This window comes from Micromonospora sp. NPDC085948 (assembly GCF_040686315.1).
Taxonomy (GTDB): Bacteria; Actinomycetota; Actinomycetes; order Mycobacteriales; family Micromonosporaceae; genus Micromonospora.
The window spans coordinates 1-57671 of sequence record NZ_JBFBJW010000006.1 but is presented as its reverse complement, the minus strand read 5'-3'; the positions used below and the strand labels follow the sequence as shown (position 1 = coordinate 57671).

The following is a 57671-nucleotide window of genomic DNA, read 5'->3' as shown; positions in this document are numbered from 1 at the left end:
TCGTCGGCCAACCACCCGCACCGACGCCACCCGGACCGACACCAGCCGGGTCAGCCGGCACGGTGTGCACCGCCCCGGGGGCGGGCTGCGGCTGGTCGACCGGACCGGGAGCGCTCGTCACGCGCTCACGGTACACCGGACACGCCGGCCAACGCGGCGGTGAGCGGACCGGCCAGGTCGCCGCCCAGCGGTGGTGCCACCGCGTCCAGGCCGAGCCAGCCGGCGAGCCGGTGCAACTCGGCGGCGAGCGCCACCGCGGTCTCCGCCGGGTCGGCGTCGGGCTCGATCCAGGCGGCCGGCACCAGCAGCACCCCGGCCTTGCGGTCGGCCTTCAGGTCGACCCGGGCGGTGAACCGGTCGCCCTGCAGGAACGGCAACACGTAGTAGCCGTAGATCCGCTGTGGCGCCGGGACGTAGATCTCGATCCGGTAGGTGAACCCGAACAGCCGCTCGGTGCGGGCACGTTCCCAGATCAGCGGGTCGAAGGGGCTGACCAGCGTGTTTCCCCGAATCCACCGGGGCAGCCGCGCGGACGCGTGCAGCCAGGCCGGCTGTCGCCAGCCGGCCACGGTGACCGGCAGCAGCTCACCGGCCTCGGCCAGCTCGGCGACGGCCTGCCGGGCACCGGCCAGCGGCAACCGGAAGTAGTCGCGCAGCTCCGGCTCGGCGGCCACCCCGAGCGACCGCGCGGCAAGGGCCACAAGCGTGCGGTACGCCTCGGCGTCGGTCGGGGTGGGCGCGGCCAGCACCGCCGGGGGCAGCACCCGCTCGGGTAGGTCGTAGCGGCGGGCGAAGGAGGTGCTGCGCTCCGCGGCGGCCACCTCACCGGCCCAGAAGAGGAACTCCAGGGCCCGTTTGACCGCCGACCAGTTCCACCCCCAGTTGCCGGTCTCCCGTGGTGCGTCGTGCTCGATCTCGGCAGCGGTCAGCGGGCCGCGGGCGGCCACCTCGTCGCGAACCCAGGCGACCAGCTCCGGCTGCTCCTGGGCGATCCGCCGCATGCCGCCCCAGGATTCGCTGTGTGCTCGGGCCATCCGCCAGCGCAGCATCGGGTGCAGCTCGACCGGGACCAACGACGCCTCGTGACCCCAGTATTCGAACAACTCGCGGGGACGGCGGTAGGCGGCCTGGTCGAGCATCGTGGTCGGGTAGTGCCCGAGCCGGCTGTAGAGCGGCAGGTAGTGCGCGCGTTGCAGCACGTTCACCGAGTCCATCTGGATCAGGTTGACCCGATCCAGCACCCGACGCAGGTGCCGGCGGGTGGGCACGCCGGCTGGCGCCGGGTCGGCGAAGCCCTGAGCGGCGAGCGCCACCCGTCGAGCCTGGGCGAGCGAGAGTGATTCCGGTGCGGCCATCGTCGGCGACCTTAATTCATCGGTACGACGCCGGTGCGGGAAGCTGGACGCGACGACCAACGGGGCATAGAACGGTGCAATGCTGACCATCCGTCGGGAGGAGCCGGACGACGCCGAGGCGGTCGCCCGGGTGCACGTGCACGGCTGGCAGGCGGGCTACGCCGGCTTCATGCCGGACGAGGTGCTGGCCCGGCTGAACGTGGCCGCCTGGGCGCAGCGTCGCCGCGACATCGGCACCGCCGACCCGGACCACCCGTTCACCACCCTGCTCGGCGAGGTGGACGGGCTGGTCGTGGGCTTCACGACCTTCGGGCCGTACCGCCGCGACCAGGACCGCGACGACCTGGACCCGACGGTCGGCGAGGTGCTGGCGATCTACGTGGAGCCGGCGTGCTGGGGTGACGGGACCGCCACCGCGCTGCTGGCCGCCGCCCGGACCGGGCTGCACGAGCGGGGCTGGACCGACTATCGGCTGTGGGTGCTGGCGGACAACCGGCGGGCCCGCCGATTCTGCGAGCGGGCCGGGTTGTCACCGGACGGTGAGCAGTCGACCTACCAGGTGCCGCTTGCCGGTGGGAGCCCGCCGGTGGGGCTGGTCGAGCTGCGGTACGCCGGACGCCTCGACGGCTGAGCCGCCCGAGGTCAGCCAACCGCGGATCGGGAGGAAGGCCAGCAGCGCGAGGCTGATCCACACGTAGGCGTTGCTGCCCAGGAAACCGTCGACACCGGTGAAGTCCTTCTCCCAGAACCAGACGGTCCGGCTGATCAACAGCACGTACGCGATGGTCGCGGCGACCAGCAGGACCCACCGCCGACGGCCGACCGGCGCGGCCATGGCGTTGTCGACGAGCAGGATCAGCGCGGGCAGCAGCCAGACCAGGTGGTGCACCCAGGTGACCGGGCTGACCAGGCACATCACCGCGCCGGTCAACGCCAGGCCGGTGAGCTCGTCACCAGCCCGGACGGCGGCCCGGGACCGCCAGGCCCAGAGTGCCAGGGTGCCGAGCACCAGCAGCAGCCACAGCAGGGTGCTCGGGTGCTCCGGGTCGAGTCGGGCGACCACCCCGCGCAGCGACTGGTTGGAGACGAAGGCGAGATCCCCCACCCGTCCGGTGTTCCACAGCGCCTCGGTCCAGAACTCCCGGGACGCGTCCGGGAAGAGCGCACCGGCCAGCAGCGACACCCCGGCGGCGGTCCCGCAGGCGGTGAGCGCCGCCCGCCACCGCCCGGTCACCAGCAGGTAGACGATGAACACGCCCGGGGTCAGTTTGATCGCGGTGGCGAGCCCGATGCCCACCCCGGCCCACCGGTTGCCGGCCGGCAGCAGCCGCAGCAGATCCACCGCCACCAGGAAGAGCAGCAGCGTGTTGACCTGGCCGAAGTTGATCGTCTCCCGCATCGGCTCGAACGCGGCGGCCAGGCAGAGCGCCACCGCGAGGGCGAACCACCGGGTCCAGCCGGCCCGGCGGGCGATCGGGTCGACCAGCCACCAGATGAGCACCGTGGTGGTGACCACGCTGGCGAGCACGCTCACCACGATCGCGGCCGTCCACGGCAGGTACGCCATCGGCAGCATGACCAGCGCGGCGAACGGCGGATAGGTGAAGCCGTACTGGGTGCTCGGCTTGAGGTAGTCGTAGATCTCCCCGCCGTCGTGCACCCACCAGGTCAACGCGCCGTAGTAGACCTTCAGGTCGAAGAAGCCGTGCCGCACCGCCGCGACGGCGAGGAACGCGGTGACCGCCGCGGCGAGCACCACCACCCCGACGACCTGCGCGGTCGTCCTCCTGGCACCCTGCGCCACCGTCGTCTCCCTCGTCCTGCGTAGGCTTCCGTCCCATGGCTCTCGGGTACGTCCGCCCGGCGCGTCCTGAGGACGCCGGCGAGATCGCACGCATCCAACTCGCGACCTGGCGGGTCGCGTACCGTCGGATCCTGCCTCGGCACGTGCTCGACAACCTGGACGAGGCGTTCCTCGCCCGGCGGTGGAGCGCCGCGGTGCTGGAGCCGCCCTCGGGCGCGCACCGGGTGCTGGTCGCCGTCGAACAGGCCGAGCAATCGTATCTGGTGGGGTTCGCCGCCTCCGGTCCGGCCGACGCGGAGGCGCTGGCCCCGGGCGAGCCGGCGGACGCGCTCGGCCCGGACGTGGCCGCCGTGACCGATCTGCTGGTGGAGCCGCGGTGGGGCCGGCGCGGGCACGGCAGCCGGTTGCTCGCCGCCGCCGTCGACCTGTGGCGGGAGGACGGTCTGAGCCGGGCGGTGGCCTGGGCGTTCGAGGGTGACGAGGCGACCCGGAAGTTCCTCACCAGCACCGGGTGGGAGCTCGACGGCGCGGCCCGCGCCCTGGACGTCGACGACATGCTGGTCCCCCAGGTACGCCTGCACGTGGGCGTACCGACGGAGAAGGTGTCGACGGACGACGAGCCTGCGGGCTGACCCTCGGTCCCGGACGCCGGCCCGCTCCGGCGCGTCCGGCCAGCGGTGCTGGGTCGATGTCGGACCGGTCGCCTACCGTCAGGCCCATGAGCTCAGCCACCGCGCCGCTGTCGGCGCCGACCGCCGAGGAGCACCTGGAGGACTTGCGGGTCGAGTTGACCGGTTACTGCTACCGGATGCTCGGCTCACTGTTCGACGCCGAGGACGCTGTGCAGGAGACTCTGCTGCGGGCCTGGCGCGGGTGGGACGGCTTCGACGGCCGGTCCAGCACGCGCACCTGGGCCTACCGGATCGCCACCAATGTCTGCCTCGATCTGCTGCGGGGTCGGCGGCGGCGGGCCCTGCCGACGGACTTCGGCGATCCGTCGTCGCCGTTGGCGGCAAGCCTCGGTGACGCCGAGACGGGTTGGTTGGGCCCGGCGCCGGATGCCGCGGTGCTGCCCACGGCGGATCCGGCCGAGCTGGTGGTGCTTCGGGACTCGGTCCGGTTGGCGTTCGTCGCCGCACTACAGCACCTGCCTGCCCGGCAGCGCGCGGCGCTGATCCTGCGGGACGTGCTGGGCTGGCACGCCGACGAGGTCGCCAGGCTGCTCGACACCAGCGTGCCGGCCGTCAACAGTGCGCTGCAGCGCGCCCGGGCCACGCTCGCCGACCGGGACGGCGGGGCGACAGGTCCGGCGTTGGACGAGGAGCACCGCGACCTGTTGGACCGCTACGTGCGGGTGTTCGAGCGGTACGACATCGACGCCCTGGTGGGTCTGCTGCGCGAGGACGTGGTGCACAGCATGCCTCCGTACCGGATGTGGTTGTCCGGTGCGGCCGACATCGGCCGGTGGATGACCTCCGGGCCGGGGTCCGGCTGCCGGGGCTCGCGGCTCCTTCGGGTGTCGGCCAACGGCGACCCGGCGCTGGCGCAGTACCGTCCCGACCGGGCGGGGGGCCACCGACCGTTCTCCATCCAGCTCATCGACGTCGCCGACGGTCAGATCATCCGGCTCACCCACTTCCTGGAGCCGGCGCTCTTCGCACGCTTCGGCCTGCCCGACCGAATCGCCTGACCGCGCACCGATGAGTTCGGGGGCGGACGGTCGTCCACCCTCCGACACCAGCCGTGACCAGGAGGGCAAGAGACGATGCGGACAGCACACCAAGCAGCCGGGCGTCGGGAGTGGATCGGGCTGGCGGTGCTCGCCCTGCCGACCCTGCTGCTGGCACTCGACCTGAGCGTGCTCTACCTGGCCCTGCCCAGCCTCAGCGCGGACCTCGGCGCCGACAGCACCCAGCAGTTGTGGATCACCGATGCCTACGGCTTCCTGATAGCCGGTTTCCTGGTCACGATGGGCACCCTGGGCGACCGGGTGGGCCGTCGACGCCTGTTGCTGATCGGGGCCGGGGCGTTCGCCGTGGTCTCGGTGGTGGCCGCGTACGCGCCGAACCCGCCGCTGCTGATCGCCGCGCGGGCACTGCTCGGCGTCGCCGGGGCCACGCTGATGCCCTCCACGCTGGCCCTGATCAGCAACATGTTCCAGGTCCCGGCTCAGCGCGCGGTCGCGGTCGGGGTCTGGATGAGCTGCTTCATGGGCGGGATGGCGGTCGGCCCGGTGATCGGCGGGGTGCTCCTGGAGAATTTCTGGTGGGGCTCGGCGTTCCTGCTGGGCGTGCCCGTGATGGTGGTGTTGCTGGTGACCGCGCCGCTGCTGCTTCCGGAGTTCCGCGACCCACACCCCGGTCGACTCGACCTGGTCAGCGTCGGGTTGTCGCTCGCCACCATCCTGCCGGTGGTCTACGGCGTCAAGGAGTTGGCCCGGCACGGTTGGCGCCCGCTGGCCGTGCTGGCGATCGGGACCGGCCTGCTGATCGGGGTGGCCTTCGTCCGGCGGCAGCGCCGGCTGCCTCATCCGCTGCTGGACGTGGCCCTCTTCGCCAACCGCACGTTCACCGCCGCCCTGCTGCTGTTCCTGCTCAACGGCGTGTTGATGGGCGGGACCTTCCTGCTCGTCAGCCAATGGCTGCAACTGGTCGAGGGGCTGACGCCGCTGCGCGCCGGGCTGCTGCTGGTGCCGCAGGCGGTGGCGATGATCGGTGCGACCACCCTGGCGCCGTTGCTGGCCCGCCGGTTCCGGCCGGGGCACGTCATGGCCGTCGGGCAACTGGTCACGGCGGCGGGCTTCCTGCTCCTCACCGGGGTGGAGGGCGACCACGCCCTCCTCGTCGTCCTGGTCGCCTTCGTCGTCGCCTCGGTCGGGATCGCACTGCCGTCGGCCCTGGTCACCGACCTGATCGTGGGGTCGGCCCCGCCTCAGCGGGCCGGCTCGGCAGCGTCGATGTCCGAGACCAGCGGCGAGTTGGGCATCGCGCTGGGTGTGGCGGTACTGGGCAGCGTGGGGGCCGCCGTCTACCGTGCCGAGCTGGGTCCGGCGCTGCCCGCGGGGCTGTCCGCCGAGGCGGCGGCCCGGGCCCGCGACGGGCTGGCCGGGGCGGTGACGGTGGCCGGTGAGGTGCCGAGCGGGGTCGGTGCCGCACTTGTCGACGCCGCTCGGGCGGCCTACACGAGTGGGCTGGTCGTGACGGCCACCGCCGGTGCCGTCCTGCTGCTCGGGCTCGCCGTGGTCGCCGCGTTGGCGTTCCGGTCGGTGCCGCCCTACGCGTCGGTCGATGCCGAGCCAGCCCAGCCTGAGGAGACCGCACCGGTCACGGGTCAGCGCTGATACCGCGAGTCGCCGCCCGCTCCGGAGGTCGTGGAACGGACCGGTCAGTCGAGCAGCGCGTCCAGGGCGACGGTGAGGCCGGGGCGGTTGCGCACCGCGCGGACGGCCAGCAGCACGCCCGGCATGAACGACACCCGGTCGTACGAGTCGTGCCGGATGGTGAGCGTCTCGCCGGTGGTGCCGAAGAGCACCTCCTGGTGGGCGACGAGTCCGCTGGCGCGCACCGCGTGCACGCGTACCCCGCCGATGTCGGCGCCGCGCGCACCCGGCACCTCGTCCTTGGTGGCGTCCGGGACCGGGCCGAGGCCGGCGTCGGCGCGGGCCTGGGCGATCTTTCGGGCGGTGTGCGTGGCGGTGCCGCTGGGCGCGTCCAGCTTGCCCGGGTGGTGCTGCTCGATGATCTCGACGGACTCGAAGTGCCGGGCGGCCCGCGCGGCGAACTGCATCATCAGCACCGCGCCGATGCCGAAGTTCGGGGCGATCACCACACCCACCTCGGGCTTGTCGGCCAGCCAGCCGCGCACCTGCTCCAGCCGCTGCTCGGTGAAGCCGGTCGTGCCGACCACCGCGCTGATGCCCTGCTCGACGCACCACCGGAGGTTGTCCATGACGACGTCCGGGGTGGTGAAGTCGACGACCACGTCAGCGCCGGAGGCGGCGGAGAGGTCGTCACCCTGGTCGATGGCGGCGACCAGATCGAGGTCGTCGGCGGCGTCGACCGCCTTGCAGACCTCGATGCCCATCCGGCCGCGCGCACCCAGCACGCCGACCCGCAGCGGCTCGGCCGGGGTCTTTCCCTGCTCGTCAGTCACGGGGCACAACCTATCCCAATCGGGACGTGCCCTTCGGGCCGGACCCGACCCGGACCACTGACCGGGCAGCCCTCAGACGGTGAAGTCGCCCGCGCCGAACGGGCCGACCACGGCCAGCGACATGGGCCGGCTGAGCAGCTCGGCGGCGAGGACGTTCACGTCCTGCACGGTGACCTCGTCGACCCGGCGGAGCAGCTCGTCCACCGGCATCAGGTCGCCGTAGAGCAGCTCACCCTTGGCCAGTCGGCTCATCCGGGAACCGGTGTCCTCCAGGCCGAGCACGAACGAGCCCTTGCTCATCCCCTTGCCGCGGGCCACCTCCGCCTCGGTCAACCCGTCGGCGGCGACCCGGGCCAGCTCGGCGCGGGTCAGGGCCAGCACCTCGTCCACCTTGCCCGGTGCGCAGCCGGCGTAGACGGCGAACAGGCCGGTGTCGGCGTACTGGCTGGCGTAGGAGTAGACCGAGTACGCCAGGCCGCGCTGCTCGCGGATCTCCTGGAACAGGCGGCTGGACATGCCACCGCCGAGCACGTTGTTGAGCACCCCGAGGGCGAAGCGCCGATCGTCGAGGCGGTCGATGCCGGGGCAGCCGAGGATGACGTGCGCCTGCTCGGTCTCCTTCGGCTCCACCAGGGTGGTCGCCGGCTTGGTGCGTACCGCCGGGGTGGCCGCGCGGTGCGGCGCCGGGGTGGCCGGGTCGCTGTCCAGTGGGGTGCCCCGCACGGCCTGGCGGACCATCTTCACGACCGTGGCGTGGTCCAGGTTGCCGGCGGCGGCGATGACGATCTGCGGCGCGGTGTAGCGGCCCCGGTAGAAACTCTGGATCTGCTTGCGGGTCATCGGCGTGACCGTCTCGGCGGTGCCGGAGATCAGCCGACCCAGCGGGTGCTCCCCGTAGACGGCCTGGACGAAGAGGTCGTGCACCTCGTCACCGGGCTCGTCGTCGTGCATGGCGATCTCTTCCAGGATCACGCCACGCTCGGTCTCGACGTCGGCCGGCTCCAACAGCGAGTCGGCGACCGCGTCGCACATCACGTCGATCGCGAGCGGCAGATCCTCGTCCAGCACCCGCGCGTAGTAGCAGGTGTATTCCTTCGTGGTGAACGCGTTCGTCTCACCACCCACCGCCTCGATCTGCGAGGAGATCTCCAGCGCGGTGCGCTTGTGGGTGCCCTTGAAGAGCAGGTGCTCGAGGAAGTGCGCGGCACCGGCCTGCGGGCCGGTCTCGTCGCGGGAGCCGACCGCCACCCAGACGCCGAACGAGACGCTGCGCATCGTCGGGATCGCCTCGGTGAGGACGCGCAGGCCGCTGGGCAGCACGGTACGTCGTACCGTGCCGCCCAGCGGGTCGTCGCTGAGCGTCCGGGTCACCGCGCGGGCGGTGCCGCCGGAGCGGCCCGCCCCGGTGTCCCGGGACGCAGCCACCCCCCGTCGATCCGGTGGAAACGGCGCACTGAAGGCCCGACTCACGACTTGCTCCCGGTTCGACGAGGGGTGGGTGATGCGAGGTACGACGATCAGCTGTGCCGGGTCCGGCGGCGCGGACGCTCGCCGCCCTCGCCACCCTCGCCGCCGCCACCGTTGCCGCCTTCGCCACCACGCTCGGGGCCACGGCCGCCTCGGTCGCCGCCACGCTCACGGTCGCCACGGTCACGCGGAGCCCGGTCGCCCCGGTCCCGACCAGCCGGCCGGTCGCCAGCGGCGGCCTCACCGGCGGCCGGAGCCTCGGTGCCCTCCGGGCGGACCTTGTCGAGGTAGATCTTGCCGCGGGCGTCGATGTCCGCGATCTCGACCTCGACCCGGTCACCGACGTTGAGGAAGTCCTCGACGCGCTCGACCCGCTTGCCGTCGCCCACCTTGGAGATGTGCAGCAGGCCGTCACGGCCCGGCAGCAGCGAGATGAACGCCCCGAACGCGGCGGTCTTGACCACCGTGCCGAGGAACCGCTCGCCCTGCTTCGGCAGCGTCGGGTTGGCGATGCCGTTGATCCGGTCGACGGCCGCCTGGGCCGACGGGCCGTTGGTGGCGCCGACGTAGATCGTGCCGTCGTCCTCGATGGAGATCTCGGCGCCGGTCTCGTCCTGGATCGCGTTGATGGTCTGCCCCTTCGGGCCGATCACCATGCCGATCTTGTCGACCGGGATCTTGACGGTGGTGACCCGCGGCGCGTAGTCCGACATCTCGGCCGGAGCCTCGATCGCGGCCTTCATGACACCGAGGATGACCTGCCGGGCCTCGTTCGCCTGCTGCAACGCGGCAGCCAGCACGTCCGACGGGATGCCGTTGAGCTTGGTGTCGAGCTGGAGCGCGGTGACGAACTCCGGGGTGCCGGCGACCTTGAAGTCCATGTCACCGAACGCGTCCTCGGCACCGAGGATGTCGGTGAGCGTCACGTACTGGGTCTTGCCGTCCACCTCGTCGGAGATGAGCCCCATCGCGATGCCGGCGACCGGTGCCTTCAGCGGGACACCCGCTGAGAGCAGGCCCAGCGTCGACGCGCAGACCGAACCCATCGAGGTGGAGCCGTTGGAGCCGAGCGCCTCCGACACCTGCCGGATGGCGTACGGGAACTCCTCGCGCGACGGCAGCACCGGGATCAGCGCACGCTCGGCGAGCGCGCCGTGCCCGATCTCGCGACGCTTCGGCGAGCCGACCCGGCCGGTCTCCCCGGTCGAGTACGGCGGGAAGTTGTAGTTGTGCATGTAGCGCTTGCGGTTCTCGGGGGACAGCGTGTCCACCATCTGCTCCATGCGGAGCATGTTCAGCGTGGTGACGCCCAGGATCTGGGTCTCGCCCCGCTCGAACAGCGCCGAACCGTGCACCCGGGGCAGCACGCCGACCTCGGCGGTCAGCGCCCGGATGTCACGCGGGCCACGGCCGTCCATGCGGACCTGCTCGCGCAGCACGCGGTTGCGGACCTCGGACTTGGTGAGCGACCGGAAGGCGGCGCTGAGCTCCTTCTCCCGACCCTCGAACCGAGCGCCCAGCTCCTCGGCGACACGGGCCTTGACCCGGTCCAGGGCCTCCTCGCGGTCGGCCTTGCCGGCGATGGTGATCGCCTCGGCGACCTCGCCGCGGGCCAGCTCGGAGACGGCGTCGTACACGTCGTCCTGGTAGTCCAGGAAGACCGGGAACTCGGTGACCGGCTTGGCGGCGACCTCGGCCAGCTCGCTCTGCGCGCGGCACAGCTCACGGATCGCCGGCTTGGCGGCCTCCAGACCGCTGGCCACGACCTCCTCGGTCGGGGCGGTGGCGCCGGCCGAGATCAGGGCGACGGCGTTCGGGGTGGCCTCCGCCTCGACCATCATGATCGCGACGTCACCGTCCTCGAGCGTGCGACCGGCCACGACCATGTCGAAGGTGGCGCGAGCCAGCTCCTCCAGGGTCGGGAAGGCAACCCACTGGCCGTCGATGTGGGCGACGCGGGTCGCACCGATCGGGCCGGAGAACGGCAGGCCGGAGAGCTTGGTCGACATCGAGGCGGCGTTGATCGCCACGACGTCGTACGGGTGCTGCGGGTCGAGCGCGAGGATGGTCTCGACGACCTGGACCTCGTTGCGCAGACCCTTCACGAAGGACGGGCGCAGCGGCCGGTCGATCAGGCGGCAGGTGAGGATCGCGTCCTCGCTGGGCCGGCCCTCACGGCGGAAGAACGAGCCGGGAATGCGGCCCGCGGCGTACATCCGCTCCTCGACGTCGACGGTCAGCGGGAAGAAGTCGAACTGCTCCTTCGGGTGCTTACCGGCGGTGGTGGCGGAGAGAACGACCGTCTCGCCCAACTGGGCGATGACGGAACCGGCGGCCTGGCGAGCCAGCCGGCCGGTGGAGAAGGTGATCTCGCGGGTGCCGAAGGACCCGTTGTCGATCACAGCGGTGCGGGATTCGGTGCCGAGTTTGGTCTCGGTCATGTGCTGTCGTGCTCCTTCGCGTCGTGGGCCCACGACATCGGGGAGCTGCTCAGCCGGCCGGTCTTCGATCGAAGCGCCCGGGGGCCGGCTCGATGCCGGGGTTCCCGGGGGCCACTACCGGAGACCGGTACGCTGACCGGCTCCCTCTCGGGTGGTCGCGCGGCCCGTGTTTCTTCAGGTGGGACGCCGTACGGGGGAGCGGCCGGTCGGCCACTCCCCCGTCACGTCACCGGCGCAGGCCGAGCCGCTCGATGAGCGACCGGTAGCGGGCAATGTCCTTCTTCTGGACGTAGTTGAGCAGCCGACGGCGACGGCCGACCAGCAGCAGCAGCCCACGGCGGCTGTGGTGGTCGTGCTTGTGCACCTTCAGGTGCTCGGTGAGCTCGGCGATCCGCTTGGTGAGGACCGCGACCTGAACCTCCGGCGAACCGGTGTCGCCCTCGGCGGTCGCGTACTCCGCGCGGATGCTGGCCTTGGCTTCCTGGTCGAGCGCCATGTTCTCCCTGTTTCGATGGGTTGATCAAGTAGGTGTCCGTCGTCCCGATGGACCGGGAACGGACCGGTACCTCGCACCCGCGGCGTCGAGCAGGCACGCGAGGCCCCACGCCGGTCACCCGACGTCTCGGCAAGACTACCAGCACTCGCCGGTAACACCCGGCGAAGGGCCTTGGCGGCGTCACCCCACGACGCTCAGGCCAGCGCGCGCCGGGTGCGTTCGACGTCCTGATTCATCTGGGCGATCAACGGTTCGATCGAGTCGTACCGGATCTGACCGCGCAGGTGCGCCACGAAGTCCAGGGCGAGCCGCTCGCCGTACAGGTCGCCGGTGAAGTCCAGCGCGTACGCCTCGACCCGCCGCTCCCGCCCGGAGAACGTCGGGTTGGTGCCCACCGACACCGCCGCCAGCAACGGCTCGTGCTGCCCGCGACGGATCAGCCGGGCCGCGTACACCCCGTCGGCCGGGACCGCCGCGTACCGGTGGCAGAGCAGGTTGGCAGTGGGAAAGCCCAGTTCCCGCCCCCGCTGGTCACCGCGGACCACCACACCTTCCAACCGGTGGGGGCGGCCGAGCGCGGCGGCGGCCGCGCCGACGTCGCCCGCGTCGACGCAGGAACGGATGTACGTGGAGGAGAAGACGGTGCCGTCCTCGACGACCAGCGGGCTGCCCTCCACCCCGAAGCCGAAGGTCTGCCCGAGCCGCTCCAGCAGCGCCACGTCGCCGGCCGCCCGGTGCCCGAACCGGAAGTTGCTGCCGACCACCACCAGCGCGCCGTGCAGGTGCTCGACCAGGACGTCGTGCACGAACTGTTCGGCCGGCAGCCGGGAGAACTCCGGTGTGAACGGCACCACACAGAGCACGTCCACGCCGAGCTGCTCGATCAGTTCCGCCTTGCGGGCCGGCTCGGTGAGCACCGCCGGATGCGACCCGGGGCGGACCACCTCGGCCGGGTGCGGGTCGAAGGTGACCACCACCGACTGCACGCCCAACTCCCGGGCGCGGGCCACCGTGTGCCCGATGGTCGCCTGGTGCCCCTTGTGCACGCCGTCGAAGACGCCGATGGTGACGACCGAGCGCCCCCACCCACCGGGCGCCGCGTCGTACCCCCGCCACCGCTGCATGCCGTTCCCTCCTGCTGTCCCGCCGTCCGGCGGGTCGACACCGCCGACCCCGGGCCGGCGGACCTGCTCCCCGCCGTCAGGCCGGGGCGAGCACGATCTCCGCGCGGGCCCGCCCGTCCCGCTCGCTGACGATAGCGATCAGGCCGCCGGCCGGCCCGAAGACGGCGTACGGCCCGGTGAGGCCGGCCGGGTCCAGCGGCCCACCGTGGGCGAGCACCCGGGCCTCGTCGGGAGTGGCCTCCCGGCGTGGGAAGAAGCGGTCGGCCGCCGCGTCCAACGGCAGGTTCACCACATCCGGGGCGCGCTGCTCCAACTGGTCGAGGGTCGCCGCCTCGGCGAGGGCGAAGCCACCCACGGCGGTGCGGCGCAGGGCCGTGAGGTGGCCTCCGACGCCGAGTGCCAGGCCCGCGTCCCGGGCGATGGCCCGGATGTACGTGCCGGAGGAGCAGGTCACGTCCACGTCCACGTCCACCACGTCCGGCTCGGTGCGGCGGATCGCCAGCACCTCCAGCCGGGAGATGGTGACCCGCCGGGCCGGCAGTTCGACGCTCTCCCCGTCGCGGACCCGCTTGTACGCCCGCTGCCCGTCGATCTTGATGGCGCTGACCGCGCTCGGCACCTGGTCGACCTCGCCGCTCAGCCCGGCCAGCGCGGACCTGATCGCCTCGTCGCTGACCTGGTCGGCGGGCATGGTGGCGGTCACGTCGCCCTCGGCGTCGTCGGTGACGGTGGACTGCCCGAGCCGGATGGTGCCGGTGTAGCTCTTGCCCGCGCCGATCACGTACGTCAGCAGCCGGGTGGCCCGGCCGACGCCGATCACCAGCACACCTGTCGCCATCGGGTCGAGGGTGCCGCCGTGCCCCACCCGTCGGGTCTTCGCCAGTCGGCGGATGCGTGCCACCACGTCGTGCGACGTCATGCCGCCGGGCTTGTCGACCACGATCAGACCATCGGTGCTCACGTCGGCCAAGCCTGCCAGATGGGCACGTGGGTCAGCGGACGGCCCCGGGCACCGCCCAGTTGCCGTTGCGCAGGCGCAGCAGCAGGGCGACCAGCCGGATCGCCACGAACAGGGTGAGCCCGGCCCAGATGCCGCCCAGCCCGAGGTCGAGCACGTAGGCCAGCCAGATGGCCGGCAGGAAGCCGCCGAGCGCCGCCACGATGGTGAGGTTGCGCAGGTAACGCACGTCGCCCGCGCCGATCAGCACGCCGTCGAGGGCGAACACCACCCCGGCCAGGGGCAGCATGGCGACGAACCACGGCCAGGCCACCATGGCCTGGTCGCGTACCCCCTCGTCGGAGCTGAACCACGACGGTACGACGCCCGCGCCGGCGGCCACGACAAGCGCGAAGGCGACGCCGCAGACGCCGCCGAGCAGCCCGATCCGGCGGGCGAGCGCCCGGGCGCCCGCGTCGTCGCCGGCGCCGAGCGCGGCACCGACCAGGGACTGGGCGGCGATCGCGAGGGCGTCGAGCACCAGCGCGGTGAAGAACCAGAGTTGCAGGGCGATCTGGTGGGCGCCGACGGCGGCGGCGCCGAAGCGGGCGGCGACAGCGGTCGCGGAGAGGAAGCTGGCCTGGAACGCCAGGCCACGGATCAGCAGGTCGCGGCTGAGCACCAACTGCTGGCGGATCACCCGGGGCTGGGGCCGCAGCGACACCCGCTCGGCGACCAGCGCCGCGGCGAACAGCGCCCCGCAGAGCGTCTGCGCGACGACGTTGGCCACCGCCGAGCCGATCAGGCCCAGGCCGCCGGGGTAGACCAGCAGCGGGCAGAGCAGCGCGGACAGCAGGTTGGGACCGAGCACGAAGAACAACGGGCGGCGAGTGTCCTGCACGCCGCGCAGCCAGCCGTTGCCGGCGGCGGCGAGCAGCAGGCCGGGGGCGCCGAGGGCCGCGATCCGCAACCAGTGCGCGGCGGCGTCGGCCACGTCGCCAGTTCCACCGGCGAGGGTACGCGCGAGCGCACCTCCGCCGACCTGCATGCCGATCGCGATCAGCAGACCGACACCGAACGCCAGCCAGGACGACTGGACTCCCTCGGCCACCGCGGCGGCCCGGTCACCCGCGCCGAAGCGGCGGGCCGCGCGCCCGGTGGTGCCGTACGCGACAACGGTGCCGACCCACGCGGTGAGCGTCATCACCGTGCCACCGACGGCGAGCGCGGCGAGCGGCACCCGGCCGAGGTGCCCGACCACCGCCGTGTCGACGAGCACGTAGAGCGGCTCGGCGGCGAGCACCACGAGGGCCGGCAGGGCGAGGCTGGCGATCCGCCGCGGCGAGGCGGTTCGGTGGGTGGCGGCGATCTGGCTCATCGCCGCCGATCCTGGCACGAGCGCGGTAAGGATCGCAATCCCGCCGCGGGCTTACTCCCTCGGTGGGCCGCACCCGGATTCGTCGACGCCGAGCGTCACCGCCGGACGGGTTGGCTCACTGCCGGGTGTCCATCGAGGTCTGCAGCGCGCGGCGGGCCTGCTCGCGGGCGTCGTCGGTGGTCTCGGGCTTGGGCTTGTTCGGCATGGTGGTGGTCCTTCCAGGGAGCGAGCCACCGACACGCGGCGGCCCTCGCGGGCGATCGTGCTGCGCGCCCCACGGCGGTCCGGGATTACCGGAGCAGCCGACTGGGCAGCGTGAGCCCGGGTCGATCCGACCCTGGAGGGAGGCAGCACGAGGTGTGGCGCCACCACCCATGACCTGCACCGCTACGCGGCGCCCGGCCTTCACCCAAGTTATCGTTCAGGTCCATATGCTGCTCCCGGTTCCCGCCATGTGGACAAGCGGCGACCCGGCTCAGCGGGCCAGGAAGTGCCAGCCCAGCCACCACCAGAACCCGAACAGACCGATCCGGCCCACCGGCACCGAGCCGACCTCGTAGCGCATCACGTACGCGCAGACCTCGCCCAGGGTGGGGATCCGGGAACCCTCCCGCCGGGCCATCCACTCGACCACCGCGAAGAGCACCAACGCGGTGAGGAAACCGCCGATGGCGAACGCCCGCATCATCGACGCACCAGCCCCCAGAAGGCGGCCAGCCAGGCGAACCACACCGCCGACCGGGTCAGATGATCCTCCAGGAGAGGATCGGCCAGCCGGGAGAAGGTGGGAAAGTCGTCACCGGCGGCCAGCACGAACGTCACGCCCTCGAAGACCCCGAAGACCACCACCGGCACCGCCCACCAGACCGCTCCCGAGCCCAGCCGGCGCGGCGCCGGTCGGCGGGGCACCCGATTGCTCAGACCGAGCCAGATCAGCACCCCGCCGGTGCCAATGGTGAACAGATTCGCCTCGGTGGAGAACGACGCGAACCGACCACCGACGAGCGACAGGCAGACGAGGACGGGAACGGAGACGGCGGGCCGGTCCCAGGCACGGGGGGCCTCCACGGTGAGGTCGTGCGGCTGCTCCATCCCGCAATTCTTCCCGGTCTCACCGAGCGCGGGAAGACCGACACTCCCCGGAGTTGACCCTGATCCTTCCGGACCGGGCTATCGATGACGACGAACGTCGCCGTCAGGCGTCGGGGTGGAGCAACGCCGCGTCCAGTTGGCCGCGGATCGACTCGACCACCTGCTCGACGGTGCCCCGACCGGTGAACCCCGCCGCGAACCGGTGGCCACCACCGCCCAGCGCCACCGCGACCCGGCTGACGTCCACCGCGCCCTTGCTGCGCATCGACACCGCCCACTCGCCGGGCGTGGTCTGCTTGACCACACAGCTCACATCCGCCTCGGCCGTGCAGCGCACCGAGTCGATCAGCGCCTCCAGGACGTACGGCCGCTGGTCGTGCCGGGCCAGATCCTCGAGCGTGGCGAAGGTCCAGACGAACCCCCGGCCGCCGGCGGCGGCCAACTCCAGCCGCGCCCGGCCGAGCACCTCGCCGAAGAGACGCACCGCACCGAAGGGCCGGGTGTCGAAGACCCGGCGGGAGATGTCTCCGGGCGAGATGCCGGTGGCCAGCAACCGGGCAGCCATCTGGTGCACCGCCGGAGTGGTCGCCGCGAACCGGAACGAGCCGGTGTCCGTGGTCAGCGCCACGTAGAGGCACTCCGCGATGGCCGGATCCACCACGACCCCGAGCCGGGCCAGCAGTTGCTCCGCCACCACCGACGTCGCCGCGGCGCCCGGGTCCACGAGGTTGACGGTGCCGAAGCCGGAGTTCGAGGCGTGGTGATCGAGCACCAGCGCCGCCCCCGCCGACGACAACCGCCCGGCCAGCTCACCGAGGCGCGACTCGCTCGCCGCGTCGAAGCAGATCACCAGGTCCGGCGCCGGGTCGGCGGTGTCCGCCGGGACCAACAGGTCCAACCCGGGCAACCCCCGGAACGGGTCGGGCACCTCCGGCGGCCCGGGGAAGGTCGCCTGCACCTCGCGGAGGCCGAACTGCCGCAGGCCCAGCCCGAAGCCGAGCATGCTGCCCAGCGCGTCACCGTCCGGGTTGATGTGGCAGATCAGCAGCACCCGGCCACCCGGCGGGACAGCCCGCACCAGCGCCTCGGCCGCAGCCCAGTCCATCTCGGCCGGGCCGACCCCGGCCGCCCCGGCGAGCGGGACGCTGGCGGTGCTGGTCACCGCGTTTCCCCACCCCGCGCGGCGTCCGGCACGTCGGTGGCCGGATCGGCCTCGTCCGCGTCGTCGCCCTCATCGGTCTCGTCGTCGACCCGGTACGGCTGCGCCTCACCCGCGTACTTCGCCTGGGCGGCCAGCCGCTGCACCTCGGCGTCGGCGTTACGGGCGGCGGCGAGCAGGTCGTCGATGTGCTTGACCTGGTCCTGCACGTCGTCGAGGACGAACGTGAGGGTCGGCGAGTGACGCAGCCCGAGGGCCTTGCCGACCGTGCTGCGCAGCAACCCCTTGGCGCTCTCCAGCGCCGCGGCGGTGTCCGCCTGGGCCACCGCGTCACCGAGCACGGTGTAGAAGACCGTCGCGTCACGCAGGTCCGCGGTGATCCGGGCGTCGGTGATGGTGATCATCCCGAGCCGCGGGTCCTTGATCTGGCTCCGCACCACCGACGCGACCAGCTCACGCACCCGTTCCGCGTGCCGGCGTACCTTGGCCGGATCAGACATCTCGCCACCTCCACGGCGTCCTGCTCCCGGTCGACCCGGCGACCCGGGGGGTCGCCGGCCGACCGGCCAACATCTCGAACACTACCTTCGCGACCGCACCGGTCGCCCGGCACAGCCGGCTCCGGGGTCAGTCGTCGTCCACGCCGTACAGCCGGCGCCGAACGGACAGCAACTCGACCTCGGGGCGACCGGCCACCAGGCGCTCACAGGAGTCGAGCACCTCGCGGACGTGCGCCGTCTCGGCGGCCACCACGGCCACCGCGAGCTGCGCTCGACCATGCAGGTCGAGCGCACCCACCTCGGCGGCCGACACCTCGAAGCGGCGCAACGCCGCCACGATCGGCCGTACATATGATCTCTTGGCTTTGAGCGACCGGGAGTCGCCCGGCAGCAGCAGGTCGAAGACCGCGGTTCCGGTGAACATCGCCCCGGACGATACCGCCAACCCACCCCGCATGATCAAGGGGTTTACGCCGTTCGGCGTAAACCCCTTGATCAGCGTGTCACTGCCGGATCAGGCGCGAACCTTCTCCCGCATCTCGAAGGTCTCGATGACGTCGCCGACCTGGACGTTGTTGTAACCACCCAGGGTCAGACCGCACTCGAAGCCCTCGCGGACCTCGGTGGCGTCGTCCTTGAACCGCTTGAGCGAGGTGATCGTGAGGTTGTCCGCCACGACCGTCCCGTCCCGAAGCAGGCGAGCCTTCGCGTTGCGTCGGATGACGCCCGACCGGACGATGCAACCGGAGATGTTGCCGATCTTGGACGAGCGGAAGACGTCGCGGATCTCCGCGCTGCCCAGCTCGGCCTCCTCGTACTCCGGCTTGAGCAGGCCCTTGAGCGCTGCCTCGATCTCCTCGATGGCCTGGTAGATGACGGTGTAGTACCGGATCTCCACGCCCTCGCGGTCGGCCATCTCACGGACCTTGTTCGAGGCCCGCACGTTGAAGCCGATGATCGTGACCGGCTCGGACGAGGCGCTCGCGAGCATGACGTTGCTCTCGGTGATCGCGCCGACGCCCCGGTCGAGGACCTTGAGCTGGACCTCCTCGGGAATGTCGAGGTTGAACAGCGCGTCCTCCAGGGCCTCCACCGAACCGGAGACATCACCCTTGAGGATGAGGTTGAGCGACGTCTTCTCGCCCTCCTTGAGCTGCTCCATGAGCGTCTCAAGAGTGGCCCGACCACGGGAGTTGGCGAATGCCGCCGCCCGCCGCCGTGCCTGCCGCTGCTCGGCGATCTGCCGCACCGTGCGGTCGTCCGCCGCGGCGAGGAACGTGTCACCCGCACCGGGCGGTGCGGTCAGACCCAGAACCATGACCGGACGCGCCGGCCCAGCCTCGGAGAGCTGGTTGCCGTTCTCGTCGAGCATGGCCCGGACCCGGCCGTGGGCCCCACCAGCGACGATCGAGTCGCCGGCCCGCAGGGTGCCCTTCTGCACGAGCACCGTCGCCACCGCACCGCGGCCCTTGTCCAGGTGCGCCTCGATGGCCACACCCTGCGCCGGCCCGTCGATCGGAGCGGTCAGCTCCAGCGACGCGTCGGCGGTCAGCAGGACAGCCTCGAGCAACTCCTCGATGCCGATGCCCGGCTTGGCGGCCACGTTGACGAACATGGTCTCGCCGCCGTACTCCTCGGCGACCAGGCCGTACTCGGTCAGCTGCTGGCGGACCTTGTCCGGGTTGGCCTCCGGCTTGTCGACCTTGTTGACCGCGACCACGATCGGCACGTCGGCCGCCTTGGCGTGGTTCAACGCCTCGATGGTCTGCGGCATCACGCCGTCGTCGGCCGCGACGACCAGGATCACGATGTCCGTCACCTGGGCACCACGAGCACGCATGGCGGTGAACGCCTCGTGACCCGGGGTGTCGATGAAGGTCACCGCGCGGTCCACACCATCGTGCGGAACGTGCACCTGGTACGCACCGATGTGCTGGGTGATGCCACCCGCCTCACCGGCCACGACGTTCGCCTTACGGATGGCGTCGAGCAGCTTGGTCTTACCGTGGTCGACGTGACCCATGACGGTCACCACCGGCGCACGGCTGACCAGACGCTCCTCGGCCACCTCCGCGTCGAGGTCGATGTTGAACTGCGCGAGCAGCTCGCGGTCCTCGTCCTCCGGGCTGACGATCTGGATGTCGAAGCCCAGGTGCTCACCCAGCAGCTGCAGGGTGTCGTCAGAGCAGGACTGGGTCGCGGTGACCATCTCGCCCAGGTTGAACATCTCCTGGACCAGCGAACCCGGGTTGGCGTTGATCTTGTCGGCGAAGTCCGACAGCGAGGCGCCACGGGAGAGCCGCACGATCTGACCCTGACCCCGGGGAGCACCCGAGCTCATGGTCGGAGCCGACAGGTTGTCGAACTCCTGTCTGCGCTGCTTCTTGGACTTGCGACCGCGCGTCGGCCGGCCACCCGGACGCCCGAAGGCACCCGCGGCGCCGCCGCCACGGCCACGACCACCCGCACCCGGACGACCGCCGCCACCGGAGGGAGCACCCGGACGGAAACCGCCACCGGGAGCACCGCCACCGCCGCCGGGACCGCCACGGTAGCCACCGCCACCGCCGGCACCCGCGCCGCCACCAGGGCCACCGCGGTAACCGCCACCGCCGCCGGCGCCACCGCCGGGACCGCCACGGAAGCCACCGCCGCCACCACCACCGGGACGACCAGCGCCACCGCCACCGGGGCGACCAGCGCCACCAGGACCGGGACGACCGGCAGCCGGACGCTGGCTCGGCATGGAAGCCGGGCTGGGCCGCGGAGGCATGGAGTTCGGGCTCGGCCGCGGCGGCATGCCCGCCGGGCTGTTGGGCCGGGGACCACCCGCACCGGCGGCCGGGGGCCGCTGCTGCTGGCCACCCTGGATGCCGAACGGGTTGTTACCGGCGCCGCGCGCCGGTGGGCGACCACCGGGACGCGCACCCGGACCCGGAGCCGGCGTGCTCGGACGAGCAGCCGGCGAACCCGGACGGGGCGGCATCGCGGCGGGACCCGGCCGAGGACCGGGACGGTTGCCGCCGTCGGCCGGAGGCTCCCGGCGGACGGGGTTGTCCCGCTGCTGCTGGCGGGCGGCCTGTGCGGCCTTGACCGCGGCCTCCTGCTCAGCCTTCAGCGCGGCGGCACGCGCCTCGGCGGCCGCCACCTCGATGTCGTGGGCACTCGCCGGCTTGGCGACCGGAGCCGCGGGCTGCGGCGCACCAGGCACCGGACCCTTCGGCTTCGGGCCGGGTGCCGGCGCGGCCGGCCGCCGAGGCGGCATCGGCTTGGCCGAGACCCGCGGCGCGCCCGGGGTCGGGGACAGCGTCGGGGTCGGGTTGGAAGCCGGCGTCGACGCGGGCGCCGACGGGGCGGCGGCCGGTGCCGGAGCACCGGTGGACGCGACGAATGCGTTACGCAGCCGTCGGGCGACGGGCGCCTCGACGGTGCTGGACGCGGACTTCACGAACTCGCCCATTTCCTTCAGCTTGGCGAGAACGGTCTTACTCTCGACCCCGAGCTCTTTTGCAAGCTCGTGTACGCGGGCCTTGCCTGCCACTGCACTCCTCACTCCGAGGTCGTGCGGGCAGCACCCGCAGCGACCTCACTCGTGCACTTGAAGCCTGGTCATTTCAGGGACTTCATCGTGTGCTCATGTCGGTCGTCCTACCCTGCTAGCGACCCTCGCCCGGTCGGGCTGACCGGACGTAGTGGTTGGCGCATCGACGTGCTCCGCCAGCACACCGTGGTCAAGGACCTCGGTGATGCGCAGCGCACGCCCGAAGGCGCGGCGACGCACCGCCAGCGCGAAGCAGGCCGGATCCGGGTGCATGTTCGCTCCCCGACCCGGCAGCCTGCGGCGTGGATCAGGTCGGAGACTGAGACCAGCCTCGTCCCGAACCGCGATGATCCGCAGCAATTCGCTGGCCGGCGCACGTTGCCGGCAACCCACACAGGTGCGTTCCGGCGTTGCGCGTCGTACCACTGGAAGAAGTCTACCCCTAGCTGCCCGAGATCGCTCCGCCCGGCTCCCGCACGTGATCAGCTGCCGCACGCGCGGCGGGAGCGGTCTGCTCCGCATCCGACCGAATGTCGATCCGCCAACCGGTCAATCGGGCCGCGAGTCGGGCATTCTGCCCCTCCCGGCCGATCGCGAGGGAGAGCTGGAAGTCGGGGACCGTCACCCGGGCGGCCCGACCGGCCAGGTCGACCACCTCGACCCGAAGCGCCTTGGCGGGCGACAACGCGTTACCGACGAAGGTGGCCGGGTCATCCGACCAGTCGATGATGTCGATCTTTTCGCCGTGCAGTTCGCTCATCACGGCGCGTACCCGCTGGCCCATCGGGCCGATGCAGGCGCCCTTGGCGTTCACCCCGGGGGTGGTGGAGCGGACGGCGATCTTCGTACGGTGACCTGCCTCACGCGCGATCGCCCCGATCTCCACCGTGCCGTCGGCGATCTCCGGCACCTCCAGCGCGAACAGCTTCTTGACAAGCGCCGGGTGCGACCGGGACAGGGTGATCTGCGGCCCGCGCATGCCCTTGGCGACGTGCACCACGACGCAGCGGACCCGCTCACCGTGGGCGTACCGCTCGCCGGGGACCTGCTCGGACTGCGGCAGCACGCCCTCCAGCTTGCCGAGGTCGACGCTGACGATGCCCTTCTCGGTACGCGTCTCGTGGGCCTGCACCACGCCGGTGACCAGGTCGCCCTCGCGGCCCACGTACTCGCCGAAGTGCACCTCGTCGGTGGCCTCCCGCAGGCGCTGGAGAATCACCTGCTTGGCGGTCATGGCGGCGATCCGGCCGAAGTCGTGCGGGGTGTCGTCCCACTCCCGCACCAGGCTGCCGTCGGCGTCCATCTCCTGCGCGTACACCAGGGCGGCGCCCGACCTACGGTCGATCTCCACCCGGGCGTGCGGCTCGGCGCCATCGGTGTGCCGGTAGGCGGTCAGCAACGCGGTCTCGATCGCCGCGAGAATCGTGTCGAACGGGATCTCCCGCTCGCGCTCGAGTGCGCGCAGCGCCGCGAGGTCGATGTTCACCTCTCCTCGTCCTCCACATCATCTTCGTCGTCGATGTCGTCTGAATCGTCAATGTCGTCGGAGTCGTCCGCGTCGTCGAACTCCTCGTCCACCTCGCCGAGTTCGGCGAGCCGGGTGAACTCGACCTGCACGCGGCCGGGGCCGAGCTGGGCGTACGCCCAGGACGTTCGGCCCTCCCCGGTCTCCAGCTGCACGCCCTCGTCGTCGGCCGCGACCACCCGGCCGGTCAGCTGACGGTCTCCGGTCGGCTGCTCGCCGCGCTGGCCGGGCAACGCGGCCGCGCCCCGGGCGGTGACCTTGACCAGCCGGCCCACGTTGCGCCGCCAGTGGCGGGGCAGGGTGAGTGGCCGGTCGACGCCCGGCGAGCTGACCTCGAGCTGGTATTCCCCGGCGACGATGTCGCCACCGGTCTCCTCGGCGGCGTCCAGCGCGGCCGAGACCGCGCGGGAGACGACCGCGACCGCGTCCAGGTCGATCCCGCCGTCGGCGTCGACCATCACCCGCACCACGTGCCGGCGACCGGCCCGGGAGATCGACAGGTCCTCCAGGTCGTAGCCGGCGTCGTTGACCACGGGCTCGATCACGGCCCGCAACCGTGTGCGTCGCGCCGCGAGATCACCACCACGGGGACCCACGGCATCGCGGGGTCGCCCCGTCGACCTGGTGGCACGGCCACGCTGCGTCATCTCCGCACCCTCTCCCTGGTCGACGGTGATCGGTCGTCCCGACATGCCGGCGCACCACCGGAGCGGACGCGCCGGTGGCTGCGCAGAGCGTAACGCGCCTGCCCGGCGGCGGGCCGGGCGGCGCACCGACGTCGGTGGTCCCCGGACCGGTGGGGATGGTGTTGACTTGCCGGGTGGGGACCGGCAGAACGACACAGCGCGACCAGGCATCCAGACATTCCCGGCGAAAGCTCCTGCGTGCCGGGGCACTGCTGGCGCTCGGCGGTGCCGCGGTGCCGCTGACCGGCTGTGATCTTTTCGACCGTGACGACGAGCCGGCGCCACCACCGGACCCGCTGCGGCCGATGGTGGACGAGGCACTCGGGCTCGCCGCGGCGTACCAGAACCACGTGGCCGCGCATCCCGACCTGGCCGACCGGCTCGGCCCGATCGCCGAGGCGCACACCGCGCACGCCACCGAGCTGGCCCGGGTGATCGGCGTCGCCCTGCCCACCGCGGTCGCCGCTCCGGCGGTCGACCTGGTGAACACGCTCGCCCCCCTGCGCGCCCTGGAGAAGGCCGCCCAGCAGTCCGCCACCGCCGCCTGCGCCGCGGCCAGCGCGGAACGAGCCGCACTGCTCGGGTCGATCGCCGCCGCCCGCGCCACCCACCAGGAGGCACTGAAGTGAGGCAGCCGTCCACCGGGGAGGCGCTCGCCGCCGCCCTGTCCGCCGAGTACGCGGCCATCTACGCCTACGGGCGGATCGGGGTCCGACTCACCGGGGCGGCACGGGAGGCCGCTCACCAGGCCGAGGCCGCCCACCGCAGCCGACGCGACATGCTCGTGGTGCAACTGAGCGCGGCCGGTGGCGTCGTGCCGCCGGACCGCGCCGGCTACGCGTTGCCGTTCCCGGTCACCGACCGGGCCAGCGCCCTGCGGCTCGCCGCCGAGGTGGAGGAGCGCACGGCCGCGCACTGGCGAGCGGCTCTGGCGTCCACCACCGGCGCCGACCGGGACCAGGCGCTGGCCGCCCTCGTCGAGTACGCGGTACGGGCCACCCGGTGGCGCAAGACGGCCGGGACGACCCCGCTGACTGTCCCGTTTCCCGGTCGGCCCACCTGAACCGTTGCCCTCCGGTTGCGGAGCGCATACCAGGTATGCATACTCCGTTGCCATGTCCATCCGTCACGGGTTGCTCGCCCTGCTCGAACGCGGCCAGATGTACGGCTACCAGCTGCGCGCCGCGTTCGAGGAGTCGACCGGCTCGACCTGGCCGCTGAACATCGGGCAGGTCTACACCACCCTGTCCCGGCTGGAACGCGATGGTCTGGTCCGCCCGCTGCCGGAGAGCGAGGCCGGGCAGCGCCCGTACGAGATCACCGACGCCGGCCGAGCGGATCTGGCGCTCTGGTTCGCCACCCCGGTCAGCCGCAACGATCGGCCCCGCGACGAGTTGGCGATCAAGCTGGCGCTGGCGCTGACCACCCCCGGGGTGGATGTCCGCTCGGTGGTACAGGCCCAGCGGAGCGCGACGATGCGGGCGTTGCAGGAGCTGACCCGGTTGAAGTACGTCAGCAACCGGCCGGAGGACCTGCCCTGGCGCCTCGTGCTGGACTCGATGGTGTTCCAGGCCGAGGCCGAGGTCCGTTGGCTGGACCACTGCGAGACAAGTCTGGTGCGGCACCAGCCCAGCGGCGCGGCACCTCTCCCACCCCGGCCGGGTGACGCCGACGCGCGGGACGCGTCCCGGTGGGCCGGCGAGGAGGCGCGACGGTGAGCGGGTCGGACGACGCGGTGCTGGAGCTACGCGCCGTCCACCGCACCCACGGCGCCGGACCGGCTGCGGTGCACGCGCTGCGCGGGGTCAGCCTGGTCGTCCGGCCCGGCGAGCTGGTCGCCGTGATGGGTCCGTCCGGCTCCGGCAAGTCGACGTTGCTGGCCCTCGCCGGCGGGCTGGACCGCCCGACCGGCGGGGAGGTCCGGGTGGAGGGGCAACCGCTCGGGGCGCTGGACCGGCGCGGGCTGGCTCAGCTGCGCCGCCGCCGGATCGGCTACATCTTCCAGCAGCTCAACCTGCTGGGCAGCCTGAGCGCGCTGGAGAACGTGGCGCTGCCCCTGGAACTCGACGGCGCCGGCGGACGCCAGGCCCGGGCGCTGGCCATGGCCGCGCTCACCGAGGTGGGCCTGCCCGCACTGGGTGACCGCTTCCCCGACCAGCTCTCCGGCGGGCAGCAGCAGCGGGTGGCCATCGCCCGCGCGCTGGTGGGCGACCGCCGGCTGGTGCTCGCCGACGAGCCCACCGGTGCCCTGGACTCGCAGACCGGCGAGGCGGTGCTGCACCTCCTGCGCCGCCGGATCGACGCGGGGGCCGCCGGAGTGCTCGTCACCCACGAGTCCCGACACGCCGGCTGGGCCGACCGGGTGGTGTTCCTCCGCGACGGCGTACTCGTCGACACGACCGCGCCGCTGGGCAGCGTCGAACAGCTGCTGTCCGGTAGCGAGCGGTGACGGTCCGCCGGACCAGGTGGGCACCTGCCCGACCCGACACCGCCGCGTCGGGACCGGGCGCGCCACCGGTCCGGGTCGGTCGTCGTCGCCTCGCCGAGCTGACCGGCTCGTGGCGGGCGGCGTTGCGGATCGCCCGGCGGGAGTCCCGGCGGGCGCGGCGCCGGACCGCCCTGGTGCTCGCGATGATCGCCCTCCCGGTGGCGGTGCTGGCCTTCCTGGCCGCCAGCTACGACATGGCCGAGTTGACTCCCCGGGAACAGGTGGATCGCCGGCTCGGCGTGGCCGACGCGGAGCTGCGCTGGATCTCGGACACCCCGGTGCAACAGGACGAGTGGGGGGACAGCTGGTCCACCTGGGACAGCGAGCGGCCACCCGTGGCCCGAGCCACCTCCGCCCAGGTGAGCGCATTGCTCGGGCCGGGCAGTCGGGTCACCGAGGTGCGCACCGGCATTCCGCTGACCCTGCGGGGCCGACACCACGACGAGGACGTGCAGGGGCGGGTGCTGGACCTCGGCGACCCGTTGGCCCGGGGGCTGGTGCGCTTCCGCGCGGGCCGGGCGCCCGAGCAGCCCGGTGAGGTCGCGGTCAGCCCGGCGGCGCTGCGCCGTCTGGACCTGCGCCTTGGCCGCGCCGTGGCCCTTGCCGACGGGAGCAGGGCGTACACCGTGGTGGGGGTGGTCGAGTTCCCCGACGATCTCGGTCCGGTGGTGGCGCTGCATCCCGGTGCGGTGCCACGGACCGATCCCGGACCGGAGAGCAGTTGGCTGGCGGACGTGCCCGGCACCATCGATGCCGCGCTGGTGTCCCGACTCAACGACCGGGGTGTGCTGGTCGCCATGCGTCCTCCGACCGACTCGGCCGACGAACGGAAGCGGACCTGGTTCGGCCCCGTCGACCGGGGCGACACCACCGACCTGGGCACCAGCGTGCTGATCGCGGGCCTCGGGCTGCTGGAGGTGGTGCTGCTGGTCGGGCCGGCCTTCGCGGTCGGCGTCCGCCGCCGCCGGCGGGATCTGGCGCTCGTCGCGGTGGCCGGCGGGGATGCCGCCCAGCTCCGTCGGGTCGTGCTGGCCGACGGCGTGGTGCTGGGTGTGCTGGGCGCCGCCACCGGTCTGCTGGTCGGCGTCGGCGCGGCGTTCGCCGGTCGTCCGCTGATGGAGCAGTACATCTTCGACGCCCGCTTCGGTGGGTACCGCTGCTGGCCGATCGCGCTGCTGCTGCTCGGTGGGGTCGCGGTGCTGGCCGGGGTACTCGCCGCGCTGGCGCCGGCCTGGACCGCCGCGCGGCAGGACGTCAGCGCCGGCCTCGCCGGGCGACGCACTCCCCCGGTGTCCCGGATCCGCTGGTTGGCCTTCGGGCTGTCGCTGGTGGCCGTCGGGGCCGGGTTGGCGGCGTTCGGGGCGGCCCGTACCTCCACGGTGGTGATCCTCACCGGCCTGATCCTCGGCGAGTTGGGCCTGGTGTGCTGCACGCCCACGCTGATCGGCGCGCTCGCCCGGCTCGGCCGGGTGCTGCCGTTGGCACCGCGTATCGCGTTGCGCGACGCCAGCCGCAACCGCGCCTCCGCCGCGCCCGCCATCTGCGCCGTGATGGCAGCGGTCGCCAGCAGTGTGGCGCTCGGCGGGTTCCTGGCCAGCAGCGACGCCCGCACCTCGCACGCCTACCGGCCGATGCTGCCGACCGGCCACGTGCTCGTCTACGCGGGCGAGTCGGTCCGGCAGCCCTCGCCGACCCAGCTCGCCGACATGGCCCGGGACCAGTTGGGTGCCGACCGGATCGCCCCGGTCAACGCGGTGAGTTGCGCACCCGCGGCGGCGGGTTACTGCGATGTCGCGCCGGTGCTTCCGCCCGCGCAGATCTGCCCCTGGCAGCCCGGGGACAACCTCTCTGCCGCGGACCGTCGGCAGGCGCGGGCCGACCGGCGTTGTCGGATCGGCCCGCTGAGCTACGACGGCGGCTACGTGCAGGCGGGCGTGGACGACGGGACCGCACTGCCGTTGCTCACCGGTGCGGACCCGGCGACGACAGCCGCCGCCACCGCCGTGCTGCGCGCCGGGGGTGTGGTGGTGACCGACCCGCGTTACCTGCACGACGGCCTGGTGACCGTCCGCGTGAACCAGGTGGATTCCGGGACGGACCGGCCGGGCGCCGCCGCCGACTTCCCCGGGTACGCGCTGAGCGGGGCGGTCGGCCAGTCCCGGCTGCTGCTCTCCGCGTCCGCGGCCCGGCAGCTCGGCCTGACCTGGTCACCGGCCGGATGGGTGCTCGGCGCCTCCGTTCCGCCGGACCGGCAGCAGCGGGAACGGTTCGCGAGCGCGCTGCGGCCCTTCGGCACGTTCTCGATGTCCGTGGAGTACGGCCGCGATCCGCAGGACATCTCCCCGCTGCTGCTGCTGCTCGCGGCGGCGGCCGGCGTCATCACGATGGGTGCGGCCGGGATCGCCACCGCGCTCGCCGCCGCCGAGGGACGCGCCGAGCTGACCACCCTCGCGGCCGTCGGCGCGGCACCGGCGCTACGCCGGATGCTGGCGATCTGCCAGGCGGGGGTGATCGCCGGTCTGGGCTCGGTGCTCGGCATCGTGGCGGGGCTGGGCACCGCCGCGATCGTGCTGTTCTCGGCGAACCGGCAGTACGCCAACGACTGGCCGGTACCCGATTCGTACCCGTTCGTGGTGCCGTGGCCCGCGCTCGGTGTGCTGGTCCTGGTGCCGATCGTGGCGATGCTCGGGGCGGGCCTGTTCACACGCGCCCGGCTGCCGATCGAACGCCGGTTGGACTGATGCCCGGTGGCGTGACCGCGCGGTTGGCGGGCCGGGCGCGTACGGGGGGTGCCGGCGGGGGCCGGCAGCCGGCACACTGATCCGCGTGTCAGTGCTCGGAACCCTCACCCGTCGAGTCGGTCACCATCGCTGGTTCGGCGCCGCCGCACGTCTGCTGGTCCCCGCCGACCGGGTGGTCGGTCGACTCACCCGGGGGCGGGTGGTCGCGCTCGGCCTGATCCCGTCCCTGGTGATCACCACGACCGGCCGCCGCTCGGGCAAGCCCCGCAGCAACCCGCTGCTCTACGTGCCCGACGGCGACGCCTACGTGGTGATCGGCTCCAACTGGGGGCAGACCCACCACCCCGGCTGGGCGATGAACCTGCTCGCCGATCCCGCCGCCGAGGTGCGGTTCAAGGGCCGGCTGATCCCGGTGCGGGCCGAGCGGGCGTCCGGCGCCGAACGGGACCGGCTGTGGCAGCTGTTGGTCACCGAGTGGCCCGCGTACCACACGTACGTGCGGCGGGCCGGCGGCCGGGAGATCCACATCTTCCGGCTCGTGCCGGCCGGGCGCGGCGCGCCGGCCGGTCCTCCGTCGGCTGGCTAGGCTGACGCGCAGTCGCGAACAGAGGCGGGTCCCGTGAGCGCGAGCACTGAGCCGGGGTGGCGAGCCCTGCGGTCGCGCACCGTGGCGGCCGGATGAGCGCAGGCGATGAGCGGACCGAGGTCGGTCGGGGCCTCGACGACAGTCGGTGGGCGGTCGCGGAACGGGTCGGCGAGGCGGTCCGCCGGCGTTTCCCGGCCGACGTGCTCGCGGTCGCGGTGCACGGGCCGCTGGCGCACGGTGACGACGACGGCGGCGGGGACCGCGAGGCGGGCCTGCTGGTGGTCACGTACCGGCCCCGGGCCGGCCCCCGGCCGGCGACCCGGCGGGTGGACGGGGTCCTGGTGGATCTGACCGTGGCCGCCGCCGAGGACTACCTGGCCCAGGCCCGGGTGATCTCCCCGCTCTGGCCGCTGACCGCCGACCGGTATGTCACCACCCAGCCGCTACACGATCCGACCGGCTGGTTGCGGAAGCTGCGCGACGAGCATCTCGGCCGGCTGGCACGCGCCCGGCCGGCGGAGTTCAGCACCGCGGCCCGGCAGGCCTGGTATCGGGGCAGCGCGGCGCACGCCCGGGCCGCCCGGCTCGCCGAGTGGTACGAGACCGACCAGGCCCTGCTGATGCTCGGTGAGGCCCGGCTGGCGGCGGCCACGGTGACGGGCCTGCTGAGCCGCACCTACTACCGGGATCCCGGTGACGCCGTCCGGCGGACCGGGCTGGCCGGCGCGGACATGACCGAGGTGGGTGTGGTGCTCGGTCGACAGGCCGAGGACCTGGCCGCCCGTGGTCGGGCGGTCGACGGCACGATCGACGACCTGCTCAGCGGTTGAGCGGTGTCACAGCCCGGCCGGTACGCCGATCAGCGTGCCGACCAGGTAGGTCGCGGCGGCGGCCGCGGCGCCCAGCAGCAGTTGACGCAGCCCGCTGGTCCACCATGGGCGTTGGGTGAAGCGGGCCACCACCGCCCCGGCGGCGAAGAGCCCGAGCCCGCCCACGCCGAGTGCCAACCACAGCTCGGTGGCGCCGAACAGGTAGCTCAGCAGCGGCACCAGCGCGCCCACCGAGAAGAACAGGAACGACGAGATCGCCGCGGCCCACGGGCTGGGCTGGTCGTCGGGGTCGACGCCCAACTCCTCGCGGACGTGCACCCGCAGGGCCTCCTCCGGGTCGCGCCGCACCGCCTCGGCGACCTGGGTCGCCAGGTCCCGGGGAAGACCCCGGGCCACCCAGGCGTCGGCCAACTCCCGGGCCTCGGCCTCGGGGTGCCGTTCCAACTCGCGCCGCTCCTTGGCCACCTCGGCGGCGACCTGCTCGTTGGCGGAGCGGACGCTCGTGTATTCGCCGAGCCCCATCGAGATGGCACCGGCGACCAGGCCGGCGGAGCCGGTGAGCACGATGCTGCGGGGTGACACCCCGCCGCCGCCGACACCGGCGATCAGGGCGATGTTGGTGACCAGACCGTCCATCGCACCGAAGACGGCCGGGCGCAGCCACCCGCCGGAGACGTCCGCGTGGTGCGCCTCACGCAGCGCCGCTGGGGTGTCGGTCACGGCGCCTGCCCTTCGTTCGCGACTGCGGGACTCCGCTTCGCTGCGTTCCTCGCGCTCACGGAAGGGTCAGGATCTCGTGGCCGTCGTCGGTCACCACGATGGTGTGCTCGAACTGGGCCGTCCACTTGCGGTCCTTGGTCACCACGGTCCACCCGTCGTCCCACATGTCGTACTGGTAGGTGCCCAGGGTGATCATCGGCTCGATGGTGAACGTCATGCCCGGCTCCATGATGTCGGTGGGCCGCGGGCTGTCGTAGTGCGGCACGTAGAGCCCGCTGTGGAACGCCTCGCCGATGCCGTGGCCGGTGAAGTCGCGGACCACGCCGTAGCCGAACCGCTTGGCGTACGACTCGATGACCCGGCCCACCACGTTGATCTGGCGGCCCGGGACGACCGCGCGGATGCCGCGCATCATCGCCTCGTGGGTGCGCTCGACCAGCAGCCGGGCCTCCTCGCTGACCGCGCCGACGCAGAAGGTGGCGTCGGTGTCCCCGTGCACCCCGCCGATGTACGCGGTCACGTCGACGTTGATGATGTCGCCGTCCTGCAACACGGTGGAGTCCGGGATGCCGTGGCAGATGACCTCGTTGAGGCTGGTGCAGCACGACTTCGGGAAGCCCTTGTAGCCGAGCGTCGACGGGTACGCGCCGTGGTCGCAGAGGAACTCGTGCACCACCCGGTCGATCTCGTCGGTGGTCACGCCAGGCTTGCAGTGCTCGCCGGCGAGCTGGGTAGCCTGGGCGGCCAGCCGGCTGGCGACCCGCATCTTCTCGATGGTCTCCGGCGTCTGCACGTGCGAGCCGCGCCACTGGACGGGGCGCTCCTTGCCCACGTACTCCGGTCGGGCGATCTGGGACGGCACCGGACGCGTCGGGGAGAGCGTGCCTGGTGTCAGCGGCGGACGGACGGTCATGCCGCCAGCCTATCGCCGGGGCCGCTGGTGACCCGCGCCACGGGCGCTCCGAGGGGGTTGTTGCCCCACCTGTTCGGCTGTGCCATGGTGTCAGCGTGGATCAAGGGGGAGCACCACCCGTCTTCTCCGCCAGTGCGGAGATCGACGGTGACCACCTCCAGGTGGTGGTGGCCGGTGAGGTCGACATGGCAACGGCCGACACCATGCTCCAGGCCGCGCTGCGCGAGCCCGCCGAGCGGATCACCCTCGACCTGAGCGCCGTCACCTTCTTCGACTCGGCCGCCATCCACGCCCTGGTCCGGCTCGCCCAGCAGTTCTCGGGCGCGCTCACCGTCCTGCCGTCGCGGCAGGTCCGCCGGGTGCTGGAGATCTCCGGTCTGGGCGAGCAGAACTGGCTCCGGCCCACCTGAGACGACGACCGGCCGCCGCCGGGCGCACGCTCAGCTCCGCAGCTCCCGGCGCAGGGTCACCTCGGTGCCCTCGTCGGTACGCCGCACCGACAGCTCACCCAGCGCCCTGATCAGTGCCAGGCCACGCCCCCGGAACCCGGAGCCGGTCGACTCACGCCACTGCCCGCTGTCGCGCACGGTGGCCGTCACCGTCCGATCCTCGATGGCCACCTCCACGCTGATCACCGCCTCGGCGGGGTGCACCGGATGCTCGATGGCGTTGGCCGCGGCTTCGGAGACCGCCACGGTCAGGTCGAACACGTCCGTCTCGTCGACCGCGTGCGCGACGAGGAAGTCCTCCAGGCGCTTGCGCAGCACGCTGAGCCGGGTCGGGTCCGCCGGCAGCCGTAGCGCGAAACGGTTCAGCTCGGCCGCTTCGAGGGCGAGGACCGCCACGTCGTCGCGGCGCGGACGCCCGTCGACCCGCTCGACGACCGCGTCGATCAGGTCCGCCACGTGCTCGCTGGGGGTCGCCGCGTCGACGCAGAGCTGGGCCAGCGCGGCATCGATGCCGAGCTGACGGTCCTCGATCAAGCCGTCGGTGTAGAGCACCAGTCGGTCGCCGGGCGTCAACTCGCCCTCGACCGCCTCGTACGTCGCCCCGGGGATCGCGCCGACCGGTGGGCCGAGCGCACGGTCGTGCAGGAACGTCACCTCACCCGCTCTGATCAGCAGCGGGGACGGGTGGCCGGCGCTCGCGTACCGCAGCCGGCCGGTGCGCGGGTTGAACAGCAGACAGACCACCGTCGCGAAGGAGCGGGCCTCGGTGGAGCCGACCAGCCGGTTGAGCCGGGTCAACGACTCACCCGGGTCGTAACCCTCCAGCAGGTACGCCCGCAGCGCGTTGCGCAGTTGCCCCATCGCCGCGGCGGCCTGGACGCCCTTGCCGACCACGTCGCCGATGACCAGCACCAGATCGTCGTCCTCGACGTTTATGGCGTCGTACCAGTCACCGCCGACCTCGACGTCGGCGCTGCCGGGCAGGTACCGACTGGCCACCACCGCTCCGGGTAGCTGCGGCAGCGACCGGGGCAGCAGGCTGTGCTGCAGGGTGGTCGCGATGCGGTGTTCGGCTTCGTAGAGTTGCGCGTTCTCCAGGCGGACCCCGACCAGCCGGGCCAGTTGGGTCAACGCGGCCTCGTCGACCTGCGCGCCGTCGCCGGCCGGACGCCAGACCCGCAGTTCGCCGAGCGGCTCGCCGGCGGTGCCGGTCAGCTCGGCCACGAAGGACGGGTCGGCGGCGGTGGCGCCCCCGGTGTCCGCCTCGGACCGGGCGCCGCTGGTGGTGACCACCACCCGCGCGGCCTCGACGAGGCTCAGCGCGTGCCGGGCGGCGACCTGGAGCACGTCGGCGGTGGACCGGGCGGTGTTCACGGCCACCGCCGCGTCGGCCAGCGCCCGGAGCCGGCGGATGATCTGGCCGCGGAGCTGCCCCAACTCGACGTTGGCCCGGACCCGTGCGATCAGCTCCTGGCCGGAGAACGGCTTGGTGAGGTAGTCGTCGGCGCCGGCGGAGAGGCCGGCGACGGCCTCGGCGGAGCCGGCGCGGGCGGAGAGCAGCACAATCGGCACATGCCGGGTACGCGGGTCCGCCCGCAACGCGCTCACCAGCCCGAATCCGTCCAAACGAGGCATCATCACGTCGCTGAGGACCAGGTCGAAGCCGCCCTCGCGGGCCAGTGGCAGGGCGACCAAGCCATCGCTCGCGGTGACCACCTCCCAGGTCGGGGAGAGCAGTCTGGTGACGTGCTCGCGCAGGTCCACGTTGTCGTCGACGACCAGGATCCGGCCGGCCGGAGCGCCGTCCGTCGGCCGGCCGTCGAGGCCGGGTACCGGCGCGACGCCGGTCCACAGCGCGGTTTCCGCCACGTAGAGCCGGGCCTGCTCGGGCTCACCCGGGGGCAGCGGGTCGAAGGCCGCGACCCGGTCCGCGGGCAGGTGCGCCGAACCGAACGGAACGGTCACCGTGAAGGTGCTGCCCTCGTCGACCTGACTGGTCAGACCGACCGTGCCGCCGTGCATCTCGACCAACTCCCGGACCAGCGCCAGGCCGATCCCGGTGCCCTCGTGGGTGCGGGCGCGCACCCCCGGCACCCGGTGGAACCGCTCGAAGACGTACGGCAGCTCGTCCGGCAGGATGCCGATGCCGGTGTCGGTCACCTCCAGGCAGGCCACGCCATCCACGGCCCGGACCCGCACCCGGATCTCGCCGTCGAAGGTGAACTTGACCGCGTTCGACACCAGGTTGAGGACGATCTTCTCCCACATATCCCGGTCGACGACGACCGGCGCCGGCAGCGGTGGGCAGTCCACCACCAGCCGCAACCCGGCCCGTTCGGTGGCCGAGCGGAAGGTGCTGGCCAGCCGGGCCGTGTAGCTGGCGAGGTCGGTGGGCTGGTAGCGGGCGGCGAGCCGACCGGACTCCAGTCGGGAGAAGTCCAGCACGGTGTTCACCAGCTTGAGCAGGCGCAGCGCGTTGCGGTGCATCATGGTCAGCCGGTCGGTGTCGGCCGCGGACAGGGCCGGGTCGGCCAGCATGTCCTCCAGCGGGCCGAGCACCAGGGTCAGCGGGGTGCGGAACTCGTGGCTGACGTTGGCGAAGAAGTTGGTCTTCGCCAGATCGAGCGCCGCCAGCTCGGCGGCACGGGCCCGCTCCTGTCCGTACGCCCGCAGGGTGCCGACCGCCCGGGAGATCTGGGCCGCGACCAACTCCAGGAAGTTGCGGTAGTCGTCGCTGAGCGGAAGCTGGCGGGCCACGCCGACGACCAGCGCGCCGACCGTCTGGTTCGTCGCCGTGAGAGGCAGCACGAGGGCCTGGTCGGCGGCGTCGACCGGCGGCGGATCGAGCAGATCGGCCACGTCGACGGTCGCGGGCGCGGTGTCGGCGGTGACCCGGGCCAGCAGCTCGGCGGTGTCGCCGAGCGTGGCCGGGGCGGTGCCGGTGGACCCGGCCAGGGCGAGCTGACCGCTCTCGTCGGCCAGGTAGATCAGGGCGAAGGGCACGTCCGCCCGGTGCCGGCCGAGCACCCCGGCGGCGCTCCGACCGAGTTCGGCCGCGCTGCCCGTGTCGGTCACCTCGGCACCCAGTTCGGCAAGTGCCCGTAGCCGGCGCTCGCCGAGGACCCGTCCGGTGGTCTCGTTGACGACGCAGTAGACGCCGGTGACCGAGCCGTCCTCACCACGGATCGGGTCGTACGAGACGTTGAAGTAGGTCTGCTCGACGAAGCCGTGCCGGTCCAGCAGGAACGGGTGGTCGTCACCCCGGTAGGAGCGCCCGGTGCTCCGCACGCCTTCGAGCAGCGGGCCGAGCACCGCCCAGGTCTCCGCCCAGTGCTGGCGGGCCGGTTGGCAGAGCACGTCCGGATGTTTGCTGCCGATGGTCGGTCGGTAGGCGTCGTTGTAGAAGGCGAGTTGCTCGTCGCCCCAGAACATGACGATCTGCGCGCTGGAGGCGAGCATCATGCCCACCGCGTTGGAGAGCGCCAACGGCCAGCGGCCGGGCTCGCCGAGCGGTCCGGTGGACCAGTCGAAGCGGCTCAGCCGCTCCCCCATCTCGCCACCGGCCGCGAACGCCGCCGCCAGCATCGGAGGAGCCTTCGGGCCGGGCGCGACGGACTGCCCGATGTCCGCACCCCCCTGGGCCGAGCTCATACAGCCTCCCGCTCCGGCCGGCACCCCGCGACCGTTGATCTTCACCCGCCGTGCTTCGACTTGTACCCCAGCGGACCAGCAACGTAACGCAAGACGACGGTTGGACGCTGTTGACGTCCGCCCGAGCTGTCGGGCACCGGACCGTACGCCGGGCGCGCCGGCGTCGAAAGGCCGCCGTCAGCGGCCCCGGCGAGTCAGAAGACCGGCAGCCCGTCGATGCTCGCCGCGTTCCTGGTGGCCCGGTAGACCGCCAGGTCGTCGGCGGTACGACGGGAGTGTGAGGTGATTAACAGGTCGCGCTCGGCGCGGAAGTCCATCAATGGCACCGCGTAGCCGCAGGAGTCGCTGACCCGTTCCACCTCGACGGTGATCACGGCCCGGACGCCGTGCACGTCCGGCGGCTCGGGAAATTCGGCGAGCCGGTCGGCGAAGCCGTCCTCGCTCACCGAGACGCTGCGGCCCCGTCCCTGCAACCGGACGATCTTCGGCGGCCCGTCGAAGGCGCAGAACATCAGCGTGATTCGGCCGTTGTCCCGCAGGTGGGCGATGGTCTCCGCCCCGCTGCCGTGATAGTCGAGATAGGCCACCCGGTGCGGGCCGAGGATCACGAACGTGCCCCGCATGCCCTTCGGGGAGACGTTGACATGCCCCTCGGCGCCGGACGGCGCGGTGGCCACGAAGAAGACCGGCTGGTCCGCGATGAAGTCACGTAGTCGACCGTCGATCTCCGGATAGACCTTGCCCATGCGGCGATCCTCCCATCGCCGCGACCACCCGTCGGGGCGACCTAGCTCACACCGCTGCCCATCCGCTCGGCGGCGGCCCGGACCAACGCCGTGATCGGCCGCGGCTCCTCCTCGTTCTCCGGATGCCACTGCACGCCGAGCAGGAACGGCAGCGCCGGGTCCTCGACGGCCTCGATCACGCCGTCCTCCGCCCACCCGGTGACCGCGAGTCGACCGGGATCGGCGACCGACTGGTGGTGGTACGAGTTGACCCGGTCCACCCCGGCCAGCACCCTCGCGGCCAGACTCCCCGGCGCGAACCGTGCCGGGTGGGTCCCGTAGACGCCGGGCGCCGGACGGTGCCCGTCGTGACCGACCACGTCGGGCACGTGCTGGTGCAGGGTGCCGCCGTAGGCGACGGCAAGCACCTGCATCCCCCGGCACACGCCCAGCACCGGCAGTTCGGCGGCGAGCGCGGCGGCCAACAACACCAGCTCACCGGCGTCCCGGTCCGGCCGATCCTCGGTCCGCGGGTGGTGCCGCTGGCCGTAGCGCCCCGGACCCACGTCCGCGCCACCGGCCAGCAGCAGCCCGTCGAGGACGGCCACCACGTCCGCGTCCACGTCGTCCGGCGGCAGGACCACCGCACGGCCACCCGCGGCCGTCACCGCCCGCGCGTACGCCTCCGGCACCAGCACGGCCCGCACGCCCCGCCAGACCGCCCAGTCGGCGGGCTCGACGTACGCGCTGATCCCGATCAACGGCCTTCGCCGCCCCGACTCCGTTCGCGACTGCGGGGCTCGCAGGACCGGCTCACTCCTCGCGCTCACAGGGGGGTGACGTACGCGCCCGTGATGCCGCCGTCGACCACGAACTGCGCGGCGGTCATGAACGAGGCGTCGTCGCTGGCCAGGAACGCCACCGCCGCGGCGATCTCCTCGGGTTGCCCGAAGCGCCCCATCGGTACGTGCACGAGCCGGCGGGCGGCCCGCTCCGGGTCGGCGGCGAACAGCTCCAGCAGCAACGGGGTGGCCACCGGCCCGGGACAGAGCGCGTTGACCCGGATGCCCTCGCGGGCGAACTGCACACCCAGCTCCCGGGTCATCGCCAGCACTCCGCCCTTGCTCGCGGTGTACGCGATCTGCGACGTCGCCGCGCCCATCAGCGCCACGAACGACGCCGTGTTGATGATCGAACCCTTGCCCTGGCGGCGCATGTGCGGGATCGCGTACTTGCAGCAGAGGTAGACGCTTGTGGTGTTGACCCGCAGCACCCGCTCCCACGCGTCGAGCCCGGTGTCCAGGATGGAGTCGTCGTCCGGGGGTGAGATGCCGGCGTTGTTGAACGCGATGTCCACCCGGCCGTGCCGGTCGGCCACCCCGTCGAACAGGTCGCGTACCGCCGACTCGTCGGCCACGTCGGTGGCCACGAACTCGCCGCCGCACTCCTCGGCGGCCCTCGTGCCGGCCGCCGCGTCGATGTCCACGCAGACCACCCGGGCACCCTCGGCGGCGAACCGCCGCACGGTGGCCAACCCGATGCCGCTGCCCGCTCCGGTGACCACGGCCACCCGGTCCTGCAACCGACCCTGCACAGGCGTCACTCCTCTGTCGCGATGAACACGTTCTTGACGTCGGTGAAGGAGTGCAGCGCGTCCGGGCCCAGCTCACGGCCGAGCCCGGAACGCTTCATCCCGCCGAACGGAGTCCAGTAGCGCACCGAGGAGTGCGAGTTGACGCTGAGGTTGCCCGCCTCGACGGCACGGGCCATCCGCAGCGCGCGTCCGACGTCCCGGGTCCAGATCGAGCCGGAGAGGCCGTACTCGGTGTCGTTGGCGAGCCGGACCGCGTCGGCCTCGTCGTCGAACGGCAGCACCGAGACCACCGGGCCGAAGATCTCCTCCCGCCAGTGCCGGTCGGCCGGGGAGTCGGCCAGCAGCACCGTGGGCGCGTGCCAGAAGCCGGGGCCGTCGGGGCAGGAGCCGGTGAAGGCGACCCGCGCGTCGGGCAGGTAGCCGGCGACCCGGTCCCGTTGGGCCGCCGAGATCAGCGGCCCCATCTCGGCGGTGTCCCGGGACGGGTCCTCCACCCGGAAGGCGCGTACCGCCGGTTCGAGCAGTTCTAGGAACCTGTCGTACACCGGGCGCTGGACCAGGATCCGCGACCGTGCGCAGCAGTCCTGGCCGGCGTTGTCGAAGACCGCGCCCGGCGCGGTCGCGGCGGCGCGTGCCAGGTCGGCGTCGGCGAACACGATGTTCGCGCTCTTGCCGCCCAGTTCCAGGGTGAGTCGTTTCACCTGGGCCGCGCAGCCGGCCATGATCCGGGTGCCGACCTCGGTGGAGCCGGTGAAGCAGATCTTGCGGACCGCCGGGTGGCTGACGAACCGCTCCCCGACCACCGAGCCCGCACCCGGGACGACGATGAACACGTCGTCGGGCAGGCCCGCCTCGCGGGCCAGCTCGGCCAGGCGCAGCGCGGTGAGCGGGGTCAACTCGGCGGGCTTGAGCACCACGGTGTTGCCGGCGGCGAGGGCCGGGACGAAACCCCAGGCGGCGATGGGCATCGGGAAGTTCCACGGCACGATCACGCCGACCACGCCGAGTGGCTCGTGGAAGGTGACGTCCAACCCGCCCGGCACCGGGATCTGTCGACCGGTCAGCCGCTCGGGCGCCCCGGCGTAGTAGTCCAGGACGTCGCGGACGTTGCCGGCCTCCCACCGGGCGTTGCCGATGGTGTGACCGGAGTTGCGCACCTCTAGCTGGGCAAGCTCGTCGAGATGCGCGTCGACGACGGCGGCGAACCGCCGCAGCAACCGCGCCCGGTCCCCCGGCGCGACGGACCGCCACGTCTCGAACGCCGAAGCGGCCCGCGAGATCGCGGCGTCGACGTCGGCCACCGAAGCCCCGGCAACCTCCCGAAGTTCGGCCCCTGAAGCCGGATCCACCAGAACCGTCACGCGCCCTACCCCTTGCCATCCCAGTTGATCATGGAGTTGTGGTGCCCCACAAAAGCCGCCGCAGATGACTTCCCGCCCACCACAACTGCATGATCGACCCGGTCGGGGGTGGGGGGTCAGAGACGTTCGAAGCCACGCTTCAACTCCCAGTCCGTCACCGCGGCGTCGAAGGCCGCCAGCTCGACTCGCGCCTGGTTGGCGTAGTGGGCCACCACCTCGTCGCCGAACGCCTCCCGGGCCACCGTCGACGCCTCCCAGAGGGTCAGGGCGTCGCGCAACGTGCCGGGGACGCGCTCGGCCTCCGGGTCGTCGTACGCGTTGCCGGTGCACTCCGCGGCCAGCTCCAACTCCCCGTCGATGCCGTGCAGCGCGCCGGCGACCAGCCCGGCGATCGCCAGGTACGGGTTGACGTCGGCGCCGGGCACCCGGTTCTCCACCCGCATGCCCTGCCCGTGCCCGACCACCCGCAGCGCGCAGGTGCGGTTGTCCACACCCCAGCGCAGCGCCGTCGGGGCGAACGATCCGGGTTGGTAGCGCTTGTAGGAGTTGATGTTGGGGGCGAAGAACAGGCTGAACTCCCGCATGGTGGCGAGCAGCCCGGCGAGCACCCGCTGCCCGGTCGGCGACAGGTGCGCCGGCCCGTCGCCGAGCATCGCCGAGTCACCGCTGCTGTCCCGCAGGGAGAAGTGGATGTGGCAGGAGTTGCCCTCCCGCTCGTTCGGCTTGGCCATGAAGGTGATCGCCATCCCCTCCTGGGCGGCGATCTCCTTGGCGCCGTTCTTGTAGATCACGTGGTGGTCGGCGCAGGCCACCGCCTCGTCGTAGCGGAAGGCGATCTCGTGCTGGCCGAGGTTGCACTCGCCCTTGGCGCTCTCCGGGGTGAGCCCGGCGGCGGCCATCTCGGTGCGGATCCGGCGCAGCAGCGGCTCCACCCGGGCGGTGCCGAGCAGCGAGTAGTCGACGTTGTACTGGTTGGCCGGGGTCAGGTCGCGGTAGCCGCGCTGCCAGGCGTCCTCGTACGAGTCGCGGAACAGCACGAATTCCAGCTCGGTGCCCGCGTACGCGGTCAGCCCGCGCTCGGCCAGCCGGTCCAGTTGCCGGCGCAGGATCTGTCGGGGCGAGGCGACCACGTCACCGGAGCCGTCGAGCCAGGTCAGGTCGGCCAACAGCAACGCGGAGCCCGGCTGCCAGGGCGTCCGGCGCAACGTGGCGAAGTCCGGCACCATGGCGAAGTCGCCGTAGCCGCGTTCCCAGCTCGACATCGCGTACCCGTCGACGGTGTTCATGTCGACGTCCACGGCGAGCAGGTAGTTGCAGCCCTCGCTGCCGTTGGCCACCACCTGGTCGAGGAAGAACGGCGCGTGGAACCGCTTGCCCTGTAGGCGGCCCTGCATGTCGACGAGGGCCAGCACCACGGTGTCGATCTCGCCGGCCTCGACGGCGACCCGCAACTCTTCCAGCGTCAACGGCGTTCTGCTCATGAGCGGGCCTCCATCACCAAGGTCTACTGGCAAACCGGATCACCGTCAATGCCCACGGCATGGTCGGCGGCAAACCACGCGGGAGTTGTCATGCGTCTTCGAGCGGTCCTGGCGGTCGTCACTCTCGCCATCGGGCTCGGCACGGCGGTGAGCGCCGAGGCGGGCGTTCGTCCACGGGACGGGTCGGTCACCGCCGCGGGTGCCGGCGGGTTCGACCTCAGCCAACCGGAGGTCGTCGCGACCGGACTCGAAGCGCCCTGGGGGCTCGACTTCCTGCCCGACGGCAGCGCCCTGGTGACGCAGCGCGACCAGGGCACCGTGTTGCGGATACGACCGGGCCAGCCGCCCGTGCAGGTCGCCCAGATCCCCGGCGTGGTCGCCGGGGGCGAGGGGGGCCTGCTCGGCCTGGCGGTCTCCCCCCGGTACCGCCTGGACCGGTGGGTCTATGTCTGCTTCACCACCGCCACGGACATCCGGATCACGCGGTTCCGGTTCAGCGCGCCGCAGACCCAGCAGGTGATCCTCAGCGGTCCCGCGCGGGCGTCCGTCCACAACGGTGGCCGGATCGCCTTCGGCCCGGACGGGCTGCTCTACGCCGGCATCGGTGACGCGGGCGTCCCCGCCAACGCGCAGAACCTGGCCAGCCGCAACGGCAAGATCCTGCGGATCCGGCCGAACGGGGGCATTCCGGCGGGCAACCCCTTCCCCGGTTCTCCGGTGTTCAGCTACGGCCACCGCAACGTGCAGGGTCTGGCCTGGGACGCGCGGGGCCGATTGTTCGCCACCGAGTTCGGTCAGAACGCCTGGGACGAGGTGAACCGGATCGTCGCGGGCGGCAACTACGGCTGGCCGGTCGTGGAGGGCCCGAGCAGCGATCCCCGGTTCCGTGCCCCGGTGGTCGTCTGGCCCCCGGCGCAGGCGTCGCCGAGTGGCGCCGCCTTCGCGGGCGGCACCCTGTTCGTCGCCGCGCTGCGGGGAGCCCGGCTGTGGGCCGTCCCGATCGGCCCCGCCGGGACGGTCGGCACACCGTCCGCCGAACTGGTGGGCGCCTACGGCCGGCTCCGTACCGTCGAGGTGGCCCCGGACGGCTCCCTCTGGGTGGCCACCAGCAACCGCGACGGCAATGGCACCCCGGGGCCGCAGGACGACCGCATTCTCCGGTTCACGACCGGCGAGCGGCAGCCACCGCCCGCCGGTCGTGTCGGAGTCCGTCTCGCGGACACCGCGCAGCCCTGACCCCCCGACAGGACACGGTCATTCGGAGCCGTCGACCGCCGCCGGCTCGGACGTGGGCGCCGGCTCCTCGACGGTACGGACCGGGCCGGCGAACCACTTCCGGGCCGAGGCGTACCACCAGATGGCGACCACCAGCAGCACCCCGCCGACGGCGAGTGGCGCGTAGTTCACCGCCGACCAGGTGAACCCGTCGTTGCCGGGCACCCCGGTGGGCACGATCGGCAGCACGAAGTAGACGGCGATGATCGCGATCTCGATCACCGCGATCCAGCCGAGCAGCTTGTACCTGCGGCCCAGCGTCCACGGGCCGGGCACGAACCGGTCGCCCATCCGCAGCCGCAGCGCGATCGGGATGAGGAAGGACAGGTACAGCCCGAGCACCGCCACGGAGACCACCGCGTAGAAGGCGATCGGGATACCGGCCGAGCTCTCGTAGAGCGCCGGCAGGGTCAGCACCAGGCCGGCCAGGGTGGCGCCGATGATCGCGTTGACCGGGGTGCCGTTGCGGTCGACAGTCGACCAGAGCCGCCATCCCGGCACCGCCCGGTCCCGGCTGAACGCGTACGCCATCCGGCTCATCGACGTCACGCAGCTCATGCCGCAGAAGAACTGCCCGATGGTCGAGATGATGATGACGATCTTGAAGAAGACCGGGGTCAGCGCCGACTCGAAGATGGCGCCGGAGAACCCGCCCGCCGCGTTGACCGCCTCGACGTCGGTGGCCGCGAAGAGGAACGCCAGCAGCAGGATCCACCCACCGACCGCCGAATAGAAGATCGACTGCCAGAGACCGCGGGCCGCGGCCTGCGACGCGCCCCGGGTCTCCTCGGAGACGTGCGCGCAGGCGTCGAAGCCGGTGATCGTGTACTGGGTCAGCAGGAAACCCAGCGGCAGCACGTAGAACCAGAACGTCAGCCCACCGACGTCCCCGTCACCGAAGCCGGAGTTGTTGAAGCGCTCGGTGAACACGAACTGGAAGCTCTGGTGGTTGTCCGGGACGAAGACCAGGATGGCCACCACGACGGCCGCGCCGGCCACGTGCCACCAGACCGAGACGTTCTGGAGTACGTCGATGATCCGGTGCCCGAAGATGTTGATCAGCCCGTGCAGCACCAGGATGATCACGTAGAGGATGAACGCCTGCCGCAGCGTCCCGGCCCAGCCGTCGAAGAGCGCCGACAGGGTGAGGTTGAGGAACGTCGCGCAGCCGTAGTCCACCGAGGCGGTGACCGCCACCAGACCGATGAGGTTCAGCCAGCCGGTGAACCAGCCGTGCACCGGGCGCCCCATGGTGGCCGCCCACCAGTAGATCCCGCCCGCGGTCGGGTACGCCGACACCAGCTCCGCCATGCAGAAGCCGATGATCAGGATGAACAGCGAGATCAGCGGCCAACCCCAGGAGATGGCGACCGGCCCACCGTTGTTCCACGCCTGACCGAAGGTGGTGAAGCAGCCGGCCAGGATCGAGATGATCGAGAACGAGATGGCAAAGTTGGAGAAGCCACTCCACTTGCGGCGCAGCTCCTGTTTGTAGCCGAGTTCGGCGAGCCGTCGGGCGTCGTCGTCCATCGGTTGCTCGGCGGTCGGCACGGGCGTCGTGGCCACTGCACACCTCCCTGAGGTGGTTCCGCGTGCGAGTGCGCAAAGTGTCGTCCCGGCTGATCAAGGCGGTCAATACGTCCGGGGTGGCAATCTCACCGGTGGAGGGCTAATTGCGTTGCCGTCCGGCCGCTCCGACCCGCATCCTTGACCCTGTGACCAGGCCCGATCTCCGGGCCACCCCCCGGGCACTCGGACCGCCCGGACCGCGGCGCGGGGCACACCTCTCTCTCACGTACGGCTCATCGCCGTACCCGACAAGTGCCCCGCGCCCACTCCAACGCCGCCGCACCGCGGGCGCGTCACGCCGGAATGGTCAGGTCAGGAGGAGGCCGGTCACCCAGAGCGCCGCGACGGTCAGACCGGCCAGGAACTCCACGAGCATCGACAGGCCGACCGCCTTGATGGCCTGCACGGTGGACGGCCAGGCGAGCCGGTTGCTGCCCAGCCGCAGCCGCTCCGCCGCCCACACCCCGGCGACGAAGCCGAGCACCAGCCCGACGACCGGCACCACGAAGAACCCGATGACGCCGAGCACCCCGCCGGCGAGCAGCGTGGACATCGGCACGCCGGTGTTCTTCAGGTTCCGGCCCGGCCACGCGTACTTGATCACGGTGCCGCCCGCCGCGACGACCGTGGCGGCGGCGAACACCGCCCACCCGCCCATCCCGGCGCCGCCGAAGATCGCCCAGACCAGTACGCCACCCCAGCACAGCGGCAACGCCGGCAGACCGGGCACCACCACGCCGGCCAGCCCGGCCAGGATGGCCAACCCGGCCACCACGGTCACCGCCGTCTGTGAATCTGTCAGGTCCACGCTGTCACCTTCCATCGCCGCCATCCGAGCTGATTCCCGCTCACGCCGCCCCGCCCCGCAGCCGCGCGGTGATGGCGTCGGCCGGGACCGGGGCGCCGAAGTACCGGCCCTGCCCGGTGTCGCAGCGCAGCGCCCGCAGCCGTTCGGCCTGTACCCCGGTCTCGACCGCCTCGGCGGTGACCCACAGCTCCAGTGCGTGCGCCAACCGGACCAACGCGTCGACGATTCGTTCGTCGCGGTGGTCGGCCGCGACGTCGGTCCCGTCGGCGCGGATCCCCTCCACGAACGGGCCGGCGAGCTTCAGCGAGTGGATCGGCAACCGCCGCAGGTACGCGAGGTTCGAGTAACCGGTGCCGAAGTCGTCCACGGCCAGCCGGACGCCGAGCGCGGCGAGCCGATACAGGCTGCGCAGGGGCTCACCGGCGCTGCCCATCACGGCGCTCTCGGTCAACTCCAACTGGAGCAGGTCGGCGGGCAGGCCGGTGCTGTGCAGCACGTCGGCAACAGTGTCCACGATCGCCGGGTCGTCGGCCTGCCGTGCGGCCAGGTTGACGCTGACCACCAGCCGGGCGTCGGGGAACTCCCGCCGCCACCGCTCGGCGTCGTGACAGGCCCGCCGCAGCACCCACTCGCCGAGTCGGACGATGAGGCCGGTCTCCTCGGCCAGGCCGATGAACCGGTCCGGGCCGATCAGGCCCAACTCCGGGTGCTCCCACCGGACCAACGCCTCCACCGCGAGCATGGTGCCCTCCAGCAGCGACACGATCGGCTGGTAGTGCAGCACGAACTCGCCCCGGTCCAGCGCGGCGGGCAGTCCGGCGACGAGTGCCGACCGCGCGATGTCCCGGGCACTGCGCTCCGGGTCGTAGACCGCCCAGCGGCCCCGGCCCGCCCCCTTGGCCCAGTAGAGGGTGGTGTCCGCCGCCTTCATCAGCTCGGACGCGGTGGTCTCCGCCGCCAGGCACTGCACGATGCCCACGCTGGCCGACACGGCCAGCTGGTGGTCACCGACGTGCACCGGGGCCGCGACGGCGGCCAACGCGGACTCCGCGACGGCCACCGCGTCGTCGATGTCGTCCCCGCCGTCGACCAGGATCACGAACTCGTCGCCACCCATCCGGGCGACGAGGTGGCCATGGTCGGACACGCACGCGGCCAGCCTGCGGGCGATCATCACCAGCAGCCGGTCGCCGAGGTCGTGGCCGAGGCTGTCGTTGATCGCCTTGAAGCCGTCCAGGTCGAGGAAGCACACCCCGACCCGCCGCCCGGCGCCCGCGGCGTCGAGGACCCGGCCCAGCGTCTCGAAGAACAACGTCCGGTTGGGCAGTCCGGTCAGCGGGTCGTGCAGCGCCTGGAAGCGCAGCCGCTGCTGGAGTTCGTACCGCTGGGTGATGTCCTCGACCATCGCGACGGTGAACCGGGGACGCCCGTCGCCGTGCCGGATCAGCGAGACGGCCAGATCCGTCCAGACCACGCTGCCGTCCTTGCGGTGATAGCGCTTCTCCACCCGGGCGGCGTCGTGCTTGCCGTCGACCAGCTCCTCGTACAGCTCCCACATCCCGGCGGCGTCGTCGGGGTGGAACAGCGCCGCCACGTTGCTGCCGCGCAACTCCCCGATCGAGTAGCCGAGCATGTCGGCGAACGCCTGGTTGACATCGATGATCTGGCCGTCCACGCCGGCGATGCCGATGCCGATCGCGGCGCCGCTGAAGACCGCCCGAAAACGGGCCTCGCTGTCGCGCAGTGCCTGCTCGACCCGGTCACGTGCCTGCCAGGCGGAGCGGGCGATCTGCTCCTGCTGGCTGAAGGTACGGTCACGCAGCGCGCGTGCGAACCCGGCCGCCAGCCCGCCCTGCAGCGCGGCGATCCGCTCGGTCAGGTCCGCCGGCCGGTCTTCGGTGGGAAGCAGCCGGCCCGGGAAGTCCGTACCGAGGGCGCGCAGCGTCCAGTCCAGGGCCTGCGGTGCGGTGAGGTGCGCCTCGACAAGCGCCCGACCGACCTCCTCCGCCGGTTCGGCACTGAACGGTTCCGCCCGCACCGCCCGCGCCAGCCGGATCGTGTGCGCCAGCAGCAGCCGCTCGGTCTCGGCCACGCTGAGTGGCACGAAACCGAGACGGCGGATCGCGCGGGCCCAGTCGGCGGCGTACCCCTGGGCGTCGGCCCGGCCGACGGGGTCCGGGACGGCGGTCATGTCGATCAGCCGGCGGGCTGGTCGTACCGGGCGACGCCACCGAAGGCGCCGAACCGCTCCGGGTGCTCGTCCACGTCGGACGGTGAGTCCGGGCGCCAGAGCGGCATGTGCACCACACCCGGCTCCAGGACGGTCCAGTCGCCGAAGAAGCCGGTGACCTGCGCGCGGGAGCGCAGGGTGATCTCGGTGGCGGTACGGGCGGAGAGTCGCTGGGCGTCCAGCATCTCCTGTGGCTGGTCCTCGAAGGTGGAGTGCGAGACGACCAGGAAGCTGCCCGGCGCGGCGGCGGCGCGCAGGGCGGCCAGGATCTCCTCGGGCCGGTCGCCGTCCGGGATGAAGTGCACCACCCCGGCCAGCAGGATGCCCATCGGCCGGTTGAAGTCGATCAGCCCGAGCTGCCGGGTCTCGGCGAGAATCCGCTCCGGCTCGCGCAGGTCGGCGTGGATGACACCGGTCAGCTCGTTGCCGGCGAGCAGTTCCCGGCTGTGCGCGACGGCCACCGGGTCGATGTCGACGTACACCACGCGGGCCTTCGGGTTGACCCCCTGGGCCACCTCGTGCACGTTGCCCACGGTGGGAATTCCGGAGCCGATGTCGAGGAACTGGTCGATGCCGGCGTCGAGCAGCACCCGGACGGCCCGGCGCAGGAACTCCCGGCCGGCCCGCATGGTGGCGGCGAGATTCGGGGTCATGCTGGCGATCTGCTCGGCCAGTTGCCTGTCGATCTCGAAGTTGTGCGCCCCACCCAGGAAGTAGTCGTACACCCGGGCCGCGCTCGGCCTGGTCAGATCGATCTCGGTCGGCAGTCCGTCCGGCATCAGTGTGCTCCCCAACTCATCGCCGCGGCGCGGGACGGCACCGGCGTCGACGGGCGTGCGCGAGCACCGGCCGACCCGCGGGTCGTGTGGTGTGCACCACTCTAGGCGGCTGACTCCAGCATCAGCGAAATGCCTTGACCGACGCCGATGCACATGGTCGCCAGAGCCCGGCGGCCACCGCGGCGGCGCAGCTCCAGGGCGGCCGTCAGCGCCAGCCGCGCGCCGCTGGCACCGAGCGGGTGTCCCAGCGCGATGGCCCCACCGTTCGGGTTGACGTGGTCGGCGTCCACGGGCAGACCCAACTCCCGCAGCACCGCCACGGACTGCGCGGCGAACGCCTCGTTCAGCTCCACCACGTCCACCGCGCCCAGCTCGACGCCGACGCGGTCGAGCAACTTGCGGGTGGCCGGCACCGGGCCGATCCCCATGATCCGGGGCGGCACGCCGGCCGCCGCCGCACCGACGATCCGGGCCAGCGGGGTGAGGCCGTACCGGGAAACCGCCGCCTCGCTGGCCACCAGCAGCGCGACCGCGCCGTCGTTGACGCCCGAGGAGTTGCCCGCGGTGACCGTGCCGCCGTCGCGGAACGGGGTGGGCAGCGCCGCCAACTTCTCCAGCGTGGTCTCTCGGGGGTGCTCGTCGACCTCGACCAGCCGGGTTTCGCGCCGACCGGCCGGCACGGACACCGCGACGATCTCCTCGGCGAACCGGCCGTCGGCCTGCGCCCTGGCCGCGCGCTGCTGCGAGCGGTACGCGAAGGCGTCCTGCTCGGCCCGGCTGACGCCGTACTCGGCGGCCACGTTCTCCGCCGTCTCCGGCATCGAGTCGATCCCCCACCCGTCGCGCATCAACGGGTTGACCAGCCGCCAGCCCAGCGTGGTGTCGTACACCTCGGCCGAGCGGGAGTACGCCGACGTCGCCTTCGGCAGGACGAACGGCGCCCGGCTCATGCTCTCCACCCCACCGGCGATCATCAACTCGGCCTCGCCGGCGATGATGGCCCGGGCGGCGGTGGCGAGGGCGTCCAGGCCCGAACCGCAGAGCCGGTTGACGGTGCTGCCCGGCACCTCCTCGGGCAGGCCGGCGAGCAGCGCCGCCATCCGGGCCACGTTGCGGTTGTCCTCGCCGGCCTGGTTGGCGCAGCCGAGCACGACGTCGTCCACCCGCGCCCAGTCCACCGACGGGTGCCGGGCGACCAGTTCACGGATCACGTGCGCGGCCAGGTCGTCGGGGCGGACGGCGGCCAGCGCGCCCGCGTGCCGGCCGATCGGGGTGCGGACACCGGCCACCAGGTATGCCACGGTCATCGCGAGTCCTTCGGGGTGCAGACGGCGGGGGTGGGGCACGCCCACCGGGTCGCGGGGGCTGCCGGCCGCCAGGATATCCGCGCGGGCAACGGATAGGTTGACGGCATGGCCCGGGCCCAGTTCAGCGCAGAGACCAGCGGCGGCGGCGCGTTCGTCCGCCAACCCAACCGGTTCACCGGTCGGGTCACCGCCGACTCGACCTCCCCGCCCGGCGGCGGCCCGGACGAGCAGGACCGCTGGCCCCTGGAGGCCGGCCGCTACCGGCTGATCTGGTGCCGGGCCTGCCCGTGGGCGCACCGGGCGAGGATCGTGCGGGGCCTGCTCGGGCTGGACGAGGCGATCTCGCTGGGCACCGTCGACCCGATCCGCGACGAGCGGGGGTGGGCGTTCGCCCTCGACCCGGACGGCTTCGACCCGGTCCTCGGCGTGAGCTTCCTCTCCGAGGCGTACCTGGCCACCGACCCGGACTACACCGGCCGGGTGACCGTGCCGGCGCTCGTCGACACCCGGACCGGCCGGGTGGTCACCAACGACTACCCGCAGCTCACCCTCGACTTCTCCACCGAGTGGCGGTCACTGCACGCGCCCGACGCACCGGACCTGTACCCGGTCGCGCTGCGCCCCGAGATGGACGCGCTGATGACGGAGATCCACACCGACGTCAACAACGGCGTCTACCGGTGCGGGTTCGCCACCTCCCAGGAGGCGTACGACGAGGCGTTCCGGACACTCTTCGCCCGGCTGGACGCGCTCTCCGAGCGGCTGGCCGGGCAGCGGTACCTGATGGGTGACGCGATCACCGAGGCGGACGTGCGGCTGTTCACGACGCTTGTCCGCTTCGACGCCGCGTACCACGGGCACTTCAAGTGCAACCGGCAGAAGCTGACCGAGATGCCGGTCCTGTGGGCGTACGCCCGGGACCTGTTCCAGACCCCCGGCTTCGGCGAGACGGTCGACTTCGACCACATCAAGCGGCACTACTACGGCACCCACCGGGAGATCAACCCCAGTGGCATCGTGCCGCTCGGGCCGGACGAGTCGGGCTGGCACACGCCACACGGGCGTGGCTGAGCCGGGTCGTTCCGACACCACGTCCGCGCCGAGGGTCGGCGCGGACGTCGCCCGTCGGGCCGCCGGTTCCGCCGCGGCGGGTTGCGCGCTGGCCGGTGCGGTGGCGGTGACGGTCGCCGTGGTCGCCGGTCCCGGTCCAGGGCTCACCGGGTACGTCAGCGAGGCCGGCATCGCCGGCAGTGGACACGCGGCGACGTACCGGATCGGGGTCCTCGCCCTGGCCGCCGCGTTGCTGTTGCTCGGTGCCGCGCTGCCTCCCGGGGTGTGGGCGGCGGCGCCGGCGCTGCTCGCCACCGGTGCCGTGTTGACGGCGGTGTCCGGGGCGGTGACCTGCTCCGCCGGCTGTCCGTTGCCGCCGTTCGAGCGAGCCACGACCGCTGATCTGGTGCACGGCGGCGCGAGCATCGCGGCCACCGCGTCGGTGGTCTTCGCGATGCTCGCGCTCGCCGTGTCCGGGTCGGCTGGCCCGGCGGTGCGTCGACTGGCCGGCGCGACCGCCGCGCTGGCCCTGCCGCTCTGCGCGACGGTCGGGCTGACCATGCTCGTCGTCGGCCGGGGCGCGGTGGTGGGTGTGCTGGAGCGGCTGGTCCTGTTGCTGCTGGCCGCCTGGGGTCTCGCCACCGCCACCGTACTGGCCCTGAACCACCGACAGGCGAGCTCCTTGTAAGGATCCTCACGTCGACCGCTCCTTGCGATACCCGGGCAGCGGCGTAGTCTCGCCTAGCGATGACCAATGTCTGGGGCCTCACTGTCCGCCTGTATGTCGATCTCCGACTACAGGCCAGTGGCATCTGTCCGGGCTAGCTGCGTTTCCACGCCTGCCCCGATCAGACCGGACAATTGGATAGATTCCTCATGCCCTTCAGCCTGCGCAAGATTCCCTTCTCCGTGCAGATCCTGCTCGGCCTCGTGCTCGGCGTCGCGCTGGGCTTCCTGGCCCGCGCCAACGACCTGAGCTGGCTGACCAGCACCCTGCACACCGTCGGTGGCCTCTTCATCCAGCTGCTCAAGCTGGCCGTACCGCCGCTGGTCTTCACGGCCATCGTGGTCAGCGTGGTCAGCCTTCGCGGCGTGGCCAACGCCGCGCGGCTCGCGCTCAAGACCCTGATGTGGTTCGGCATCACCGCGCTGATCGCGGTGAGCATCGGCATCGGCCTCGGGCTGCTCACCAACCCGGGTAAGGGCGTGTCCCTCGACGTGGGTGGCGCGACCCCGCCGAAGAACACCGGCTCGTGGACCGACTTCCTCACCGGCATCGTGCCCACCAACCCGGTCGGCGCGTTCGTCGAGGGCAACGTCCTGCAGATCGTCTTCCTCGCCCTAGTCGTGGGTGCGGCGGCCCTGCTGGTCGGCGACGCCGCCGAACCGTTCGTCGCGCTGAACCGCTCCCTGCTGGAGATCGTCCAGAAGGCACTCTGGTGGGTCATCCGCCTCGCCCCGATCGGCACCCTCGGCCTGATCGGCAACGCCGTCGCCTCGTACGGCTGGGACCTGCTGGCCCCCCTCGCGAAGTTCACCACCGCCGTCTACGTCGGCTGCGCCATCGTGCTGTTCGTGGTCTACCCGCTGGTGCTGATCCTCGCCGGCCGCCTCAACCCGCTGCGCTTCTTCGCCGGCGCCTGGCCGGCGATCGAGCTGGCCTTCGTGTCCCGCTCCTCCGTCGGCACCATGCCGGTGACGCAGCGCTCCGTCGAGCGGCTCGGCGTGCCCCGCGAGTACGCCTCGTTCGCGGTGCCCTTCGGCGCCACCACGAAGATGGACGGTTGCGCCGCCATCTACCCCGCACTCGCCGCGATCTTCGTGGCCCAGGTCTTCGGTGTGCACCTCGGCGTCACCGACTACCTGCTGATCGCCTTCGTCTCGGTGGTCGGCTCGGCGGCCACCGCCGGCCTGACCGGCGCGATCGTGATGCTCACCCTGACCCTCAGCACGCTGGGCCTGCCGCTGGCGGGCGCCGGCCTGCTGCTGGCCATCGACCCGATCCTGGACATGATCCGCACCGCCACCAACGTGGCCGGGCAGGCCCTGGTGCCGACCGTGGTCGCCGCCCGCGAGGGCACCCTCGACCGGGCCGCGTACGAGTCCGCCGGTCGTCGCGACCTGATCGAGCCGGAGCCGGTCGCGGAGACCCGTCCCGAGCTGACTCCAGTTCCCGCCTGACCAGAGCACACCGACGACGACAGGCCCTCCCCCGGGGGCCTGTCGCCGTCTCGGAGAGGATGGCCCCATGAGTTCCCTGTTCACCCCCCTGGCCCTGCGTGCCGTCACCCTGCCCAACCGGGTCGCCATGGCGCCGATGTGCCAGTACTCCGCCGGCCCGGACGGCCTGCCGACCGACTGGCACCTGATCCACCTGGGCAGCCGCGCGGTCGGCGGCGCCGGGCTGGTGCTGACCGAGGCGACCGCCGTGCTCCCCGAGGGCCGGATCAGCCCGCAGGACACCGGGCTGTGGTCCGGCGCGCACGTCGACGCGTGGCGACCGGTGACCGCGTTCGTCGCCGCCCACGGCGCGGTGCCGGCCGTGCAGCTCGCGCACGCCGGCTTCAAGGCCTCCACCTACCGGCCGTGGGCGCCGGAACGCGGCGGGGTGCCGGACGCCGAGGGCGGCTGGACGCCCACCGCGCCCGGCTCGGAGCCGTTCACCGCCGGCTACCGGACGCCGACCGCCCTCGACGAGGCCGGCATCACCGGTGTGGTCGAGGCGTTCGCGACGGCCGCCGAACGCGCGCTGGCCGCCGGCTTCGCGGCCGTGGAGATCCACGCCGCGCACGGTTACCTGCTCAACGAGTTCCTCTCGCCGCTGACCAACCACCGCACCGACGGCTACGGCGGCGACCGGGCCGCCCGGATGCGACTCACCCTGGAGGTGGCCCGCGCGGTACGCGCCGCGGTCGGCGAGGACGTGCCGGTGCTGACCCGCATCTCCGCCACCGACTGGGTCGAGGGCGGTTGGACGATCGAGGACAGCGTGGTGCTCGCCGGTGAACTGGCCGGCGTCGGCGTCGACCTGGTCGACGCCTCCTCCGGTGGCGTCAGCACGGACCAGCGCATCCCGCTCGGCCCCGGCTACCAGGTGCCGCTGGCCGCCCAGATCCGCCGCGAGGCCGGCGTTCCCACCGGCGCGGTGGGCCTGATCGTCGAGCCCGAGCACGCCGAGCAGATCATCGCGGGCGGCGAGGCCGACCTGGTGCTGCTCGGCCGGGAGTTGCTGCGCGACCCATACTGGCCGCGCCGGGCCGCCGCCAAGCTCGGCGTCGTCTACTCCGGGCCGCCGCAGTACGCCCGCGCCTGATCCCCGCCCGTCGGACGGCTGCCGGGACCGGCAGCCGTCCGACGGGTCAGCCCGCCAGGTGCGACCAGTCCCCCTCCAGGTCCTGCCAGCTGCCTCGCGCCGCCACCGTGCCACCGATCAGCACCACCACGTGGTCGGCGCGGACCAGCGCGGCGCGCTTCGCGGTCGAGCCGACCACTGTCACCCCGTGGTCGCGCAACGCCTGCCACAACGCCAACTCGGTGGTGACGTCCAGCGCCGACGACACGTCGTCGGCGACCAACAGTTCGGTACGCGGCGCCAGCGCCCGAGCCAACGCCAACCGCTGCAACTGCCCGCCGGAGAGCCGGGTGCCCTTGTGCCCGATGAGCAAGCCCAGCCCACCGCCGGCGGCGGCCAGGTCGTGGTCGAGCTGGGCGGTGCTGACCGCCCCGGCCGCGTCCACCTGGTGTCCGAGCGCGATGTTGTCCGCGACCGTGCCGGACAGCACCCGGGGCAACTGGCCGACGTAGCCGACCTGGTTGGGGCGCAGGAACAGCTCCGGCTCGGTGACCGGATCACCGTTCCAGGCCAGCTCCCCGGTGTGGTGCACGATCCCGGCCAGCCCTCGCAGCAGCGAGGACTTGCCCGACCCCACCGGCCCGACGACGAGCACCAACTGCCCCCGCTGCACGGTCAGGTCCACGTCGCGGACGGCCACCGTGCCGTCGGAGTGCACCACCCCGAAACCGCGCAACTCCAGCCGTCGCAGCGGATGTCGCGGCGCGGGTGTCGGCGCGGGCGCCGTCCCGGCCGCCAGGTCGACCGCGGCAACCCCCGCGGAGTACGTGCTCACCCCGGTCATCGCCACCGTGCGCCGCGTCCAGACCCGCGCCGACGGTAGCTGGGAGATCAACGAAGCGGTGGTCCAGGCGAACCACCGTGCCGCGCCCAGCGTGGACACGGCCACCAGCACCGCCCCGGCGGAGAGCGAGCCGCTCAGGTAGAGCGCCCACGCGCCGATCGGCAACAGCCCACTGGCCATCGACGGCGTGGAACGCGCCCACACCTGCACCGAGATCTCCCGCCGCTGCCGGTCGCTGCGCAGCACGTCCAGACCCGCCAGGTGGCGCAGCACCGCCGTGGTCGCGCCGGCGAGCTTCACCGTCCGTGCTGCGGAGAGCGCGGAGACCAGAGCCGTGGCGAAGGCGGCGCGCGCCGTCACCGTCGCCTGGGCGGCACGTTCGAGTTTCGGCCCGAACAGCGTCGCGGCCAGCCCGGAGACCACCATCGTGCCGAGGAAGAACAGCCCCGGTACGACGCTGCCGGTGACCGCCGTCATGGCGACCACCAGGACCAGCGCGACGGCCTGGTCCAGCACGTTGTCGGCGAGCTGGACCACCCGCTCGGTGTCGCCGCCCTGCGCCACGACCTCCGCCGGGGTGTGCGAGCTGACCCGGCGCGGCCCGGTCTGCCCGTGCACCAGGCGCAGGCTGATCCGCAGCATCTGCCGCACCCACCACTGCGGGAACCAGACGTGGGTGTAGAACGGCAGCGGCAGGGTGATCAGCAGCCCGGCCACGATCCCGACTGCCGGCAGGTACGGGTTGCCGGTCCCGTCGACCAGGTCGGCCCAGAGCCAGGGCAGCACCGGGCCGTCCAGCCCCAGCAGGCTGAGCCCGAGGAACAACCCGATCGCGGCCAGCCCGTACCGGGGATCGTTGGTGCAGAGCCGGAAGATCTCCCGCAGTGTCCGGGCCGGCGGCACGGGCGGCAGCGGCGGCGGATCGGCCCGCGTCGGCCCGACCTGCTCGGCCGGCGTGACCTGCTCGATCTGGTCGGCGATCGACCCGGCCTTCGGGACGGCACCGGTCGTCGGCGGTTCGCTCGGCCAGGCATCGGCCGGATCGGGGCCGACCAGCAGGTCGGTGCCCGCGCCGGCACGGCCCATCGGTGCCACCGCGGCGTACGTGGCGGCGTGACTGGTCGCCAGCAGCTCGGCGAAACGCGTCGACGTCTCCAGTGGACCGGCCTCGACCACCGCGCCGTCGGCCAGCACCACCACCTCGTCACAGCGGCGCACGGAGGAGAGCCGGTGCGCGATGACGATGCCGATCCGGTCACGCAGCAGTCGTTCGGTGGCCCGCTGCACCCGCGCCTCGGTCACCGGATCCAGACGCGCGGTGGCCTCGTCGAGGACCACCACATGCGGGTCACGGACCAGGATCCGGGCGAACGCCACCAGCTGCTCCTGGCCCGCGGAGAGCACGTGCCCGCCCTCCCCGAGCCGGGTCGCCAACCCGTCCGGCAACTCGGCGATCCAGCCGGCCAGGCCCAACTCGTCAAGCGCCTTCGCCGCGGCGTCGAGCAGCTCCGGGTCGTAGAGCGCGACGTTCTCCGCGAGAGTGCCCGCCAGGATCTCGGTACGCTGCGGCACCAGCGCCACCCAGCGGCGCAACTGCTCGACGTCGAGGTCGCACAGGTCGGTGCCACCGAGGAAGACAGTGCCCGACGGCACGTCGACCGCCCTGGTGAGCACCTTCGCCAACGTCGACTTGCCCGAACCGGTCCGCCCGATGAGCGCGTACGAGCGTCCGCGCGCGAAGGTGAGGCTGAGCCCGCGCAACGCGGCCCCCCGGCCGCCCTCGGGGCCACTCACCTCGTACTCGAAGGTCAGGTCGCGGATGCGGAGGTCACCCTCGGTCGGGCTGGCCCCGCCGACGGGCTCCTGCCGGGCCCTGTGCAGCAGCCGCACCCGCGCCCATGCGCCCAGAGCCTCCTGGATCTCCGGCACCATTCGGCTGACGTGTTCCGCGGTGGCCCCGAAGGCCAGGGCGAGCAGCCAGATGGCGGTGAGCCGGGCGGCGTCGATCCGGCCGGTGGCCAACGCCCAGGCCCCTCCGAGTACCACCGCGCCGATGCCGCCGCGGATCGTCGCGGTGGCGGCCGCGGCCACCCGGGCGGACAACACCCAGACCAGGCTGCCCCGGGACAACACGGCGGCGGCCCGCCGGGCGTAGAGCCGCAGCACGTACGGCCGGGCCAGGCTGGTACGTACGTCGTCCTGGCCGTGCACCGCCTCCTCCATCACGGCGGCCAGGTCGGACCACGCCTCCTCCTCGCGCATCCGGGCCGGGGCGATCCGCGCCGTGGGCCGCCGCAGGCCGGCGGCGAGCAGCACCGTGAGCAGCAGCATCGCGACCCCGGCCGGCCACCACACGGCCAACGCCACGACCATCGACAACAGGCCGACGCAGAGGCCCTGGGCGAGCCGGGTGCCCTGGTTGCGGATCGCCGAGGCCACCTGGTAGACGTCCCCGTCGATCCGGTCGAGCAGCTCACCCACCGGGGTGGTCTCCAGGGTGGGCAGGTCCTGCCCGAGAGCGACCCGGCAGAGCCGGCGGCGTACGTCCGCGGACCAGTCCGCCGTCACGCCGGCCATCAGCAGGCTCACCGCGAGGTCGCTGAGCACCACCGCGACCAGCGCCGCGGCCAGCACGGCGAAGAAACCGGACGACCGGTGCACCAGGACCGCACCGGCCAACGCCGAGGCGCCCGCCTGGCCGGCGGCGCCGAGCACGATCAGGACGGCCACGACCGTCATCCGACGTGCCGAGGTGCCCCACAGATCACGGAGCAGGCGCATGGAAGTCCTCCGGACGTGGGGTGGCGGAGACTTCAGCCTGGCGGCGACGACGCCCAGATTCAACCGAATTTCCGGCCCCGAACAGGGCATCAGCTTCCGCCGATCCCATGATCGACTCGGCTTCCGTGACGTCGCGGGGTCAGCCCGTCCCGGACACCCGATATCCGTGACATCGAGTGGATCATGCGGTTTGATGACCGATGGGTGCCGGAGCGCGCGGCACCCAGCGCTGCGCATGCCCGGCGTGGTGGTCGGCGCGAGGTTTGTCCGATTCAAGGGGTCGCTGGGTGGTGACCGGCCGCACCCGTGGGGCGGAATCATGGCCGGGGCGGCGTCGTTACATACCCTGACGATCGCAGGACCACCGCCCCGCCGCCCGGCACGCCGGGGGTGGGAATGCGGGACCCGGTCGGGTCGTTGTAGTCCCCACGAACGACCGTAGGCACCGCCTTCACGTGGGTGCCGATGGATGGGCCGCCCCCCGGAATGACCCTGGCCCGCCGGTCGTTACATCTGGACCCCGGCGCCCCGAGTCCCCCG

50 protein-coding genes (1 of these 50 running past the window's edge) are annotated in these 57671 nt (G+C 72.5%); 17 read left to right on the top strand and 33 right to left on the bottom strand.

Annotation, left to right across the window (positions count from 1 at the left end):
* Both AB0O48_RS17730 and AB0O48_RS17725 read right to left on the bottom strand, forming a co-directional pair.
* Window positions 1-121 carry the 5' portion of a DUF2752 domain-containing protein gene (locus tag AB0O48_RS17730; protein ID WP_357247338.1) on the bottom strand. 476 nt of this gene lie to the left of the window's left edge, so the window shows 121 of its 597 coding nt (coding positions 1-121); its start codon is at window positions 119-121; the stop codon falls past the left edge of the window.
* Window positions 122-125: 4 nt separating this feature from the next.
* Window positions 126-1355 (bottom strand): crosslink repair DNA glycosylase YcaQ family protein, encoded by a 1230-nt coding sequence (locus AB0O48_RS17725; protein ID WP_365066777.1) that lies wholly within the window; start codon window positions 1353-1355, stop codon window positions 126-128.
* A 79-nt stretch (window positions 1356-1434) separates the two neighbouring features.
* Between AB0O48_RS17725 and AB0O48_RS17720 the strand changes: the two genes are divergently transcribed.
* Window positions 1435-1986, top strand: coding sequence for a GNAT family N-acetyltransferase (locus tag AB0O48_RS17720; protein WP_357247334.1), 552 nt, complete (start codon window positions 1435-1437; stop codon window positions 1984-1986).
* Here the strand turns inward: AB0O48_RS17720 and AB0O48_RS17715 are convergent.
* The gene (locus AB0O48_RS17715) at window positions 1885-3159 is read right to left on the bottom strand and encodes a glycosyltransferase family 87 protein (RefSeq protein WP_365066775.1); all 1275 of its coding nucleotides are present in this window, start codon (window positions 3157-3159) and stop codon (window positions 1885-1887) included. The two genes, AB0O48_RS17720 and AB0O48_RS17715, sit on opposite strands and share 102 nt — an antisense overlap.
* 35 nt (window positions 3160-3194) lie before the next feature.
* Here AB0O48_RS17715 and AB0O48_RS17710 point away from each other — a divergent pair, with 35 nt between their 5' ends.
* From AB0O48_RS17710 to AB0O48_RS17700, 3 genes are all read left to right on the top strand, one after another.
* Window positions 3195-3791, top strand: coding sequence for a GNAT family N-acetyltransferase (locus tag AB0O48_RS17710; protein ID WP_357247328.1), 597 nt, complete (start codon window positions 3195-3197; stop codon window positions 3789-3791).
* An 86-nt stretch (window positions 3792-3877) separates the two neighbouring features.
* Entirely contained in the window at window positions 3878-4849 is a 972-nt protein-coding gene (locus tag AB0O48_RS17705; protein WP_365066771.1) for a sigma-70 family RNA polymerase sigma factor, read from the top strand.
* A gap of 75 nt (window positions 4850-4924) precedes the next feature.
* A complete protein-coding gene (locus AB0O48_RS17700; RefSeq protein WP_357570226.1) occupies window positions 4925-6499 on the top strand; it encodes an MFS transporter in 1575 nt (524 codons plus the stop codon).
* Window positions 6500-6543: 44 nt separating this feature from the next.
* Here AB0O48_RS17700 and dapB read toward each other — a convergent pair whose 3' ends face one another.
* The 16 genes from dapB to rimP form a co-directional block, all read right to left on the bottom strand.
* Window positions 6544-7311 carry a 4-hydroxy-tetrahydrodipicolinate reductase gene (dapB, locus tag AB0O48_RS17695; protein WP_365066768.1) on the bottom strand — a complete coding sequence of 256 codons (768 nt, stop codon included), beginning with the start codon at window positions 7309-7311 and terminating at the stop codon, window positions 6544-6546.
* A 72-nt stretch (window positions 7312-7383) separates the two neighbouring features.
* Complete coding sequence (locus AB0O48_RS17690; protein WP_357247317.1) at window positions 7384-8781, bottom strand: pitrilysin family protein; 1398 nt, start codon at window positions 8779-8781, stop codon at window positions 7384-7386.
* Between the two features lie 47 nt (window positions 8782-8828).
* Complete coding sequence (locus AB0O48_RS17685) at window positions 8829-11219, bottom strand: polyribonucleotide nucleotidyltransferase (RefSeq protein ID WP_091400395.1); 2391 nt, start codon at window positions 11217-11219, stop codon at window positions 8829-8831.
* Between the two features lie 226 nt (window positions 11220-11445).
* On the bottom strand, window positions 11446-11715 hold the full coding sequence (rpsO, locus tag AB0O48_RS17680) for a 30S ribosomal protein S15 (RefSeq protein ID WP_030337594.1): 270 nt from the start codon (window positions 11713-11715) through the stop codon (window positions 11446-11448).
* A 194-nt stretch (window positions 11716-11909) separates the two neighbouring features.
* Window positions 11910-12839: a bifunctional riboflavin kinase/FAD synthetase gene (locus AB0O48_RS17675; protein ID WP_357247312.1), complete on the bottom strand. Its 930-nt coding sequence runs from the start codon at window positions 12837-12839 to the stop codon at window positions 11910-11912.
* A gap of 76 nt (window positions 12840-12915) precedes the next feature.
* A complete protein-coding gene (truB, locus tag AB0O48_RS17670; RefSeq protein WP_357570227.1) occupies window positions 12916-13800 on the bottom strand; it encodes a tRNA pseudouridine(55) synthase TruB in 885 nt (294 codons plus the stop codon).
* Between the two features lie 31 nt (window positions 13801-13831).
* Entirely contained in the window at window positions 13832-15154 is a 1323-nt protein-coding gene (locus AB0O48_RS17665) for an MATE family efflux transporter (RefSeq protein ID WP_357247305.1), read from the bottom strand.
* A gap of 475 nt (window positions 15155-15629) precedes the next feature.
* Window positions 15630-15839: a DUF6186 family protein gene (locus AB0O48_RS17660; RefSeq protein WP_357248036.1), complete on the bottom strand. Its 210-nt coding sequence runs from the start codon at window positions 15837-15839 to the stop codon at window positions 15630-15632.
* Window positions 15839-16246: a hypothetical protein gene (locus AB0O48_RS17655; RefSeq protein WP_357247302.1), complete on the bottom strand. Its 408-nt coding sequence runs from the start codon at window positions 16244-16246 to the stop codon at window positions 15839-15841. The genes AB0O48_RS17660 and AB0O48_RS17655 overlap by 1 nt, the downstream gene beginning before the upstream one ends.
* A 103-nt stretch (window positions 16247-16349) precedes the next feature.
* The gene (locus tag AB0O48_RS17650) at window positions 16350-17351 is read right to left on the bottom strand and encodes a bifunctional oligoribonuclease/PAP phosphatase NrnA (RefSeq protein ID WP_357248033.1); all 1002 of its coding nucleotides are present in this window, start codon (window positions 17349-17351) and stop codon (window positions 16350-16352) included.
* Between the two features lie 53 nt (window positions 17352-17404).
* The gene (gene rbfA / locus AB0O48_RS17645; RefSeq protein WP_365066761.1) at window positions 17405-17905 is read right to left on the bottom strand and encodes a 30S ribosome-binding factor RbfA; all 501 of its coding nucleotides are present in this window, start codon (window positions 17903-17905) and stop codon (window positions 17405-17407) included.
* A gap of 127 nt (window positions 17906-18032) precedes the next feature.
* Window positions 18033-18329 carry a DUF503 domain-containing protein gene (locus AB0O48_RS17640; protein WP_030489481.1) on the bottom strand — a complete coding sequence of 99 codons (297 nt, stop codon included), beginning with the start codon at window positions 18327-18329 and terminating at the stop codon, window positions 18033-18035.
* A gap of 90 nt (window positions 18330-18419) precedes the next feature.
* Window positions 18420-21446, bottom strand: coding sequence for a translation initiation factor IF-2 (gene infB / locus AB0O48_RS17635; RefSeq protein ID WP_357247297.1), 3027 nt, complete (start codon window positions 21444-21446; stop codon window positions 18420-18422).
* A gap of 93 nt (window positions 21447-21539) precedes the next feature.
* A complete protein-coding gene (locus AB0O48_RS17630; RefSeq protein WP_357247294.1) occupies window positions 21540-21872 on the bottom strand; it encodes a YlxR family protein in 333 nt (110 codons plus the stop codon).
* Window positions 21873-21888: 16 nt separating this feature from the next.
* Window positions 21889-22932 (bottom strand): transcription termination factor NusA, encoded by a 1044-nt coding sequence (gene nusA, locus AB0O48_RS17625; RefSeq protein ID WP_357247291.1) that lies wholly within the window; start codon window positions 22930-22932, stop codon window positions 21889-21891.
* Entirely contained in the window at window positions 22929-23618 is a 690-nt protein-coding gene (rimP, locus tag AB0O48_RS17620) for a ribosome maturation factor RimP (protein ID WP_357248030.1), read from the bottom strand. The genes nusA and rimP overlap by 4 nt, the downstream gene beginning before the upstream one ends.
* Before the next feature lie 155 nt (window positions 23619-23773).
* On the opposite strand from rimP, the gene AB0O48_RS17615 reads away from it, so the two are divergent.
* From AB0O48_RS17615 to AB0O48_RS17585, 7 genes are all read left to right on the top strand, one after another.
* Window positions 23774-24286, top strand: a complete 513-nt coding sequence (locus AB0O48_RS17615; protein ID WP_357248027.1) for a hypothetical protein — start codon at window positions 23774-23776, stop codon at window positions 24284-24286.
* Window positions 24283-24720, top strand: coding sequence for a ferritin-like domain-containing protein (locus AB0O48_RS17610; RefSeq protein ID WP_357247288.1), 438 nt, complete (start codon window positions 24283-24285; stop codon window positions 24718-24720). The genes AB0O48_RS17615 and AB0O48_RS17610 overlap by 4 nt, the downstream gene beginning before the upstream one ends.
* A gap of 52 nt (window positions 24721-24772) precedes the next feature.
* A complete protein-coding gene (locus AB0O48_RS17605) occupies window positions 24773-25375 on the top strand; it encodes a PadR family transcriptional regulator (protein ID WP_365066754.1) in 603 nt (200 codons plus the stop codon).
* Window positions 25372-26106: an ABC transporter ATP-binding protein gene (locus AB0O48_RS17600; protein ID WP_357247282.1), complete on the top strand. Its 735-nt coding sequence runs from the start codon at window positions 25372-25374 to the stop codon at window positions 26104-26106. The genes AB0O48_RS17605 and AB0O48_RS17600 overlap by 4 nt, the downstream gene beginning before the upstream one ends.
* The gene (locus AB0O48_RS17595; RefSeq protein WP_365066751.1) at window positions 26103-28886 is read left to right on the top strand and encodes an ABC transporter permease; all 2784 of its coding nucleotides are present in this window, start codon (window positions 26103-26105) and stop codon (window positions 28884-28886) included. Before AB0O48_RS17600 ends, AB0O48_RS17595 begins: the two co-directional genes overlap by 4 nt.
* A gap of 85 nt (window positions 28887-28971) precedes the next feature.
* Window positions 28972-29472 carry a nitroreductase/quinone reductase family protein gene (locus AB0O48_RS17590; protein ID WP_365066747.1) on the top strand — a complete coding sequence of 167 codons (501 nt, stop codon included), beginning with the start codon at window positions 28972-28974 and terminating at the stop codon, window positions 29470-29472.
* Between the two features lie 92 nt (window positions 29473-29564).
* A complete protein-coding gene (locus tag AB0O48_RS17585; RefSeq protein WP_357247274.1) occupies window positions 29565-30302 on the top strand; it encodes a nucleotidyltransferase domain-containing protein in 738 nt (245 codons plus the stop codon).
* A 6-nt stretch (window positions 30303-30308) separates the two neighbouring features.
* Here AB0O48_RS17585 and AB0O48_RS17580 read toward each other — a convergent pair whose 3' ends face one another.
* Together AB0O48_RS17580 and map are read right to left on the bottom strand one after the other, a co-directional pair.
* On the bottom strand, window positions 30309-31022 hold the full coding sequence (locus AB0O48_RS17580) for a VIT1/CCC1 transporter family protein (RefSeq protein ID WP_357247272.1): 714 nt from the start codon (window positions 31020-31022) through the stop codon (window positions 30309-30311).
* Between the two features lie 55 nt (window positions 31023-31077).
* On the bottom strand, window positions 31078-31935 hold the full coding sequence (map, locus tag AB0O48_RS17575; RefSeq protein WP_357247269.1) for a type I methionyl aminopeptidase: 858 nt from the start codon (window positions 31933-31935) through the stop codon (window positions 31078-31080).
* Window positions 31936-32030: 95 nt separating this feature from the next.
* On the opposite strand from map, the gene AB0O48_RS17570 reads away from it, so the two are divergent.
* Entirely contained in the window at window positions 32031-32345 is a 315-nt protein-coding gene (locus AB0O48_RS17570) for an STAS domain-containing protein (RefSeq protein ID WP_357247266.1), read from the top strand.
* 30 nt (window positions 32346-32375) lie between these two features.
* Here the strand turns inward: AB0O48_RS17570 and AB0O48_RS17565 are convergent, their stop codons facing one another.
* The 6 genes from AB0O48_RS17565 to AB0O48_RS17540 all read right to left on the bottom strand — a co-directional run bounded on the left by AB0O48_RS17565 (window position 32376) and on the right by AB0O48_RS17540 (window position 41196).
* Complete coding sequence (locus tag AB0O48_RS17565) at window positions 32376-36035, bottom strand: SpoIIE family protein phosphatase (RefSeq protein ID WP_365066741.1); 3660 nt, start codon at window positions 36033-36035, stop codon at window positions 32376-32378.
* A 194-nt stretch (window positions 36036-36229) separates the two neighbouring features.
* Window positions 36230-36781, bottom strand: coding sequence for a pyridoxamine 5'-phosphate oxidase family protein (locus AB0O48_RS17560; RefSeq protein ID WP_357247260.1), 552 nt, complete (start codon window positions 36779-36781; stop codon window positions 36230-36232).
* Between the two features lie 41 nt (window positions 36782-36822).
* Window positions 36823-37521: a gamma-glutamyl-gamma-aminobutyrate hydrolase family protein gene (locus tag AB0O48_RS17555; RefSeq protein WP_357570232.1), complete on the bottom strand. Its 699-nt coding sequence runs from the start codon at window positions 37519-37521 to the stop codon at window positions 36823-36825.
* Window positions 37522-37586: 65 nt separating this feature from the next.
* The gene (locus tag AB0O48_RS17550) at window positions 37587-38354 is read right to left on the bottom strand and encodes a 3-oxoacyl-ACP reductase (protein WP_210784710.1); all 768 of its coding nucleotides are present in this window, start codon (window positions 38352-38354) and stop codon (window positions 37587-37589) included.
* 5 nt (window positions 38355-38359) lie between these two features.
* The gene (locus AB0O48_RS17545; protein ID WP_365066737.1) at window positions 38360-39715 is read right to left on the bottom strand and encodes an aldehyde dehydrogenase family protein; all 1356 of its coding nucleotides are present in this window, start codon (window positions 39713-39715) and stop codon (window positions 38360-38362) included.
* Window positions 39716-39831: 116 nt separating this feature from the next.
* Window positions 39832-41196, bottom strand: a complete 1365-nt coding sequence (locus tag AB0O48_RS17540; protein ID WP_365066734.1) for a glutamine synthetase family protein — start codon at window positions 41194-41196, stop codon at window positions 39832-39834.
* Between the two features lie 90 nt (window positions 41197-41286).
* Between AB0O48_RS17540 and AB0O48_RS17535 the strand changes: the two genes are divergently transcribed.
* Window positions 41287-42432, top strand: coding sequence for a PQQ-dependent sugar dehydrogenase (locus AB0O48_RS17535; RefSeq protein WP_365066731.1), 1146 nt, complete (start codon window positions 41287-41289; stop codon window positions 42430-42432).
* Window positions 42433-42450: 18 nt separating this feature from the next.
* Here AB0O48_RS17535 and AB0O48_RS17530 read toward each other — a convergent pair whose 3' ends face one another.
* The 5 genes from AB0O48_RS17530 to pcaF all read right to left on the bottom strand — a co-directional run bounded on the left by AB0O48_RS17530 (window position 42451) and on the right by pcaF (window position 49164).
* Window positions 42451-44037, bottom strand: a complete 1587-nt coding sequence (locus tag AB0O48_RS17530; RefSeq protein WP_365066728.1) for an amino acid permease — start codon at window positions 44035-44037, stop codon at window positions 42451-42453.
* Between the two features lie 310 nt (window positions 44038-44347).
* Window positions 44348-44848 (bottom strand): DUF456 domain-containing protein, encoded by a 501-nt coding sequence (locus AB0O48_RS17525; protein ID WP_357247241.1) that lies wholly within the window; start codon window positions 44846-44848, stop codon window positions 44348-44350.
* Between the two features lie 40 nt (window positions 44849-44888).
* Window positions 44889-47039, bottom strand: coding sequence for an EAL domain-containing protein (locus AB0O48_RS17520; RefSeq protein WP_357570236.1), 2151 nt, complete (start codon window positions 47037-47039; stop codon window positions 44889-44891).
* A gap of 5 nt (window positions 47040-47044) precedes the next feature.
* Entirely contained in the window at window positions 47045-47857 is an 813-nt protein-coding gene (locus tag AB0O48_RS17515; RefSeq protein ID WP_357247235.1) for an SAM-dependent methyltransferase, read from the bottom strand.
* Window positions 47858-47958: 101 nt separating this feature from the next.
* The gene (pcaF, locus tag AB0O48_RS17510; protein ID WP_365066724.1) at window positions 47959-49164 is read right to left on the bottom strand and encodes a 3-oxoadipyl-CoA thiolase; all 1206 of its coding nucleotides are present in this window, start codon (window positions 49162-49164) and stop codon (window positions 47959-47961) included.
* A gap of 105 nt (window positions 49165-49269) precedes the next feature.
* Here pcaF and AB0O48_RS17505 point away from each other — a divergent pair, with 105 nt between their 5' ends.
* From AB0O48_RS17505 to AB0O48_RS17490, 4 genes are all read left to right on the top strand, one after another.
* Window positions 49270-50235, top strand: coding sequence for a glutathione S-transferase C-terminal domain-containing protein (locus AB0O48_RS17505; protein WP_365066721.1), 966 nt, complete (start codon window positions 49270-49272; stop codon window positions 50233-50235).
* Complete coding sequence (locus AB0O48_RS17500; RefSeq protein WP_357247227.1) at window positions 50228-50902, top strand: DUF998 domain-containing protein; 675 nt, start codon at window positions 50228-50230, stop codon at window positions 50900-50902. Before AB0O48_RS17505 ends, AB0O48_RS17500 begins: the two co-directional genes overlap by 8 nt.
* A gap of 200 nt (window positions 50903-51102) precedes the next feature.
* Entirely contained in the window at window positions 51103-52395 is a 1293-nt protein-coding gene (locus AB0O48_RS17495; RefSeq protein ID WP_357248025.1) for a dicarboxylate/amino acid:cation symporter, read from the top strand.
* Between the two features lie 67 nt (window positions 52396-52462).
* Window positions 52463-53527, top strand: coding sequence for an NADH:flavin oxidoreductase/NADH oxidase (locus tag AB0O48_RS17490; RefSeq protein ID WP_357247224.1), 1065 nt, complete (start codon window positions 52463-52465; stop codon window positions 53525-53527).
* 46 nt (window positions 53528-53573) lie between these two features.
* Here AB0O48_RS17490 and AB0O48_RS17485 read toward each other — a convergent pair whose 3' ends face one another.
* Window positions 53574-57131 (bottom strand): ABC transporter ATP-binding protein, encoded by a 3558-nt coding sequence (locus AB0O48_RS17485; RefSeq protein ID WP_357572105.1) that lies wholly within the window; start codon window positions 57129-57131, stop codon window positions 53574-53576.
* Window positions 57132-57671 lie beyond the last annotated feature (540 nt).

Excerpts from the sequence above, each read along its gene's own strand:
- AB0O48_RS17725 (WP_365066777.1), bottom strand. The coding sequence starts at position 1,355 with ATGGCCGCACCGGAATCACTCTCGCTCGCCCAGGCTCGACGGGTGGCG.
- AB0O48_RS17720 (WP_357247334.1), top strand. The coding sequence starts at position 1,435 with ATGCTGACCATCCGTCGGGAGGAGCCGGACGACGCCGAGGCGGTCGCC.
- AB0O48_RS17710 (WP_357247328.1), top strand. The coding sequence starts at position 3,195 with ATGGCTCTCGGGTACGTCCGCCCGGCGCGTCCTGAGGACGCCGGCGAG.
- AB0O48_RS17705 (WP_365066771.1), top strand. The coding sequence starts at position 3,878 with ATGAGCTCAGCCACCGCGCCGCTGTCGGCGCCGACCGCCGAGGAGCAC.
- AB0O48_RS17700 (WP_357570226.1), top strand. The coding sequence starts at position 4,925 with ATGCGGACAGCACACCAAGCAGCCGGGCGTCGGGAGTGGATCGGGCTG.
- AB0O48_RS17685 (WP_091400395.1), bottom strand. The coding sequence starts at position 11,219 with ATGACCGAGACCAAACTCGGCACCGAATCCCGCACCGCTGTGATCGAC.
- rpsO (WP_030337594.1), bottom strand. The coding sequence starts at position 11,715 with ATGGCGCTCGACCAGGAAGCCAAGGCCAGCATCCGCGCGGAGTACGCG.
- AB0O48_RS17675 (WP_357247312.1), bottom strand. The coding sequence starts at position 12,839 with ATGCAGCGGTGGCGGGGGTACGACGCGGCGCCCGGTGGGTGGGGGCGC.
- AB0O48_RS17665 (WP_357247305.1), bottom strand. The coding sequence starts at position 15,154 with ATGAGCCAGATCGCCGCCACCCACCGAACCGCCTCGCCGCGGCGGATC.
- AB0O48_RS17660 (WP_357248036.1), bottom strand. The coding sequence starts at position 15,839 with ATGCGGGCGTTCGCCATCGGCGGTTTCCTCACCGCGTTGGTGCTCTTC.
- AB0O48_RS17655 (WP_357247302.1), bottom strand. The coding sequence starts at position 16,246 with ATGGAGCAGCCGCACGACCTCACCGTGGAGGCCCCCCGTGCCTGGGAC.
- AB0O48_RS17650 (WP_357248033.1), bottom strand. The coding sequence starts at position 17,351 with ATGGACTGGGCTGCGGCCGAGGCGCTGGTGCGGGCTGTCCCGCCGGGT.
- rbfA (WP_365066761.1), bottom strand. The coding sequence starts at position 17,905 with ATGTCTGATCCGGCCAAGGTACGCCGGCACGCGGAACGGGTGCGTGAG.
- AB0O48_RS17640 (WP_030489481.1), bottom strand. The coding sequence starts at position 18,329 with ATGTTCACCGGAACCGCGGTCTTCGACCTGCTGCTGCCGGGCGACTCC.
- rimP (WP_357248030.1), bottom strand. The coding sequence starts at position 23,618 with ATGACGCAGCGTGGCCGTGCCACCAGGTCGACGGGGCGACCCCGCGAT.
- AB0O48_RS17615 (WP_357248027.1), top strand. The coding sequence starts at position 23,774 with ATGGTGTTGACTTGCCGGGTGGGGACCGGCAGAACGACACAGCGCGAC.
- AB0O48_RS17605 (WP_365066754.1), top strand. The coding sequence starts at position 24,773 with ATGTCCATCCGTCACGGGTTGCTCGCCCTGCTCGAACGCGGCCAGATG.
- AB0O48_RS17585 (WP_357247274.1), top strand. The coding sequence starts at position 29,565 with ATGAGCGCAGGCGATGAGCGGACCGAGGTCGGTCGGGGCCTCGACGAC.
- map (WP_357247269.1), bottom strand. The coding sequence starts at position 31,935 with ATGACCGTCCGTCCGCCGCTGACACCAGGCACGCTCTCCCCGACGCGT.
- AB0O48_RS17565 (WP_365066741.1), bottom strand. The coding sequence starts at position 36,035 with ATGAGCTCGGCCCAGGGGGGTGCGGACATCGGGCAGTCCGTCGCGCCC.
- AB0O48_RS17560 (WP_357247260.1), bottom strand. The coding sequence starts at position 36,781 with ATGGGCAAGGTCTATCCGGAGATCGACGGTCGACTACGTGACTTCATC.
- AB0O48_RS17540 (WP_365066734.1), bottom strand. The coding sequence starts at position 41,196 with ATGAGCAGAACGCCGTTGACGCTGGAAGAGTTGCGGGTCGCCGTCGAG.
- AB0O48_RS17535 (WP_365066731.1), top strand. The coding sequence starts at position 41,287 with ATGCGTCTTCGAGCGGTCCTGGCGGTCGTCACTCTCGCCATCGGGCTC.
- AB0O48_RS17520 (WP_357570236.1), bottom strand. The coding sequence starts at position 47,039 with ATGACCGCCGTCCCGGACCCCGTCGGCCGGGCCGACGCCCAGGGGTAC.
- AB0O48_RS17515 (WP_357247235.1), bottom strand. The coding sequence starts at position 47,857 with ATGCCGGACGGACTGCCGACCGAGATCGATCTGACCAGGCCGAGCGCG.
- pcaF (WP_365066724.1), bottom strand. The coding sequence starts at position 49,164 with ATGACCGTGGCATACCTGGTGGCCGGTGTCCGCACCCCGATCGGCCGG.
- AB0O48_RS17505 (WP_365066721.1), top strand. The coding sequence starts at position 49,270 with ATGGCCCGGGCCCAGTTCAGCGCAGAGACCAGCGGCGGCGGCGCGTTC.
- AB0O48_RS17490 (WP_357247224.1), top strand. The coding sequence starts at position 52,463 with ATGAGTTCCCTGTTCACCCCCCTGGCCCTGCGTGCCGTCACCCTGCCC.
- AB0O48_RS17485 (WP_357572105.1), bottom strand. The coding sequence starts at position 57,131 with ATGCGCCTGCTCCGTGATCTGTGGGGCACCTCGGCACGTCGGATGACG.